Below are 55304 nucleotides of genomic sequence, written 5' to 3' on the forward strand. Positions count from 1 at the left end.
TTGCTCTTTTTCTTTCAAACCCGCCCGCCCCCCCCCCGCGCCCGGCCGCCCCCCCCCCGCCCCGCGCCCCCCCCCCCCCCCCCCCCCCGCGCCCCCCCCCCCCCCCCCCCCGTCTCTACCGGAGGCGTTAGGAAGGGCCCCCTCCTTCCGCTAGAACAGCGGGCGGACCAGCAGGTACGCGAGGCAGGCGATGGCCGCCGCCGCCGGGAACGTGATGATCCACGCGATCACGATGTTGCCGGCCACGTTCCAGCGGACCGCGGAGAGCCGCTTGGTCGCGCCGACACCCATGATCGCCGAGGTGATCGTGTGGGTGGTGGAGATCGGGGCCTTGAGCACCAGCGCGTTGAAGTAGAGCACCGCGCTGGCCACGGTCTCGGCCGCGAAGCCCTCCGCCGGGCCCAAGTCGATGATCTTCCGGCCCAGCGTCCGGATGATCCGCCAGCCGCCCGCGTACGTGCCGAGCGCCAGCATCGTCGCGGAGGTCCAGAACACCCAGCCCGGGATGTGCGTCTTGCTCTCCTGGAAGCCGCCGGTGTAGAGCGCCAGCACGATGATGCCCATGGTCTTGGCGGCGTCCTGCATGCCGTGGCCGACCGACATGGCGGCGGCGGACGCGGTCTGCGCCCAGCGGAAGCCGCGGTTGAGCTTGCCCGGCTGCCCCTTCCGGAACAGCCACATGATCGCCAGCATCACCAGGAAGCCGAGGACCAGGCCGACCACCGGGGAGAGCACCATCGGGAGGAGCACCTTCTCCACGATGTTGCCCCACTGGACGATGCCGTCGGCGGCGAACAGGGTCGCGCCGACCAGGCCGCCGAAGAGGGCGTGCGACGAGGAGGAGGGCAGACCGAAGTACCAGGTGATCAGGTTCCAGGCGATCGCGCCGAGCACGCCGGCGAAGACCACGCCGAGGCTCTCCACCCCGGTCGGGAGCGTGACCAGGCCGTCGCCGACCGTCTTGGCGACCCCGGCGCCGAAGTGCGCGCCGACGAAGTTGCCGACGGCGGCCAGGCCGAGGGCGATCCGGGGTGTCAGCGCCCGGGTCGAGATGCTGGTGGCGATCGCGTTGGCCGCGTCATGGAAGCCGTTCGTGTAGTCGAACGCCATGGCGACCGCGATCACCGCCAGTACGGCGATGAGTTCGGGGCTCACAGGATCAGGACTCCTTGACCGCGATGGTCTCGACGGTGTTGGCGACGTGCTCGAAGGCGTCGCAGGCGGCCTCCAGCTCGTCGGCGACCTCCTTCATCTTCAGCACCGTGAGCGCGTCGTACTCGCCGGAGAAGAGCCGGACCAGCAGCATCCGGTACGCCTGGTCGCCGTCGTTCTCCAGCCGGTTGCACTCGATCCAGTAGTCCTCGAGATCCTTCATCGACTTCAGCCGGGGCATCGCCTCGGCGGTGAGCTTGGCCTGCTGGTCGAGCACGTTGACCAGCTCGTGCAGCTCGCGCGGGAGCGACGGGAGCTTGGTCAGGCCGTACAGGTAGAGCAGGTTGCCGACCGCCTCCAAGTGGTCCATCACGTCGTCGAGCAGCGAGCCCAGCCGGTAGATGTCCTCCCGGTCGAACGGCGTGATGAAGGTGGAGTTGATCTTCTTGTAGAGGTCGTGCGTGATCTGGTCGCTGTCGTGCTCGACCTCGGTCAGCCGCTCGCTGATCGACTGCACGTCGGCGCCGGGCAGGCCCAGCTCGTTGAGCAGGTCGGTCCCCTTCACCAGGTTCTGCGCGGCCCTGGTGAAGAGCTCGTAGAAGGCGCCCTCGGTGGGACGGAAGGAAAACTTCACAGCACGGACCTCGTCGTGTCGGTGGAAGGGGTGGCCGTCGCCTGGCAAGGCGCCTGCTCTGGGCATGCTAGGGACCCGGTGGAACCGGGCATCGACCGGCCCACCCCTGGTCAGACCCGATTCACCGCTCGTTCACCTGCTGTTCACCTGAGGGCTCGAAGCCCTGGTCACGCAACCGGTCACGCTCCCGTTCCACGTCGAAATCGGCAGCCGGATACCCGAGATCCAAGCCGTCGAACGTCTCGCGCAGCAGGTGGGCCAGCGCCCAGTCGCGGTACCACTTGCGGTCCGCCGGCACCACGAACCAGGGCGCGGCGTCCGTGCCGCAGCGCTCCAGCGCCTCGGCGTACGCGGCCTGGTAGTCGTCCCACCGGGCCCGGGTGTCCAGGTCGCTCGGGTTGTACTTCCAGTGCTTCGTCGGGTCGGTCAGCCGCTCCATCAGCCGCTCACCCTGCTCGGCGTAGGAGATGTGCAGCATGACCTTGACCACGGTGACCGCCTGCTCGGTCAACTCCCGCTCGAAGTCGTTGATGATCTCGTAGCGGGACCGCCAGGTGGCCTCGTCGACCAGCCCTTCCACCCGGGCGATCAGCACGTCCTCGTAGTGCGAGCGGTTGAACACGCCCACGTACCCCGGGGGTGGCAGCGCCCGCCGGATCCGCCACAGGAAGTCGTGCCGCAACTCCTCCTCGGTGGGCGGGCCGAACGAGCGGATGTGCAGCCCGAGCGGGTTCATCGCGCCGGCCACCCGCTTCACCGCGCCGTCCTTGCCGCCGCAGTCCATGGCCTGGAGCACCAGCAGCACCCGGCGCGGCCGGCCGTCGCCCAGGTGCGCCCCGGCCTGGGCGGGGGCGCTGGTGGCGGCGGCCGGGCCGGCGGCGACCTGGGCGGCGGCGTACAGCATCTCCTGCTGTCGGGCCAGCTCCCCGCCGATCAACTCGACCTGGCCACGGGCCCATTCCTTGCGCGCCGACCCGCGACCGGCCGCCTTCGGCAGCCCCGGCGTCGAGCGGGGGTCCACCGCCGTCAGGTCCACCGACCCCGGCCCCACCCGCAGCAACTCCCGCATCGACCCGTCCTCGGGCCTCACCAGTCCACTCATCCCCCGATCCTCACCCTTACGGCCCGGCCATGGGCACGACGCGTCCGGTACGCCCGCTTTGCGGTTCCACCCGGCCGCGCCCGCCCGCCGCGCTGGTGAGCGCGGCTCAGACCACCAGGGCCAACCACTTCCGGTACGAGGTGGCGAACGGCTCGGTGCCGTCGCCGAGCGCGCCGAGCAGCCAGCGGGACGCCGCCTCGGCCTCGGCGACCAGGTCGTCCGGGTAGTTCCACCGGGCCCGGTGCTCGGCGAACTCGTCCTCGTCGCGCAACTCGACCAGGCCGGTCTCGCGGCGGCGCACCACGTCCAGGTCGAGGTCGACCAGGTGGACCGTCTCGTCGCCCTCCCACCGGGCCGGGGTGGCGATGTCGCAGTAGACCTCGCTGGTCCGCGGCGGCGGGTTGAACATGCCCGTCCACCAGGCGTTCCGGGGCACCAGCAGCACGAACGGAATCTGCTCGACCGAGGGCCGGCCGTGGTAGACCGACTCGGTGCCGGCCGGCACGCCGAGCCAGATGCCGAGGTCGTCCTCGGCGAGCCGACGGGCCGGGTAGTCGCGGTGGGCGCTGCCGTCGTACTTGCGGTAGATCACGCGGACCACGTCGCTCGGCATGCCTGGCACCCTAACCGATTCCGGCCACGCCACGCGATCGGCAGGTAACCGGACGCGACCCGGCGCCGCGCCACGCCGCCGGAGCGGCCGGACCGGCGTCGGTGCCGGCGGGTACGGTCGCACGGTGAGCCCGCCCCGCACCGCCACCCCCGTCCCGAAGAAGCGCCGGAGTGGCCGCGCGAGCGGCACGGAGCTGCTGGCCGCCGCGGTCGGCGCGGTCCCCGGCGGCGCGACCCGCCCCGGCCAGCAGCTCATGGCCGAGGCGATCGAGCGCAGCATCGCCTCCGGCGAGCACCTGTTGGTGCAGGCCGGCACCGGCACCGGCAAGTCCCTGGCCTACCTGGCGCCGGCGTTGACCGTGGACGGCCCGGTGGTGGTCTCCACCGCCACGCTGGCGTTGCAGTCCCAGCTCGTCGACCACGACCTGCCCCGGCTGGCCGACGCGGTCGAGCCGGTGCTGGGCCGTCGGCCCACGTTCGCCGTGCTGAAGGGCCGGCACCACTATCTCTGCCTGGCCCGGTTGGACAGCTCCGTCGAGGACGAGCCGGAGGACGCGCTCTTCGACGCGCCCCGGCCCGGCGGCACGAAGTGGCTCGGCGAGGCGGGCCGGCTGGGCAAGCAGGTGCAGCGGCTGCGCGACTGGGCGGAGGAGACCGCCACCGGCGACCGCGACGAGCTGGATCCGGGCGTCGACGACCAGGTCTGGCGCAGCGTCTCGATGCCGGCCCGGGAGTGTGTCGGCGCGAGCCGCTGCCCGTTCGGGCAGGAGTGCTTCGCGGAGGCGTCGCGGGCCCGCGCCCGGGAGGCCGACCTGGTGGTGACCAACCACAGCCTGCTCGCCGTGGACATGCTCGCCGGACGGCACATCGTGCCCCCGCACCGGCTGCTCGTGGTGGACGAGGCGCACGAGCTGGCCGACCGGGTCTCCTCGGCGGCCCAGGCCGAGCTGGTGCCGGAGCTGATCGACAGGTCCACCCGACGCGCCCGGCCGCTGCTGCGCCCCGACCACGCCGACCGGCTCACCGAGGCCGGCGACGCGCTGGCCGTGGGGCTGGCCGAGGCGCCCGCCGGTCGGCTCACCGCCGGCCTGCCGCCCGCGCTGCGCGAGGCGTGCACGCTGCTCGACTCGGCGACCCGGGCCGCGCTGGAGGCGATCGGCGACGTGAAGGCCGACGACCCCGACCCGGTCCGCAAACAGCAGGCGAAGGCGGTGCTGGACGAGCTGTCCGCCACCGCCCAGCGGTTGCTGGAGGAGGGCGACCACGACGTGGCCTGGGTGGAGAAGCCGGAGAACGGCAGCCGCCGGGCGCTTGTGGTGGCGCCGCTGTCGGTGGCCGGCACGCTCGCCACCCACCTCTACGACGAACGCACCGTGGTCGCCACCTCGGCCACGCTGGCGCTGGGCGGGCGCTTCGACACGGTGGCCCGGGCGCTCGGGCTGGACGCGCCGCCACCGGCCCCGCCGTCGCCGGCCGCCGCCGCGGCGGCCACCGCTGCCGCCGCCGGCCGCGGCACCGACCCGGCGTCGGTGGCGAGCACCGAGGGCAGCCGGGCGGCGATCGGCACCGTACCGGCCACCGAGGGTCCGGGCTGGCGGTCGCTCGACGTCGGCTCGCCGTTCGACTACGCCCGGCAGGGCATCCTCTACGTGGCCGCGCACCTGCCCCGCCCCAGCGTCTCCGGGCTGCCCACGGCGGCCGGCGAGGAGTTGCTGGCGCTGGTCGGCGCGCTCGGTGGGCGTACCCTCGGGCTCTTCTCCTCCCGGCGGGCCGCGCAGCAGGCGGCGGAGCTGCTCCGCGCGCGGACCGACCTGCCCGTGCTGCTCCAGGGCGAGGAGGCGTTGCCGCTGCTGGTCCGCCGCTTCCGGCAGGAGCGGGAGAGCTGCCTGTTCGGGGTGATGTCGCTGTGGCAGGGAGTGGACGTGCCGGGCGACGCCTGCCAGCTCGTGGTGATCGACCGGTTGCCGTTCCCCCGGCCCGACGAGCCGCTCGCCGCGGCCCGGGCGGCGGCGGTGGACGCGGGCGGCGGCTCCGGGTTCGCGGCGGTCAGCGTGCCGATCGCGGCGGTTCGGCTGGCGCAGGGGGTGGGCCGGCTGATTCGGGCCACCGGCGACCGGGGTGTGGTGGCGGTGCTCGACTCGCGGCTGGAGACGGCACGCGGCTATGGCCCGTTCCTGCGCCGGTCGCTGCCCCCGTTCTGGTACACGACCCGGCCCGAGGTGGCCCGGGGCGCGCTGGAGCGCCTCGCCAAGAGCTGACGCCCGCGCCTCCCCGGGCGGGGTGACGCGGGCGTCGGCGGATCGGGTGCGGGTCAGGGCGCCTGGGAGGCGACCACCACGGCGTCCGGCGGGGTGTCCGGCACGGTACGCGCGGCGAGCCGGCGGACCGCGGTGTTGAGCACGGCGATCAGCGGCACCGAGACCAGCGCGCCGGCGATGCCGGCCAGCACCACCCCGGCGGCGATGCCGATGATCACGGCGAGCGGGTGGATGGCCACCGCGCGGCCCATGATCAGCGGCTGGAGCACGTGGCCCTCGATCTGCTGCACGCCGACCACCACGCCCAGGATGATCAGGGCGGTCACCGGCCCGCTGTCGACCAGCGCGACCAGCACAGCCACCACGCCGGAGAGGAACGCGCCGACGATCGGGATGAACGCGCCCAGGAAGACCAGCGCGGCCAGCGGGAACGCGAACGGGATGTCGAAGATGACCAGGAAGATGCCGATGCCCACGGCGTCGATGAACGCGACGAGCACGGTGGCCCGCACGTACGCGCCGAGCGTCGCCCAGGACGCGCGCCCGGCGTCGTCGACCTTCCAGCGCGCGGCCACCGGCAGCAGCCGGACCAGGAACCGCCAGATGTTGTTGCCGTCGCGCAGGAAGAAGAACGTCGCGAAGAGCACCAGGACGGTGCCGGTGAGCACCTCGGCGAGCGTCGCCGCGGTGCTGAGCGCGCCACTGGTGAACCGCTCGGTGTTGCCGTTGATCCAGGCCTGCGCCTCGTTGATGTAGCGGTCGAGCTGGCTGTCGGACAGGTGCAGCGGCCCGGTCTTGAGCCAGTCCTGGATCTGCCGGACGCCCTGCGAGGACTTCTCGCTCAGCTCCGGCACGCCCTGGATGAACTCGTTGACCACCAGGGTGAGCGTGCCGATCACCGCGGCCAGGCCGCCGACCAGCACCACGCCGGTCGCCAGCGAGCGGGGGAACCGGGCCTTGAGCAGCCAGCCCACCGCCGGGGCGAGCAGCGCCGACAGCAACAGCGCGACGGTCAACGGGATGATCACGATGCTGATCGTGCCGACGATCTTGAGGAGTGCCCAGGTGACGATGCCGATCACGATCAGCCGCCAGCACCAGGCGGCGGCGATGCGCAGCGCGTGCGGCACCTCGGTGTCGTCCCGGCTGACCGTCGAGTTGTGCATGGCGGCCGGCGGCTCGGCACCCACCACGGTCGCCGACGGCGCCGCCGTCGGACCGGGTGAGGTGGGCGTGGCCAGGCCCGCGCCCTCCGGCGCCGCGTCCGCCTGTTCCCGGCCGGCCCGCACGGACTCCCGACCCGTCTCGTACGCGCGGCGGAGCCGTCCGCGCATCCGCTCGAAGCGGCTCAAGCGCACCTCCCGCACAGTTGACCCACCCACGTCACAGGGGGGGACAGGATACGTCCGACCGCCCCACCCTAGGGCGGTCCCGCCACACATTGCCCCGCCACCGCTCCCGGCAACCACGACGGAAGCGGCCGATCGGCACGCGGTAGCGTCTGGCGTGTGACCGCCGACCAGAGTCTCGACGCCGGGCTGCCCATCCGCCTGCTGCACGATCGCGTGCTGGTGCGTACCGAGGGTGGTGAGGGGGAACGCCGCTCCACCGCCGGCATCGTGATCCCGGCGACCGCGGCGGTCGGCAAGCGGCTCGCCTGGGCCACGGCGGTCGGCGTGGGGCCGCACGTGCGCTCGATCGTGTCCGGGGACCGGGTGCTCTTCGACCCGGACGACCGCTCCGAGGTCGAGCTGCACGGCCGGGCGTACGTGCTGCTGCGCGAGCGCGACGTGCACGCGGTGGCGGCGGAACGGGTGGAGGACAGCGCGACCGGCTCCACCGGGCTCTACCTCTAGCTCCAGCCCTCCCCCGGCGCCGTTTGCGGCGCTGCCCGGCGGGAAGCCCAGGCACCTCAGTGCGCCCTGGGGAGGGACCATGCCGATCGTGATCAAGAGGATTCTCGCCTGGGGGTTCCTCGCGTTCCTGATCTACTTCATGGCGTTCCGGCCGGACGGCGCGGCGCAGCTGTTCCGGGGGATCGGGGCCGCGCTGATGGCCATCGCCCAGGGGCTCGGCGACTTCCTCACCGGCCTGATGGCCTGACCCCACCCGTACGGCTCAGCCGTGCGGGTGCCAGGCGTGCGGGCCATAGCCCGGGGGCGGGGGCGGTGGGGCCAGCACCACCGGGATCGGCACCACCGGCTCGTCCGGCGCCTCGACGGCCCGCCGGGAACCGTCCGGGAACCGCAGGTGGTAGCGCTGCCCGTCCCAGACCCCGACCGGCGCCTGCGGATCACGGCCGACGAAGAACGACCGGTACGCGGCGATCGCGTCCAGCAGCTCCCGTTCCTCCCGTGCCGTCCGGTCCCGCTCGGCGGGCTTGCGGTCCAGCCCTCGGCGCATCCCGTCGCGCAGCAGCGCCAGCCGGGTCGCGGCGAACTGGTAGCCACGCATCGCCTTCACGCCGCCGTCGCCGGCCACCCGCCGGGCCCAGGTGCGGGCCGCGTGCCGCCGGCCCAGGCTGCCCAGCGCCGCCACCTCGGGCGGGGTGAGCCAACCGGCCCGGACGTAGTCGGGCAGCGTGCGCTCGGTGAGCCGGCCCTCCCAGGCCCGCAGCCAGACGGCCAGCCCGACCATGCCGAAGAAGATGGGCACCATGACGCCGAGGTAGCCGTAGAGCACGATCACCTGCTGGCCGGTGGCCTGGGCCAGTGACGGCAGCAGGTTCCAGGTGCCGTGCAGCATCATGGCCAGCAGCAGGCCGGCGAGCGGGGCGAGGATCCGCACCCGCCGGTCGGCGGTCCGCGCGGCGACACCCAGCCCGACGCCGGTCATCGAGGTGAACAGCGGGTGGGCGAAGCCGAAGAGCAGGATCCGCACGATGAAGATCGCGATCACCTGCTGCGCGCCGGTGGCCGGGCCGTACTCCTCCACGCCGGTGCGGTAGCCGTACCCGCCCAGGTAGAGGATGTTCTCGACCATGGCGAAGCCGACCGCGGAGAGCCCGCAGTAGACCAGCCCGTCGGTGATCCCGGAGATCTCCCGGCGCCGGAAGATCAGCAGCAGGATCGGGCCGGCCGCCTTGGTCAGCTCCTCGATGAACGGCGCGACGAGCACGGCGGTCAGCGCGGCGGGCAGCCCGCGGTCCTCGAACAGTCGCGCCCCGGTCTCGTTGACCAGCAGCGAGATGGCGGTGGAGACGAACGCGCCCCAGGCGAAGCAGAAGATCAGGTATTTCAGCGGCTCGGGTTCGTAACGGTCGAGCCAGAGGAAGCAGGACACCAGCACCGGCACCGGCAGGATCGCCGCGATCACGCCGACCAGCAGCGCCTCCGCGCCCAGGCTCTCGCCCAGCGTGAAGACCATGAACAGCGCGCCGGCCGCGATCAGCAGCACCACCGCGGCCAGCGCCAGGAAGCGCCGCCAGCCGAGCCGGCGCAGCGGCATGCGCGGCGTCGACGCCCCGGGCGGCGGGACGGCGGGCGCGGGCGGCGGCGGTGCTCCGCCGGGCGGGGTGACGGCCATGCGGTCAGCGTAGCCACCCGCGCCCCACTGGTCCGGCCGCATCGTGACGGCTATGCTGCCGGGCAGGTCACGAGCGCCAGCGTCAAGCCCCGGCTTGCTGGCCGGCAACCCTCGTCGAGTTCGCGGTGGGGTGCCCCGGGTGATGACCGGGCCCAGCGCCGCGTCGCGTGCTGGGCAAGCGCGGACCCCGTCCCGGCACCCCGGGGTCCCCTGTGACCCGGAGGCTCCGCCATGACCGTCACCCTCGTACCCGCCCTCCCCACGCTGCCCGTGCCGGTCCGGCCGGACCCGCTCGGCGTGCTCGGCGTACCGGGAGAGATCAACCTGGACCACGCCGCCAGCGCGCCGTGCGCGCGGGCCGCGGCCGACGCGGTGGCCGAGCTGCTGCCGTGGTACGCGAGCGTGCACCGCGGCGCGGGCGCGCTGTCCCGGCGCTGCACGCTCGCCTACGAGCGGGCCCGGCAGACCGTGGCGGACTTCGTCGGCGCGCGTCCCACCGACCACGTGATCTTCACCCGGAACACCACGGACGCGGTGAACCTGCTGGCCCGGGCGCTGCCGGCCGGTACCACGGTGGTCACGTTCGGCGGGGAGCACCACGCGAACCTGCTCCCCTGGCCGCGCGGCTCGGTCCGACTGCCGGTGCCGGACAGCCCGGCCGGCGCGGTCCGGTCGCTGAGCCTGGCGCTGGCCGAGCTGGCCCGTGACGCCCGGCCCGGCCGGCCGGTGCTGGTCGCGGTGACCGGCGCCAGCAACGTCACCGGCGAGCGCTGGCCGGTCGCCGAGCTGGCCCGGGTGGCCCACCGGTACGGCGCACGCGTCCTGGTCGACGCCGCGCAACTCGCCCCGCACGCCCCGGTCGACGTGGCCACGCTGGACGTGGACTACCTGGCGCTCTCCGGCCACAAGCTGTACGCCCCGTTCGGCGCCGGCGTGCTGGTCGGGCGCGCGGACTGGCTGGACGCCGCCGCGCCGTACCTGGCCGGCGGCGGGGCCACCGGTCACGTCGGCGCGGCCACCCACGAGGTGCGGTGGGTGACCGGCCCGGCCCGGCACGAGGGCGGCACTCCGAACCTGCTCGGCGCGGTGGCGCTGGCGGCGGTCTGCGCGGCGTTCTCGGCGGCGGACCGGACCGCGCTGCACGCCCGGGAGCAGGCGCTGCTGTCCCGGCTGCGGTCCGGCCTGGCCGCGCTGCCGGACGTGGTGGAGCTGCGCACGTTCGGCCCGGACGCGCCCCGGGTGGGCATCGTCAGCTTCGTGATCGCCGGGCGGGACTCCGCCGAGGTGGCCGCACACCTGGCGGCCCGGCACCGGATCGGCGTGCGGGACGGCCTGTTCTGCGCCCATCCGCTGACCCGCCGGCTGCTGACCGAGGCCGCCGCCCGCTCGGCCCGCACCGACCTGCCGCCCACCGCGCTGCGCGCGAGCCTCGGCCTGGGCACCACCGTCCACGAGATCGACACCCTCCTGACCGCGCTGGCCGCCCTCCCCGGTCCGCGTTGAGCGGGGTGGGGACGGTCAGCCGACCGGCGGGGCGGTGGGGGACGCGTCGGCGGGCTGGTCCTTTCCGTGGAACGCCTGCCGGACCAGGCGGTTCGCCTCCTCCTGGTCGATGCCGGACGCCACCATCAGGTCGCTGGCGGCGGTCCGCACCTGGGCGATCACCACGCTGCCGGAGAAGCCGACCCCCTCGGCGTACGCCCGGCTGGCCTCGCTGACCGCCCGCAGCGCCCGCTCCCGGGCCTGCTCCGGCTCCTCGCCGACGGCGAACTCGTGCCGGAGCAGGCGTACCGACTCGGCGAGGTGGGCGACGGAGTCGGGCATCGGCTCGGGGATCGACTCCTCGTCCTCGATCATGGTGACCGCGCGGCGGATCAGCGTGCCGCTGTTGCGCATCGCCCGGTCGATCGGCTCGGCCGCCTCCGCGTAGTGGGTCAGCTCGCTGCGCCGGTGCCAGCGGGCCGGCGAGATGGTGATGGTCTCCTTCGCGCCCTCGATCGCCTCGCTGAGCGCGGCCAGCTCCTCCTTGTTCTCCCGGAGCCGGAACAGCGCCCGCTGGGCCGCGCCCCGGTCCCGGTTGCGCAGCGCCTCGGCGCACACGTCGAGCTGCTCGGCGAGCAGGTCCAGCGCCGGCCGGGCGGCCCGGTTGATCACCCGGAGCGGGTTGAGCGGGAGCAGGACGGCGGTCACCAGCAGCGCGATGCTGCCGCCGATGAAGGCGTCGACGAAGCGCGGGAACTCCAGGTTCTGGGTGGACGGGCTGAGCGTCACGATCAGCACCGCGGTGGCCGCCGCCTGGATCACGATGGCCACGCTCGCCCCGGCGAAGATGGTCAGCAGGATCGCCGAGGTCACCACCAGCGCGAGCTGCCAGGCGCCGGTGCCGAGGAAGTAGATCAGCACGTCGCCGACGAGGACGCCGACCGCCACCCCGATGATCAGCTCGACGGTACGCCGGAACCGCTGCCCCACCGAGGCGGCGAGCGTGCCCACCGCCGAGATCGGGGCGAACACCGGCTGCGGGTTGTGCAGCAGCCGGTGCGAGACCAGGTACGCCAGTCCGGCCGCGAGCCCCGCCTGCAACGCCAGGCCGAACGCGGTCCGGACCCGGTGCAGCCGGTCGTGCAGCGTGGCCTTGCTCCGGTCGCGCAGTTCGTCCATCGCGGCGGCGATCCGTGGCCCGTCGAGGTCGCCCAGCGCGTCGCGTGACGTCATGCGCCGCAGGAACGGCGGTCGTCGGTCCCGGGCCATGGCGGGTACTACCCGTCCCGTCCCCGGTGAATCCTCGCCCCGACGACGGAGTGGGGCAGACTGCACCGGATGGACGAGCTGACGACGCGGTGGCGGGCGACGGCCCGGGCGGCCGGCGCGACCCACCCGGACGGCGTGGCGCGGGCCGGGGCCCGGCTGCTGGCCGGCTGGCGGGAGCCGCACCGGCACCACCACACGGAGGACCACCTGCGGGCGGTGCTCGACGTGGTCGACGCGTACGCCGATCAGGCCCGCCACCCGGACCTGGTCCGGCTCGCGGCGTGGTGCCACGACGCGGTCTACGACCCGCGGGCCGACGGCGACGCCAACGAGCGGGCCAGCGCCGACCTGGGCGACGCGCTGCTCACCGCCGCCGGGCTGCCGGCCGCGGCGGTGACCGGGGTACGCCGCCTGGTGCTGCTCACCGCCGGCCACGCGGTCGGACCGGACGACCCGGACGGCGCGTTGCTCTGCGACGCCGACCTGGCGGTGCTGGCCGCCGCGCCGGACGACTACGACAGGTACGCCGCCGCGATCCGCCGCGAGTACGCCCACGTGTCCGAGCCGGACTTCCGCGCCGGCCGGGCCGCCGTGCTGCGGCACCTGCTGGCCCTGCCGGCGCTCTACCGGCTACCCGAGCCGCACGCCCGTTGGGAGGCGCCCGCCCGCGCCAACCTGACCCGCGAGCTGAGCACGCTGAGCTGAGACCGGCGCGGCCGAGGCGACGGCGTGTTTCGGGCGGCGCAGTCCGGCGTCCCGCAGGAGGCGGACGATCTCGCGGGACGGGACCACCGTCGCGCCCAGCCAGACCGCCACCCGGAACCGCTCGGCGGGCAGGTCGTAGTGGTCCCGGTCGAAGCCGCGCCGGCCGGCGCCGAGCAGCTCGGCGAAGGCGTGCAGCTCCGCGAAGGAGACGTCGCTGATCAGGTGCGACCAGAGCCGGCCGCGCCAGGGCACCGCGGGCGGGTCCAGGTAGAGCACCGTTCCAAAGTACGCCGGTAGCCTTCCCGGCATGGCTGCCCATCCCCTCCTCGACGAACTGCGGGACGCGCTCGGCGGGTCCGCCGTGCTGACCGACCCGGACCTGCTGGCCGGGCACGAGCGGGACGAGGCCGACCTGTGCGCCTCGGGCACTCCGCTGGTGGTGGTCCGACCCCGGGACACCGCGGGCGTGGTGGCGGCGGTGCGCGCGGCGGGCCGGCACGGCGTACCGGTGGTGCCGCAGGGCGCCCGGACCGGGCTGGCCGGCGCGGCGAACGCGGTGGCCGGCGCGCTGGTGGTGAGCACGGTGGCGATGGACCGGATCGTGGAGATCGACCCGGTGGGCCGGATCGCCGTGGTGCAGCCCGGCGTGGTCAACGCCGCGCTGGCCGGGGCGGTACGGGCGCGCGGGCTCTGGTACCCGCCAGACCCCGGTTCCTGGGAGTCCTCCACCATCGGCGGCAACGTGGCCACCAACGCCGGCGGCATGTGCTGCGTGAAGTACGGCGTGACCAGCGAGTACGTGCTCGGCCTGGAGGTGGTGCTCGCCTCCGGCGAGGTGCTGCGCACCGGCCGGCGCACCGCCAAGGGCGTCGCCGGGTACGACCTGACCCGGCTCTTCGTCGGGTCGGAGGGCACGCTCGGCGTGATCACCGAGGTGACCGTGGCGCTGCGCCCGGCGCCGGAGGCGGCACTGACCCTGGTGGCGGTCTTCGGCACCACGGCGGCGGCCGGCGGCGCGGTGGCCGGCATCGCCGAGCGGGGGCTCACCCCGAGCCTGCTGGAGCTGCTGGACCGCACGCACCTGCGGGCCATCGAGGCGTACCGGCCGATGGGGCTGCGGACCGACGCGGAGGCGCTGCTGCTGGCCGCGGTGGACACCGGCGGCCGGGCGGCCGACGACCTGGCCCGGATCGCCGAGGTGTGCACGGCGGCCGGCGCGGACGAGGTCTGGGCGGCCACCGACGCGACCGAGGCCGCCGCGCTGCTCCAGGCGCGGCGGCTGGCCCACCCGGCGATGGAACGGTTCGCCGCCGAGACGTTCCCGGCCGGCAACGGCGGCCTGGTCATCGACGACGTGGCGGTGCCGCGCGGCCGGCTGGCGGAGCTGCTGAACGGCGTGGCCCGGATCGCCGGCGCGTGTGACGTGCCGATCGGGGTGGTCGGGCACGCCGGCGACGGCAACATGCACCCGAACATCGTGGTCGACCGCGCCGACCCGGCCAGCCTGGAGCGGGGCCGGCGGGCCTTCGACGAGATCATGCGGCTCGGGCTGGACCTGGGCGGCACCTGCACCGGCGAGCACGGCGTCGGGCTGCTCAAGCGGGACTGGCTGGCGCGGGAGATCGGCCCGGTGGGTGTGCGGGTGCACCAGGCGATCAAGGCGGCGCTGGACCCGGCCGGGCTGCTCAACCCCGGCAAGGTGCTCTGACTCAGCCCTTGTCGTCGGCGGCTCAGCCCTTGTCGTCGGCGGGCGTGGCCTGGGTGAGCAACAGCAGCACCTCGTACGCCACCGGCGGCGCCGGCTCACCCGGGCAGTCCTGGATGGTGACGGTCAGCCCCGGCGGGATCAGCAGCGTCGAGGTCAGCACGCCGATGCAGAGCTGTCGGTACCGCCGGGCCTGGTCGGTCTCCCGGGCCAGCGCCGGGTCGGCGAGCATCCGCTGCAACCGGGACGTCTGCTCCGGGTTCAGCGAGCCGGTCGCGTCGACGCCGTCGCCGGCGCAGTCCCGGCACTGCCACCGACCGGTCGGCTCCACGTCGAGCGTGCGGACCGGGCCGTCCCCACCCAGCCGCTGCATCAGGGTGACGAGGTTCCCGGTCGGTGTCGGGGTGGCCGAGCCCTGCTGACCGGAGGTGGGGGCGCTCCCGGCGTCGCCGAGAAGCGCGCAGCCGGTCAGGGCGCTCGCCAGCAGGACGCCGGCGGACAGGGCGCTCGCCAGCAGGACGCCGGCGGACAGGGCGGGGACGCGCGACCACGATGGGCGAACCACGCGGGAAACCTACACTTCCGTAGGTAGCGCGCACTAGCCGTCGAGCGACCGTTAGGGGTCGGACCGGCTAGCGGGGCGCGGCCGGCAGGTCGGTGCCCCGGTCGGCCGCGAAACCCCGCACGTCGGGCGCGCCGAGCCGGGCCGCGTCGGCCCCGATGTCGTCCGGCATGAGCTGCGACGCCCGCTCGGCCTCCACCCGCGCCCGGTAGTGGGCGACCTCCCGGGCGCGGGTCGCCGCGTCCCAGCCGAGCACCGCGCCTATCAACTCCGCGACGTGCTCCGCCGACTCCAGGCCGCGGTGGCTGGTCTCGATGGAGATCCGGGTACGCCGGGTGAGCACGTCCTCCACGTGCAACGCGCCCTCGGCCCGGGCCGCGTACGTGACCTCGGCGGCGAGGTATTCCGGCGCACCGGCCAGCGGCGAGGCGAGCAGCGGATCGGCGTCGACCAGGGCGAGCAGGTCCAGGGTGAGCGTGCCGTAGCGCTCCAGCAGGTGCTCCACCACCCCGACCGGCACCCGGTGCCGGCGGGCCAGGTCGGCCCGGTCCCGCCACATGGCGGCGTACCCGTCGGCGCCGAGCAGCGGCAGGTCGGCGGTACGCGACGGGCGGGTCCGGCCGAGCCGGCGCGCCGCGTGGTCGACCACGTCGGCGGCCATCACCCGGTACGTCGTGTACTTCCCGCCGGCCACCAGCAGCAGGCCGAGCATGGGCTCGACCACGGCGTGCTCCCGGGACAGCTTGGAGGTGGAATCCGCCTCGCCGGAGAGCAGCGGGCGCAGCCCGGCGTAGACGCCCTCGATGTCGGCGGTGGTCAGTGGCCGGTCCAGCACGGTGTTGACCTGCTCCAGCAGGTAGTCGATGTCGCGTGCGGTGGCGGCCGGGTGGGACCGGTCGAGCTGCCAGTCGGTGTCCGTGGTGCCGATGATCCAGTGGCCGCCCCACGGGATGACGAAGAGCACGCTGGTGGCGGTGCGCAGGATCAGCCCGGTCTCGCCGACGATCGCCGAACGCGGCACCACCAGGTGCACGCCCTTCGACGCCCGGACGCGCAGACCGGGACGCAGCCCGACGTCGTTGAGCATCCGCGACATGTCGTCGCTCCACACGCCGGTCGCGGCGATCACTGTGCGGGCGCGGACCTCGAACTCGGCGTCCGGCGAACCGGCCGGGGCCTCCAGGTCACGCACCCGGACGCCGGTCACCTCGCGGGCCTGGCGGATCAGGCCGACCGCCCGGGCGCTGGTGACGACCGTCGCGCCGAGGCTGGCCGCGGTGCGGGCCAACGTGACCACCAGGCGGGCGTCGTCGACCTGGCCGTCGTAGTAGCGGATCGCGCCGGCCAGCGTGTCGGGCCGCAGGCTGGGGAAGATCCGGCGGGCGCCCTCGCGGGTGAGGTGCCGGTGCAGCGGCATGCCGCGCCCACCGCCGAACAGTCCGGCGAACACGTCGTACGCGGCCACGCCGAGCCCGTAGTAGGAGCGGCGGAGGATCCGTCGGGGCAGGTCGCGTACGCCGCCCTCGGTCGGCAACGGCACCAGGATCGGCACCGGGCGGACCAGGTGCGGGGCGAGCCGGGTGGCGAGCAGCCCGCGTTCGGTCAGCGCCTCGTGGACCAGGTGGAACTCCAACTGTTCCAGGTAACGCAGGCCACCGTGGATCAGCTTGCTGGACCGGCTGGACGTGCCGGCCGCGTAGTCACGCGCCTCCACCAGGGCGACCTTCAGCCCTCGGGACGCGGCGTCCAGCGCGGCGCCCGCTCCGGTCACCCCGCCACCGATGACAAGCACGTCGAACCGCTCGGCGCGGAGCCGGCGCAGGTCGGCGGCGCGGCGCTCGGCGGAGAGCTGGCCGGCCTCGGATCGGGACACGTTGGGGTCGCGCACCCGTCCACGGTAGCCGTCCGCGCGCCACGGCGACACGTCCCGGCCGTACCGTGATGACCATGCTGACCGGCCCGCCCGCTGCGCCCGTACCCCTGCCGCCGCCGCGCGAGACCGGGCCGTGGCCGGTCGTCGCGGCGGTCGCGACCGGCGTCTGGGCGGTGCTGGTGACCGTGCCCGGCCAGGTCACCGGCTGGCTGGTCGACCAGGTGGTGCTGGTCACCGGGCTGGACCGCGCGGTGGCCGTCTGGCCGGTGGTCGCGGTGGCCACCGTCCTGCTGGTCGGCGCGCCGGTGCTGGCGCTGGCGCTGCTGCCGCGTTCCCCGGCGCTGCGGGCGACCGGGCGGGCGTGGGCCGGCGGCGCGCTCACGCTGGGCGCGGCGACGCTGCTCCGGGCGCTTCCGCCGGTGCACCACGAGGCGTACCTGGCGGCGCTGGCGGCGACCGTCGCGTTGCTCGCCCTCGCCACCGCCCGGCTCACCCGCCGCCGCCCGCCCACCCCGGCGGCCACCGCCGGGCCACCCGGCCCCGCCCCGGCGACCGCCGCCGGACCTACCGGCTTCGCCCCGGCGGACGGCGGGACCTCGACGGACGGCCTGGCGACGACCGCCGGGTCACCCGGGCCGAGGGCGGCGGAGGGCGGGACCGGGCCGGCCGGGCGCGGGGGCGCGCGGCCCGGCGCGGTGACGTTGCTGGCGGTGGCCGCCGGGCTGGCGGTGCTGCTGCCCTGGGTGTGGGTGGGCGCGCTGGGCGGCGCGCTGGAGACGCTGCTCGCCGGCCTGGCCGCCGCCGCGTTCGGGATGGTGGCAGGCGTGCTGCTCGGCCCCGGGTTCTGGGCCGCGTTCGCCGCCGGGCCGACGCCCCGGCCGGTCCGGCTGGTGCTGCTCGGCGGTCTGGTCGCCGGCGTCACGCTGACGATGCTGGCGGCCGGCGCGGGGCAGTCCGGCGCGCAGTTGCCGGGCCTGGTGCTGCTGCCGCCGCTCGGCTTCGTGGTGGGCGCGCTGGAGGCCGCGGCGCGACACGCCGGTCGCCCCGCCGGGGCCGCGCCGGCCCGCTGGCTGGTCGGCCTGGCGCTGGCCGGGCCGCTGGCCTTCACCGATCCGGAGGAGATCACGCTGCTGCTGGCCAGCAGTCGCGACGTGCCGTTCTGGGTCGCGGTGGGCACCGGCGCGGCGTTCGCCGTCGCGGTGCTGCTCGCGGTCGGGTACGCCGTGCTGCTCGCCCGTCGCCACGCCGCCGCGCCCCGGCGGGGGGTGGCCGGGCTGGCCGCCGGCGCCCTGCTGGCCGCCGTGGCGGTGGTGTACGTGGTCCCCGGCCAGCCGGGCCTGTACGGCGAGCGGCTGCTGGTGGTGCTGCGCGAGCAGGCGGACCTGAGCGGCCTGCCGGCCGGTGCGCCGGGCCGGGCGGGGCGGGACGCGCGGGCCGCCGAGGTCTACCGGCGGCTGGTGGCGACCGCCGACCGCACGCAGGGCGACCTGCGCCGCACGCTGACCCGCCTGCGCCTGGACCCGACGCCGTACTACCTGGTCAACGCCATCGAAACGGACGGCGGGCCGGGCATCCGGGCGTGGTTGTCCGGCCGGCCCGAGGTGGGCCGGGTGCTCGTCGACCAGCGCCCGCGTCCGCTGCCCGCGGCGGCGCCGCCGGCCCGCGGCGACACCCCGACGCCGACCGGCCCCACCTGGAACGTGTCGCTGATCGGCGCGGACCGGGTCTGGTCGGAGCTGGGCGTGACCGGTGCCGGCGTGGTGGTGGGCAGCTCCGACTCCGGGGTGGACGGCCGGCATCCGGCGCTGGCGCCCGGTTTCCGGGGCGGCGACGACTCCTGGTACGACCCGTGGGAGCACCGCCGCACGCCGGCCGACCGGGGCGGCCACGGCACCCACACGCTCGGCAGCGCGGTGGGCCGCGACGGGATCGGGGTGGCGCCCGGGGCTAGCTGGGTGGGCTGCGTCAACCTGGACCGCAACCTCGGCAGCCCGGCCCGCTACCTCGACTGCCTCCAGTTCATGCTGGCGCCGTTCCCGCCGGGCGGGAACCCGCTGACCGACGGCCGGCCGCAGCGCGCGCCGGACGTGCTGACCAACTCGTGGGGCTGCCCGCCGCTGGAGGGCTGCGATCCGGCGGCGTTGCGCCCGGCGACCGCCGCGCTGGCCGCGGCCGGCATCCTGGTGGTGGCCGCGGCCGGCAACACCGGCCCGTACTGCGGGTCGATCGTCGACCCGCCGGCGCCGTACCCGGACGTGCTCACGGTCGGCGCGGTCGACCGGGCGCGCCGGCTCACCGAGTTCTCCAGCCGGGGCCCGACCGGGGATGCTCCCAAGCCCGACCTGGTGGCGCCCGGCGCGGCGGTGCCGTCGGCGTTCCCCGGCGGCGGGTACGCCACCCTGGACGGCACCTCGATGGCGACACCGCAGGTGGCCGGCGTGGTGGCGTTGATGTGGTCGGCGAACCCGGCGCTGGTCGGGGACCTGGCCCGGACCCGCCGGATCCTCACCGAGACCGCCACCCCGGCCACCGCCCCGGCCGGTACGACCTGTGGCGGCACCCGGGACCTGGTCGGCGCCGGCCTGGTCGACGCGTACGCGGCGGTGCGGGCGGCGCGGAACGGTTAACAACCCTGCCGAAATGGCTTAGGGTCGGCGACCATGGACGTGGAGATCATCGAGCTGGGCCCGGACCGCCTGCCCGAGGTCGTCGCGCTCTGTCGGCGGGCGCTGGACCTGCCGGCGGACGCGGCCGAGGCGCCGGCCGTGGTGGCCACGCTGGCGGTACGGGCGGCGGCCGACCGGCCGGTGCTGCTGCTCGGCGCGGTCCGCGACGGCACGCTGGTGGGCGTGCTGGTCGGGTCCCGGTCGGTGACCGATGCGCGGCTCGGTCACGTCGACCTGGTCGCGGTGGTCCCGGCGCACCGCCGTCAGGGGATCGGCGCGGCGCTGCTGGCCGGCGCGGAAGCCCGGCTGGCCGCGCTCGGCGCGTCCGAGGTGCTGCTCGCCGGCAACCCGCCGCACTACGCGTGGCCGGGCATCGACGTCCGCTACACGGCGGCGGTCTGCGCCGCGTTGCGGCTCGGGTACCGGCAGGACCGGACCGCCTGGAACATGACCGCCACGCTGACCGAGGGGTCGGCCGCGCTGCGCCCCACCGAGGCCACCGAGCGGCGGCTGGCCGAGCGGGGCGTGACGGTACGCCGGGCCGTGCCCACGGACCTGCCGGCGCTGGAAGCGTTCGCCCGCACCACGTTCGGCGGCGTCTGGGACGGTGAGCTGGCCGGTTCGGTGGGCCGCCCGGACGCCGGCACGCACCTGGCCGAGCGGGACGGCGAGATCCTCGGCTTCGCCGCGTACGGGTCGGCGCGGCCGAGCTGGTTCGGGCCGATGGGCACCGCCCCGGCGGCCGAGGGTTCCGGGATCGGCGGGGTGCTGCTGCGCCGCTGCCTCCGCGACCAGGCGGCGGCCGGGCTCACCGAGGCGCAGATCGGCTGGGTCGGCCCGGTGCCGTTCTACTCGAACGCGGTCGGGGCCCGGATCGAGCGCGTCTTCTTCCTCTACCGGAAAGCCGTCAACGGGGCATAACGCCGTTCTCCCCCCACGCCTGTCGACCGGCCCCTACCGTTCGAGGGGCAGAGGAGGCCCGTTATGACCACGGAGAACGAGCGGACCGACGACCCGGCGACGGGCCGGCGCCCGAGCAGCGAGCTGCCCACCGAGCGGCTCGACGTGGGCGACGCCGAGCAGGACGCGGCGGACCAGCCGGCCGTGGAGGAGCCCCGGCAGCCGGTGGACGAGCCGAGGCGGCTGCTGCCGCCGTACGACCGGGCGCACAAGCGACGCAACCAACGTCCGCTGCCCACCTGACGGGGACGCGAAGGGGGCGGACCGCTGACGCGGCCCGCCCCCTTCCGGCGTACTGGGTGGAGCTGGACTCAGAAGTCCATCTCCCCGCCACCCGGGCCAGCCGGGGCGGCCGGGGTCTTCTCCGGCTTGTCCGCCACGACGGCCTCGGTGGTGAGGAACAGCGCGGCGATCGAGGCGGCGTTCTGCAGCGCGGAACGGGTCACCTTGGCCGGGTCGATGATGCCGGCGGCCAGCAGGTCGACGTACTCGCCGGTCGCGGCGTTGAGGCCGTGACCCGGGTCGAGGTTGCGGACCCGCTCGACGACGACGCCACCCTCGAGGCCGGCGTTGACGGCGATCTGCCGCAGCGGGGCGTCCAGCGCGATCTTGACGATCTGCGCGCCGGTCGCCTCGTCGCCGGCCAGGTCCAGCTTGTCGAAGGCGGTCTTGCCGGCCTGCACCAGCGCGACGCCACCACCCGGGACGATGCCCTCCTCGACGGCGGCCTTCGCGTTGCGGACGGCGTCCTCGATGCGGTGCTTGCGCTCCTTCAGCTCGACCTCGGTGGCCGCGCCGACCTTGATCACCGCAACACCGCCGGCCAGCTTGGCCAGACGCTCCTGCAGCTTCTCCCGGTCGTAGTCGGAGTCGCTCTTGTCGATCTCGGCCCGGATCTGGTTCACCCGGCCCTGGATCTGCTCGGCGTCACCGGCGCCGTCGACCACGGTGGTCTCGTCCTTGGTCACCACGACCTTGCGGGCGCGGCCCAGCATGTCGAGGTTGACGGCGTCCAGCTTGAGGCCGACCTCCTCGCTGATGACCTGGCCACCGGTGAGGATGGCGATGTCGGTCAGCATGGCCTTGCGGCGGTCACCGAAGCCCGGCGCCTTGACGGCGACCGACTTGAAGGTGCCCCGGACCTTGTTGACGACCAGCGTGGCGAGGGCCTCGCCCTCCAGGTCCTCGGCGATGATCAGCAGCGGCTTGCCCGACTGCATGACCTTCTCCAGGATCGGGAGCAGGTCCTTCACCGACGAGATCTTGCTGTTGACGATCAGGATGTACGGGTCGTCGAAGACGGCCTCCATACGCTCCGGGTCGGTCATGAAGTAGGCGGAGATGTAGCCCTTGTCGAAGCGCATGCCCTCGGTGAGCTCAAGCTCCAGGCCGAAGGTGTTGCTCTCCTCGACGGTGATGACGCCTTCCTTGCCCACCTTGTCCATCGCCTCGGCGATGATCTCGCCAACGCTGGGGTCGGCGGCGGAGATGGAGGCGGTGGAGGCGATCTGCTCCTTGGTCTCCACGTCCTTGGCGAGCTTGAGCAGCTCCTCCGAGACGTTGGCGACGGCGGCCTCGATGCCCCGCTTCAGGGCCATCGGGTTGGCGCCGGCGGCCACGTTGCGCAGGCCCTCGCGGACCAGAGCCTGGGCCAGGACGGTCGCCGTCGTCGTGCCGTCACCGGCGACGTCGTCGGTCTTCTTCGCGACCTCCTTGACCAGCTCGGCGCCGATCTTCTCGTACGGGTCCTCGAGCTCGATCTCCTTGGCGATGCTCACACCATCGTTGGTGATGGTGGGGGCACCCCACTTCTTCTCGAGCACGACGTTGCGGCCCTTGGGTCCGAGCGTCACCTTCACGGCGTCGGCGAGCTGGTTCATGCCCCGCTCGAGGCCGCGGCGCGCCTCTTCGTCGAACGCGATCATCTTGGCCATACGGCGTTGTCCTCCTGGACACTCACGGGCCACCCGGGATGCCCGGATGGGCCGTCTGGTGTACGCACCTTGGGGACGTCGCCACCTGGCGACGACGACGTCCTCCTCGGTCGGGCCGGACAGCCCGCGACGACCGGCCCGTGCCACTCCGACGTCTCTGCGACGCCGGTGCGACCGTGGCCCTACCGCCCCGACCATTGGCACTCACCGTACGCGAGTGCCAATGACTTGTTTAGCACTCTCCCTAGCCGAGTGCAAGCACGACCGCACCGCTCAGCCGAGTTCCGCAGCCAGCCGGGCCGCGTTCACCGGGCCTTCGTGGGCCCGCTGCTCGGCGTACGCGACGACCAGCCCGACGAGCTGCGCGAGATAGGCCGGCGCGGCCAGCGCGGCACCCACCACGGCCAACGTCACCGCCCCGACCGCGGTGCCCGGCGCGGACATCGGATCGGTGCCGAACACCGCGCCGCTCACCGCACCCACCACGGCGTCCAGGACGGCGGCGGCGACCAGCGCGCACGCCACCAGCGCCACCCGACCCAGCACCATGCCGAAGCGGTTGTGGAACATCCGCCAGGCCCGCCCGACCGGCTCCTGGCGCTCGAACAGGTAGACCGGCCCGAACAACGCGACCGCGAACCCGGCGTAGATGCCGGGCAGCAGGCAGAGACAGGCGCCGACCGTGATCAGCAGCGAGACGACGATCGTCCAGCCCCAGAGGCCGAGAGCCCGCCGCACGCCGTACCGGAGCGCCCCGCCCAGGCCGGCCGGCTCGCCGGCCGCCTGCCGGGCGACCACCCACGTGCCCGCACCCCAGCCGACCGCCTGGAGCGGACCGAAGACCAACGCGGCGAGCAGGACCGCGCCGTAGAACACGAACACGTGCTCCAGGTAGCCGTCCGGCAGCACCGGCGCGCCGTCCGGGCCGGTCGCCATCTCGTCGGTGGGCACCAGGAAGAGCGAGAGTACGGAGATCACCGCCGCCGGAACGCCCTGGGTGAACAGCATGATCGGCAGGAGTTGCCGCCACCCCCGCCGCACCGCGCCGGCGCACCGCGCGAACCATCCTCCGACGCCCGCGTACGGCGGGGTGACCAGCGGGTCCTGCGGATCGAGACCGGGGTACCACACCCCGGGCCCCGGGTGCCCCGGATACGCGGCGCCCGGCATCGGCGGCCCCGGATAGACCGCGCCCGGCATCGGCTGGCCCGGATACCCCGCACCCGGCATCGGCTGACCTGGGAACGGCGCACCCGGCATCGGCTGACCTGGATGCGCCGGCCCGGCGGCGGGCCAGTGCCAGCCGCCAGGCGGCGTGGAGCCCGGCGCGGGCCCGCCCGGCGGGAAAGGCGGCGTGGCGGGCCAACCGGGCGGCGGGGTACCGGGCGGCGGGGTGCCGGGCTGGCTCGGCGTCCCCGGCGCGGACCAGCCCGACGGGAGGTCCGGCGCGGCGGGCCAGCCGGGCGGCGCGATCTCCGGCGCGGCGGGCCAGCCGGGCGGCGCGGGCCAGCCGGCAGGCGGGGCCGAGTGAGGCCAGCCGGCAGGCGGGGCGGAGTACGGCTGACCGGCGGTGGTCAGGTCGGCCCAGGGGTCGACGGGCATCTGGCCAGCGGGCGGCTGACCAGCGGACGGCTGGCCGACGGGCATCTGGCCGACGGGCATCTGGCCGGCAGGCGGCTGGTCAGCGGACGGCTGGTCAGCAGGCGGCTGACCAGCGGCCAGATGCGACCCGGACGGCCCGGACGGCCCCGGCACCAGCCCGGCGGGCGGCTCACCGGCGGCGGGCAGTTGCGACCCGGACGGACCCGACTGCTCCGGCACCGGCCCGGTGGGCGGCGGCGTGGGCCGGGCCGGGTCGGCCGGGGGCACCGGCTCGGTGGAACCCGACGGGGGCAGGTCGGACATGGGCCCTCCTCAGCGGCAACGGCTGGAACGGCTCATGATCTTCCACGGTGCGGGGCGGCATCGCAGCCCCGGTCGCGGTGGTTCGGCCGCGGGCGACGGCCGGCAGCGGTCAGGCGATGACGCGGACGCGCTCGGCCTGCGGACCCTTCTGGCCCTGGGCGATCTCGAACTCGACCCGCTGGCCGTCGTCCAGAGCCTTGTAGCCGTCCATCTCGATCGCGGAGAAGTGGACGAAGACGTCCTGACCGCCGTCGACGGCGATGAAGCCGTAGCCCTTTTCGGAGTTGAACCACTTCACGGTGCCCTGTGCCACGGTGCACTTCCTCACTCTGCGCGGCGTCCCAACACCCGGAGACCGGCGGACCGGCACCGGCGGCGCACCGGTTTTCGGCGATCGGCGAGGGCCGCTGAATCGGTGACCGAAATCGCACGCTACACGAGGAGTGACGACCGCGCACGACCACAAATCGGGCATATTCCGGGCGCGGTACGGCACCCGGACGCGCCCGCTCCGACCCGGTCCGGTATGTATGCGGCATGACCAGCGCGCCCGTCCCGCCCACGGTCCGGCGGATCCGTCCGGAGGACGCCGCCCGGATGCGGGCGCTGCGCTTGGAGATGCTGGCCGACAGTCCGCTGGCCTTCCTGGAGACGGTGGCCGAGGCCGCCGCCCGCCCGCACGCGGACTTCGCGGCCCGGGTGGCGACGGTCTCGCACGGCGACCAGATCGCCCAGTTCGTCGCCGAGGCGGACGCCCGCCTGGTCGGTCACGCCGGTGGCATCGCCGCCCCGGACGAGCCGGGCCTGACGCTCGTCTACGCGGTCTACGTGACCCCGGCTCGCCGGGGCACCGGGCTGCTGGCCGGGCTGGTGGACGCGGTGGCGGCCTGGTCCCGGGCCTGCGGGCGGCCCGAGTTGATGATGGAGGTGGTGGTCGGCAACGACCGCGCCTGCCGGGCCTACCGCAAGTTGGGCTTCACCGACACCGGGGTACGCGTCCCGCACCCCCGGCTCCCCGTCCTGCGCGAACTCCAGATGCGCCGCCCCGCCTGACGGGTGTTGAGAGGGGGCCCCTTCTCTACCGGATGCGTTAAGAAGGGGCCCCTTCTGTCAGGCGTGTCGGCGGGACTGGACGACGCGGAAGCGGTTGGCGACGTACGCGCCGTCGGTGAGCGCGGAGTTCGCCGCCGCGTTCGCGCCGGAGCCGTGGAAGTCGGAGAACGCCGCCGACTGGTTGACGAACACGCCACCGGTCAGGTTGCAGGACAGGTGCACGCCGGCGTCGATCGCCGCCGCCTCGGCCGCGTCCAGCACGGCCTCGTCGGTGGAGTAGACGGCCGCGGTCAGCGCGCCCTTCTCCCCCACCGTCTCGCGCAGGATGCGCAGGCTGTGCTCGGTCGAGTCGGTCGCGATGGCGAACGAGATCGGCCCGAACCACTCCCGCGCGTACGTCGCGGTGTCGCCGGCGTCCAGCTTGACGACGGTCGGCGTACGCACCACGGCGCCCGGGAAGGACGGGTGCTCGACGGTGCGCGACTCCAGCACCGGCTCGCCGACCTTGGTCACCTCGTCGAGGCGCTCCAGCACCCCGTCGTTGACGATCGCGCCGGTCAGCTCCACGCCCCGGGCCGGGTCGGCGGTCAGCTTGGCGACCGCGCCGGCGATGCCGGCGGCCACCTCGTCGAAGCTCTTGTGCCCCTGGTCGGTCTCGATGCCGTCGCGCGGGATCAGCAGGTTCTGCGAGGTGGTGCACATCTGGCCGCTGTAGAGCGTGAGCGTGAAGCCCAGGTTGCGGCAGAGCCCGGCGAAGTCGTCTGTGGAGTCGATCACCACCGTGTTCAGGCCGGCCTTCTCGGTGTAGACAGCGGCCTGCCGGGCGTTCGCCTCCAGCCAGTCGCCGTACTCGGTGGAGCCGGTGAAGTCGACGATCTTCACGGCCGGGTGCAGGGCCAGCGTCGAGGCGAGCTTCTCGCCGTCCGCCTCGGGAGCGAGCTGCACCAGGTTCGGGTCGAAGCCGGCCTCGGCGAGCACCTGGCGGGCGTACTTCACGGTGATCGCCAGCGGCAGCACGGCGCGCGGGTGCGGCTTCACGACCACCGGGTTGCCGGTGACCAGCGACGCGAAGAACCCGGGGTACGAGTTCCAGGTCGGGAACGTGTTGCAGCCGATGACCAGCGCCACCCCGCGCGGCACCACGTGGAACGTCTTGGTCATCCGCAGCGGGTCGCCCTTGCCGGCGGCCTTCTCCCAGCCGGCCGTCCCCGGGTGGCGGGTCATCTCGGCGTACGCGTAGGCGACCGCCTCCAGCGCGCGGTCCAGCGCGTGCGCGCCGCCGGCCTGGAACGCCATCACGAACGCCTGGCCGCTGGTGAACTGCACGGCGTTGGCCAGCTCGAACACGTTCTTGTGCAGCCGGTCGAGGATCTCCAGGCAGACGCCCGCGCGGGCCTTCGGGCCGGCGTCGCGCCAGGCCGGCAGCGCGGCGGTGGCGGCGGCCACCAGCTCGTCCGCGCCGGCGTGCGGGTAGCGGACGTCCAGTGCCACGCCGAACGGGCTGGCCTCGGTGGCCACGGTGGTGCCGTCGCTCGCCTGGTCGAGCGGGAAGTCGCCGCCCAGGTACGCCTCGAAGGCGGCCTTGCCGTCGGCGGCGGCGGTCTCGCCGTACACCCGGGGGCTGGGCGACTCGGGATAGGCGGACCAGTACCCGCGCTCCGTGATGGCGGTCAGCGCCCGGTCGAGGGTCTCGGCGTGCCTGGCGTACAGGGGGTGCGGGGTCTCCGTCATGCCCGCCATCATGCAACAGGAAGGCACCAGATCAGTAGGGGCGTGTCACAACTCAGATCGTCAACTGCCAGTCGACCGAGCCGGCGGCCGGGCGGAAGCCGAGCTGCTCGTTGATCGCGATCATGGGACCGTTGGCGGCGGCGTTCCAGGTGTCGACCGTCCGCAGCGCCGGCTCGTGCTCCAGCGCGTACGCCAGGTTGGCGACCTTGCAGAGCAGGCCGAGCCGGTGGCCGCGGTGCCCGGGGTCGACGATGGTGATCTGCTGCCAGGCGTGCTCGGTGCTGCTCGCCGCCAGGCTGAGCTGGCTCCAGCCGACCAGCCGGCCGGACGCCTCGTGCACCGCGCCGGTGTTGTAGCGGCGCACGCCCCGGGCGTCGAGCGCCCGCTCCACGCCCCGCTTCCGCTCGGCGTCCATCTTCTCCTGCTCCCACTCCAGCTCACCCATCGGCGCGTCGAGCAGCAGCCGGCCCTCCAGGTGCGCGGTGTCCGCGACGTACTCGTCGGGCGTGTGGTCGCGCCAGTGCACCGCGCGGTAGCCGGTGGCCGCCGCGCGGGCGTCGGCGTGCAGCGCGGCCAGCCGGTTGCGGTCCAGCGCGCTCACGTCGAGCCGGCGGCGCACGTCGGCGTTGGCCGCCCTCGCGCCCATCGCGGCGGCGAACGCGGCGCCGGGGAGTTCCCGGTCCTCCTCGCCGGGCAGCGCGGCGGCGGTGGAGCCGACCAACCGCTTGCCGCCGTGCTCCCGGAACAGCCGTACGCCGTGCTCGTGCAACACGCGCCCGATCCCGCGCCGCCGGTGGGTCGGGTCGACCACCAGCTCGACGCTGGCGTTCTCGGTGTTCTCCAGCGTGTGCAGGTGCAGCCGGAGCCAGCCGACCGGCTCGCCGTCGAGGCGGGCGACGAGCCACCGCCCGTCGATGCCGGGCATCGGGTGCCGGAGCAGCGCCTCGAACCGCCGCCGGCAGGTCGGCGGCAGGTCCGGCTCGTCGACGGCGCGGGCCGCTTCCGCGATCCGGTACGCCGCGTCGAGCGTCGGCAGGTCGGCCGCGTCCAGCGGGGTGACGGTCAGGCCCATGGCGGCGAGCCTGCCCCGGAAGAAGCGACAGGGCCAGCGGTTTTCCGCTGGCCCTGTCCTACGTTGGTCGGGAGGGACGTCCGCACAACGCCTCCGGCGTTGGGTCGCAAAACTTAGAAAAGTCTCCGGCGAATGCCCTCCCGCACCGAGCATCTTGCGCCGTCCGGTTCCTGCCGTCAAGTCCTGCGGTGACAGTTTTCCGACACGCGCCGCACATCCCCCGTCACCCCTGGTCGCCCGCGATCCCCCTCCCGGGCGAGCCCCACCACACCACGCTCGGCCACCCGCCACCACGCTCGGCCCCCCACCCGCCGCGCTCGGCCGCCCGCCCGCCCGGCTCGCGAGTTGACCAAGGAGTTTGCGTCGGGTCAGTCCCACGCGCTGACGCAAACTCCTTGATCAACCTGCCGGCGGGCCGGCGGGCCGGCGGGCCGGCGGGGGTGGGGTGGGGTGGGGTGGGGGGATCGGGGTGGGGGTCAGCCCAGGAGGCCGGCGTCGCGGGCGGCGCGGAGGCTGGGCTTGATGCGGTGCGTGGGGCCGGAGGCGGCGGCCACCGCGTCAAGCGTCTTGAGGCCCTCGCCGGTGTTGAAGATCACCGTCTCCGCGGCCGGGTCCAGCCGGCCCGACTCCACCAGCTTGCGCAGCACCGCCACCGTCACGCCGCCCGCCGTCTCGGCGAACACGCCGGTGGTACGCGCCAGCAACGTGATCCCGGCGCGGATCTCGTCGTCGTCGGCGTACTCCATCCAGCCACCGGTGCGGCGGACCGCCTCCAGCGCGTAGACGCCGGCGGCCGGGTCGCCGATGTTGAGCGACTTGGCGATGCCGGTCGGCTTGACCGGGACGATGGTGTCGCGGTCGTCGTGCAGCGCGGTGGCGATCGGGTTGCAGCCGGCGGACTGCGCGCCGAACACCTTCCAGCCGCCGGCCGGCGCCTCGACCAGGCCGATCTCCACCAGCTCGGTGAACGCCTTGTCGATCTTGGTGAGCAGCTCGCCACTGGCCATCGGGATCACCACCTGGGCCGGGATCCGCCAGCCGAGCTGCTCGGCCACCTCGTAGCCGAGCGTCTTGGAGCCCTCGGCGTAGAAGGGCCGCACGTTCACGTTGACGAACGCGGTGTCCTCGAACTCGTCGGTCTCCACCAGTTCGCCGCAGAGCCGGTTCACGTCGTCGTACGAGCCGTCGATGGCGACCAGGTCACCGCCGTAGACGGCGGTGGTGACCACCTTGCCCTGCTCCAGGTCACTGGGGATGAAGACCACCGATGGCACCCCGGCACGGGCCGCGTGCGCGGCGACCGAGTTGGCCAGGTTGCCGGTGGACGCGCAGGCGTAGCGGGTGAAGCCGAGCGCCCGGGCGGCGGTCAGCGCCACCGACACCACCCGGTCCTTGAACGAGTGGGTGGGGTTGGCGCTGTCGTCCTTCACCCACAGCGGCGCGGTGATGCCCAGCTCGGCGGCGAGGTGGCCGGCGGCGACCAGCGGGGTCAGCCCCGGGTCGAGGGTGACCCGGGTGGCCGGGTCCTGACCGGCCGGGAGCAGGGCGGCGTAGCGCCAGATGCTGTTCGGGCCGGCCTCGATCTGCTCCCGGGTGACGGCGGCCAGGGCGGCGGTGTCGTAGTCGACCTCCAGCGGGCCGAAACACTCGTAGCAGGCGTGCTGGGCGGCCAGCGGGTAGCGCGCGGAACAGGCGCGACAGACCAGGGCGCGGGCCGGGCTGCGGGAGGTGTCGATGCCGGGGACGGCGGAGAGCGTCGACGTCATGTCGAGGAAATTCCTCTCATCTTTCCCCGCATCGCCGGGTGCGGCGGGGACGGAATTGGCACCTGCCCGCAGGGCGCTCGACGTCGAGCGTGCGGGTGGTTGCCGGGGCGTCGTCGGGCCGTATCCCTCAGCCCCTCTGGATGAGGTATGCAGTTGTGGCGTCGAGTCTATGCGCCGTCCGCCGCGCCGCCACCCGGGGTCCCACGCAGTGGGCCGCCCCACCGATCCCGCCTCCCGCCCCTGACCTCGATCGATCATGAGGTTGCCGGCGACAAATCGGATGCCGTCCGCCGTCAACCTCATGATCGCCGGGAGGTGGCGGGCCGCAGGACGGACGCAGGGGTGACATGATCGCTGGATGCGACGTTCGGCCGGCCTTGTCGGAGGGCTCGCCGGGGTTGCGCTGCTGGCGGGCTGCGCCGGGACGCCGGCACCGGTCGACCCGCTGCCCACGCCACCGGAGCGGCCGGGGGCCGAGGTCGCGCCGTCCCCCTCGGTGGCCTGCACCCCGGAGGGCATCCGGATCACCGAGCTGGGCGTGAGCGCCGCGATGGGGTTGCGGGCCATGGGCCTGGACCTGGTCAACTGCGGAACCCAGCCGTACGCGCTGCGCGGCTACCCGGCGGTCAGCCTGCGGGACGCCGACGGGGACCCGATCAAGGTCAGGATCATCCCGGGCGCGACCGGGATCACCTCCGGCTTCGACGCCCCACCCACCCGGCTCGTGCTGCGCCCCGGCGAACGGGCCGGCGCCGCGCTGCTCTGGCGTAACACGGTCACCGATCCGGCCGTGGTGGCCACCGAGGGCGCCCAGCTCGACGTCGCGTCGGTGGCCGGCAGGCCGGCGTACGAGGTGGCGCTGGACGGGACGATCGACCTCGGCAACACCGGCCGGCTCGGGGTCAGCGCCTGGAAGCGCCGCGACCCGGACCCGACCACGAAACCGGTCACGCCGAGCGCTCCGCCCTCCTCGGCCGTTACGCCGGACAATCCGCTGTAGCCGGTCAGCCCGTCACTCGGCAGCATCCGGCACGAACACACCCAGACCCTGGTGGCCGTACAACTCTCCGGTCTCGATCAGGATCGTGATGGCCTGCCGCACAGTGGACTGACTGCCCACCTCATACAGGTCAGCCAACTCCTTGGTGGAGGGCAGCTTGTGTCCGGGTGGCCACTCGCCATCGGCGATGCGCCGCCTGATATCGGCGATGATCCTGCGGTAGTGCGGTTCGAACCGGCGCGGTGTGGACATGCAGGTACTCCCAGCTAGGCATGCCCATCTGATCACGGGGCCAGGAGAAACCTCAAGCGCATCGTTGACTTTACCAGCATTATCGGTAAAGCTGCCCACGGAGCGCCCAGCTAGGCACTGGTCGATCCTCCCGGCCGGGGCGGCGCAGATCTCCACCGGAATTCGCGCTGTCCCGGCACCCCGCCAGGCGAAGGAGACGTGGTGTGACGGAGGCGGAAACGAGTGCGGAGGCGCCCACCGCCAACGCGATCTGGGCGGCCGAGCAGGTCACCGGTGAGCTGCGGGAGGCGTACCTCGGAGTGGCCGCCGCCACCGTGCTGCTGGAGCGCGTCGGCGCGGGCTGCGCCCATCCGGCGATCAAGCTGGCCCGGCGCAGCGGCGAGGACGCCCTCGACCTGGCCGGGGACGCGGAATTCCAGGTCAGCGACGGGGTACGCCGGCTGCGCGTCGCCGCCGGCCACCGGGAGACCGCCACCATCGGCGGGCTGGTCGAGGCGCTCGACGAGGTGCGGGACCGGTTGGGCGCGGCGGCCGATCGGATCGGGCGGCTCCCGGCCCGGATCACCGCCGCCGGGCAGCAGCTCTCCTATGCGGGCCGCGCCGACGACCCGGTTACCGGGACGACCGTCCGGCAGTGGCGGGACGGCGCCGAACGCCTCACCCTGATGGCGGAGAGCCTGACGTCGGCCGCGGCGGCGCTGTCGTCGTACACCGAGGGGTTGACCGACGGGGGTCGACCACGGTGACCGAGCCGCACTGGATCATCCACCTGCCCACCACGCTGACCAGCGTGGACGAGGCCGCCGCGCTCTCCATGGCGCTGCGCCGCTCGCTCGGTCACGTGCTCGCCATCGACTTCGGCGAGACCACGCTGTCCGAGGAGGACCGGCAGTCGGTGCGTACCAGGGTCTGGTGCGACGCCCCGCTCCCCCGTTCCCGACGCTGCTCCCTCCCGGTCACCCATTCCGGCCGCTGCCGCTGACAGATCTTGGTACGGAACCGCCCCCGGAGGGGCGCTCCCGTACCAAGATTTCGGGCACGCGGCGGGTCAGGCCGGGACGGAGGCGCGGCGGGTCGCCGGGGTGGGGTCGGCGGGGGCGCGGCGGCGGGAGATCAGCGCGTCGAGCGCCCAGGTGCCGGGGCCGAGCACCGCGACCAGCAGGAACGACCAGCAGAAGAGCGCGGCCAGCTCGCCGCCGTTCTTCATCGGCAGCAGGCCGTGCGGCTGGTGCACCACGAAGTACGCGTAGGCCATCGAGCCGGAGGCGAGCAGTGCCGCGGGCCGGGTGGCCAGGCCGACGAGCACGAGCGCGCCGCAGACGAGCTGGATCAGCGCGGCCCACCAGCCGGGCCAGGTGCCGGCGGGAACCGCGCCGCCGGTGGCCGGGTTGCCGCCGAGTATGCCGAAGATCGACGCCGCGCCGTGGAGCAGGAAGAGAAAGCCGACGACGATGCGGAACAGGGAGAGCACGGGACCGTTCAACTGCGCCGGGACCATGGGAAACCTCCTGGGACGGGTATGGGAAGACGTCCAGGATGGCCGGCTCAAACATCGAAGGTAATAAATTCCTTGCTAGCGGGACAATCTTGTGGGAACGCTCCCATGATATGGGCAACGCACGTTGGGAGGGGCCCCCTCCTCTACCAGATGCGTTAAGTGGGGGCCCCTCCTTGCACCTCAGCTCGTGATGTCCTTGCGGGTGAAGCGCCAGAACGCGAGCCCCCAGAACAGCGTGGCGTAGACGACCGCCGAGATCGCGCCCTTGACCACGTCGTCGGTCTGCATCGGCGACGACAGCAGCCCCAGCCAGGCGCTGCTGTAGTGGGTCGGCAGCAGGTTGCGCAGTCCGCCCAGCGCGGTGATCTGGTCGAGGATGCTGGACAGGATCCAGAGCAGCACCGCCCCACCGACCGCGCCGAGCGCCGCGTCCGTGGTCACCGAGAGCAGGAACGCCAGGCCGGCCACCACCAGCAGCACCACCGCCAGGTAGCCGAGCACGCCGAGCAGCCGCAGCAGCCCGTCGGCCGGGGCCAGCTCCGCGGAGACCTGACTGCTCAGCGGCTCCCAGCCGTAGCGCAGCGTGCCGGCGAGCAGCGCGGTGCCGGCCAGCAGGACCAACGCCAGAGCGGAGTACGCGAGCGCCACCACCAGCTTCACCGCCAGCAGCCGGGCCCGGGGCACCGGCACGGCGAGCAGGTAGCGCAGGCTCCCCCAGCTCGCCTCGCTGGCCACCGTGTCCCCGCAGAACAGCGCCACCACCACGACCAGCAGGAACGACGCCGACACCAGGATCGAGAACAGGGTGAAGTTGAGCCCGCCCGAGGTGGCCAGGTCGGCCAGGCTGGCGAACTCGCCGCGCCCTCCGCCGTCGTCGTCCCCGGAGTCGAACTGGAACGCCACCAGGATGATCAGCGGCAGCAGCACCATGAACCCGAGCGCCAACTGGGTACGCCGCCGCGACGCCTGCCGCCGGAACTCCGCCCCGAACGGCATCGTGGCCGACGGCCGGTAGCCGCCCGCAGCGCCGCCACTGCCCTTCGACGCCACCGAAGTGTCCACCATCACCGGTCACCGCTTCCCCGAGAGTTCTCGCCGACCAGGGCGAGGAACGCGTCCTCCAGGCGGCGCCGAGGCACCACCCGGTCCACCCCGATGCCGGCCCGGACCAGTTCGGCCACCACCTCGCGGCGGGCGGTGCCGTTGGTGTCCACCACCAACCCGCCGTCGGCGTCCGGCAGCACCCGTACGCCGTCCAGCCGATCGAGCACGGTCCGCGCGGCGTCCGGGTCGCTCACCTCGAACAGCACGCTCGGCGACTCGCCGACGATCTCCTCGACCGGGCCGGACGCCACGATCCGGCCCTTGTTCACCACCACCGCGTGCGTGCAGGTCTGCTCCACCTCGGCCAGCAGGTGACTGGAGACCAGCACCGCCCGGCCGTCGGTGGCGTAGCGCTGGAGCACCCGGCGCATCTCGGCGATCTGCGGCGGGTCCAGCCCGTCCGTCGGCTCGTCCAGCACCAGCAGTTCGGGCAGGCCGAGCATGGCCTGCGCGATGGCGAGCCGCTGCCGCATGCCGTGGCTGTACTTCTTCGTCCGCCGGTGCACCGAGGCGCCCAGGCCGGCGATCTCCAACGCCTCGTCGAAGTGCGCGTCCGCCCAGGGCCGCCCGGTGGCCCGCCAGTACGCCCTGAGGTTGTCCAGCCCGGACAGGTGCGGCAGGAAGCCCGGCCCCTCGACCAGCGCGCCGATCCGGGACAGCACCGGTGAGCCCGGCACCAGCCGGTGCCCGAACACGTAGATCTCCCCGGCGGTGGGCTGGGTCAGCCCCATCAGCACCCGCAGCGTGGTGGTCTTGCCGGCGCCGTTCGGCCCGAGCAGGCCCACCACCTGCCCGGGGTGCACCTCGAAGTCCACGTCGGAGACGGCGACGAAGCCGTCCGCGTACTCCTTGCGCAGGTTGCGCACGGCGAGCGGGACGCCCGCGTACTCCGGGTGGATGGAGCGGTCCTGGCGGCGGTGCCGGCGGCGGGCGAGCAGCACGACCACGACGAGCCCGACCGCGATCGCGGCGAGCAGGCCGGCCAGCACCCAGCGCCAGATCGCGGCCGAGGTGGCGATCGGCGCGGCGTCGACGGTGGGCAGCACCAGCGGGCCGTCGCCGAGCGCCACGGTGTGCACCGCCGGCTCGGCCGGCGTGGCGTACGCCTGGTCGGACGTCGCCACCACGAGCCGCAGCCGGTGCCCGGCCTCGATCCGCCGGACGATCGCCGGCAGCGTGACGGTGACCGGCGCGGCGGCGTCGAGCGTGGCCGGCAGGCCGGTCAGCCGCACCGGCGCGACCAGGCCGTCCGGCAGCGTCGACGCGCCCTGCGGGTCGACGTCGTAGAGCTTGACGAAGAGCACCGCCTCGCCGGTCTCCGAGGCGACCCGGATCCGCACGTTCGGCGCGCCGACCACGTCGACCGGGTCGTCCAACGGCGCGGACTCGAAGCGGGCGTGCTGGCCGGGGATGTCGCCGGCCACGCCGTCCAGCAGCGAGCCGAGCGCACCGGCGAACGGCACCGCGGAGATCGCCGCCGGGTTGCCGTTCGGCGGTACGGCGACCGGCTGGGCCGGTCCGGTGAGCGTCACGTCGCGGCGCTCCTGCCCGGTCACGCCCGGGTAGTCGTCGGTGCGGTAGCCGGTGGCCACCAGGCCCCGGTCCAACGCGTCGAAGCCGGCGATCCGGGAGAACGTGAAGCTGTCGCCGGGTGCCGCCCCCTCGCCCTTGACGTAGTGGTCGAGCCACTGCGCGGTCAGGAACTTCACCCGGTCCGAGTCGGAGGTCGGGCCGGCGCCGCCGTCGTGGCCCCCGGTGAACCAGGCCACCCGCACCGGCGTGCCGGCGGCGGCGATGCCGCGGGCGTTGGCGTCCGCCTCGGTGAGCGGGAACAGCGTGTCCGCCTCGCCCTGCACCAGCAGCGTGGGCGCCTTGATCCGGTCCAGCACGCCGGCCGGCGACGAGCGGCGCAGCAGTTCGACAGCGGCGTCGTCGGCCCGGCCGGTGGTGGCGATCCGCAGGTACGCGGCGCAGACGTCGGCGGCGAACCGACCGCAGGACGGGTCGGCCGCGCCTCCCGGGGCCCGGCCGGAACCGCTGCCCGGTCCCGCGCCCGGCTGCGGGCTCGCCGGCCCGGCCGAGGCGGGCGCGCCCTCCGGCACGGCGGCGGTGGCGCCGGACAACCCGGCCGGCCCGGAGCCGGCGTTGCCGCCGCCACCGAAGAAGATGCCGGCCCAGCCCTTCTTGAACACGCCCTCGGTGGGCGGCTTGCCGCTGCTCTCCGGCAGGAACGCCCGGGACAGATCGTTCCAGGTGATCATCGGGACGATCGCGTCGACCCGCTTGTCCTGCGCGGCCAGCAGCAGCGCCAGGCCACCGCCGTACGAGCCGCCGACCACGCCGACGCGCGGGTCGCCGGCGGAGTCGAGGCGCACCTCGGGGCGGGTGGCGAGCCAGTTCAGCAGGCGCTGCGCGTCCCGCACCTCGTAGTCCGGGCTGTCCAGGTGGATCTGGCCGCCGGAGCGGCCGAAGCCCCGGGCGGTCCAGGTGAGCACCGCGTAGCCCCGGGCGACTAGGTCCTCCGCGTCCGAGCGGACCGACTCCTTGGTGCCGCCGAAGCCGTGCGCCAGCAGCACCGCCGGCACCCGGTTCGCGTCGGAGGCGTCGCCGGGCAGGTAGAACGTGGTGTCCAGGTCGACCGGCTCGGTCCCGTCCGGCCCGGACCGCACGGTCAGCAGCGCCGACTCGGTCCGGAACTCCGTACCCCGCGGACGGACCGCCCAGACCAGCGCGGCGGCGACCAGGACGACCACCAGCACGGCGGCGACGATCCGGCGCGGACGGCCGGCCAGGGCGCGCCGGACCCGCGCGACGGGTGATCTCATGCGGCACACGGTACGGGCCGTCGGCTGAGCGTTCCCTGAGATCGGCCGTACGTTCGTCCGGTTGCGCCGTTCGGCGCGTGCCGCCCGTCGTCCGCAGAAGGTCCAGAGCGTCCCAGCGGCACGTATTCGGATCACGTGAATTCACATCTACAACCGCAAATCAGTGCTCAAGTCGCGACTCGACGACCCGATCGGACGCTGCGTGGCGAACATGTTGACACTCCGTCACCCCGGACGAACTGACGTGAAACCGACTGGACGACCCAGGTTCGCGCCCCGCCCGGTTCGACTAATTTTCCGGTCCGGTGCACGGGACTGCTGGCGGCGACCTCCCGGGGCATCGACCGCCCCGCCGTCGCCGGAGGAGACAGACCATGACAGTTCCCGCGCCGCGGGTGCGTCGGCGGCCCTCCATGTCGGGCCGTGTCCTACCCCTGCTGCTGGCGCTGGCACTGGTCGCCCCGCTCGGGCTGCTATTCGCGCTCGTCGACGGCACCACCACGGAGGACCACGACCTGGCGTCCCGGGAGCGGCTGGGGGTCCGTTACCTGCGTGCGCTCGGGCCGGTCACCGACGCGCTGGTGGAGGCCCAGTCCACCGCCGTGGCCGGGGCGCCGGTCTCCCGCGCCTCGCTCAACGCCGCGATCGAGCAGGTGGCGGCCGTGGACACCGCCGTCGGCGACGAGCTGCGCAGCCACGAACGCTGGGCCGGGCTGCGGGCGAAGCTCGAAGGACTGCCGGACCGGGGGCTCGCCGACCCCGAGGCCGCGTACCAGGCGTACGGCGAAGCCAACGACCTGCTGCTCGCGCTCTACCGGAAGGTACGGGAAAGCTCCGGCCTGATCCGCGACCCCCGGTCCGACTCGTTCTTCCTCCAGGACAGCATCGGCGGGGACCTGCCCACCGCGATGGTGCTGGCCGGCCGGCTCGCCGACCTGGTCCGGCTGGCCGCCACGCGCCCCGCCGCCGAACGCGCGAAGACCGGCATCGAGCTGGCCGAGCTGCGGTCGTCCGCGTTCGGTCCGGCCAACGATCTGGTCGCCGACCTGCGCACGGCGGTGGACAGCTCGGAGAGCACCGACCTGGGCGCCAACGTGCTCACCCCGCTGGACGCCTACCAGCGGTCGCTGGAGGCGTTCACCGCCGCGGGCGGCGGCCGGGCCGCGCCGAACCCCACCCAGCTCACCGCCGCCGGACTCGCCGCCCAGTCCGCCGCCAAGCAGCTCCGCACCGTCATCCTCGAACAGCTCGACACGTTGCTGGAGGAACGGGTGGACGCGCTCGACCGGGACCGGTTGCTGGCCCGGATCGCGGCCGGCGTGACGGTGGCGTTGCTGGTCGGGCTGGCCGTGACGCTGCTCCGGCGGCCCGCCGTCGAGGCACGCCCGACGCCCGCCGACGCCGCGCTGCCCCCGGCCGTCCGACCCGAGCCGCCGAGGGCCGACCGTCAGCCCGTCGCGGTGGGTCGGGGCGTCGAGGCCGAGCGGTGGGGGCCGTTCGATGCTGCTCGCTAGGTTGCGGATCCGGGGCAAGCTCGCCCTGCTGGTGATCATCCCGCTGCTCAGCATGGTCGGGCTGGCCGTGCCGGTGGTCGTCGACCGGGTGGCCGTCGCGGCCCGCGCCGCCGACACCGTGGAGACCGTCCGCGTCGCCAGCCGGATCGGCAGCCTGGTGCAGGACCTCCAGCAGGAACGTCTGCTCTCGATCGGGCTGCTGCTCGGCCGGGTGACCCGCACCGAGCTGATCCAGAAGTCCGCCACGGTCGACGACCGGGTCGCCGACCTGCGGGCCGAGTCGCTGCCGACGCCGGTCCACGAGTCCCTCGACGGGGTACGCCGGCTGGCCGACGTCCGGACCGCGACGCTCGCCGGCCGGGCCACGCCGGAACAGATCCTGAACATCTTCGCCCGGGTCGACCTGGCGCTGATCGAGGCGCTGCGGCTGCCGTTCCGGGTGGACACCGACACCTCGGCCGGGCGGCAGGTGCTCGCGCTGGACGCGCTGCTGCGTACCGACGAGGCGCTGAGTTCGTGCGCCACCCAGATCGTGTTGGTCCGCGCAACAGGTGATCAGCGGGTGGGCGCCTCGTACATCGCCTGCATGGCGGCGCTCGACGTGGACAACGACCGGTTCCGCAAGCTGATCACGCCGGAGCAGTTGAAGCTGGCGCTGCTGGACGACGCGGCGGTGGCGGCCCGGACCAGCCAGACGTTCCTGCGCGACAGCATCCGGGACCCGGTCGCGGCGATCGCCCCGCTGCCGCTGGACGCGCTCTTCCCCTCGGTCCGCTCGATGATCACGCTGGGCCAGTTCGTGGAGAAGAAGGTCGTCGCGGACGTCATCGCGGAGACGCGTACCGAGGAGCGGAACGCGCTGACCACGGCCTGGCTGGTCGCCGTGGCGGCGGCGGCGATCCTGCTCCTGGTGGTGCTGCTGAGCATGACGGTGGCCCGTACGGTGTCCCGGCCGCTGAGCCGGCTCACCCGCTCCGCCGAACGCGTCGCCCGGGTCGCCGAGGCGGAGCTCACCCGGGTGGCCGACGACGAGACCGAGTCGGTGCCCCCGGTACGCCTCGACCCGGTCGACGTCCGCGCCCGGGACGAGCTCGGCGACCTGGCCCGCGCGTTCGAGCGGGTGCAGCACACCGCCGCCCGGCTGGTCGAGCGGCAGGTGGCCGGCCGCCGGAACGTGGCGCAGATGTTCGGCCACGTCGGCCGCCGTACGCAGAACCTGGTCGGCCGCCAGATCGCGCTCATCGACCGGCTGGAACGGCAGGAGGTCGACCCGGGCCGGCTGGAGCACCTCTACCGACTGGACCACATCTCCAGCCGGCTGCGCCGCAACGCCGGCAGCCTGGTGGTGCTCTCCGGGGCCACCGGCTCGGACGGCCACGTGGCCCCGGTCCCGCTGGCCGACGTGGTCCGGCTCGCGCTCGGCGAGATCGAGGACTACACCCGGGTCGACGTGCAGGTCCCGCCCGGCGTCTCGGCGGCACCCGCGATCGCCGGCGACCTGGTGCTGGCGCTGGCCGAGCTGATGGAGAACGCGACCGCCTTCTCGCCGCCGCACACCCGGGTCGTGGTGGCCGGCGAACTGACCGAGGGGGGCGCCCGGCTCACCGTGGTGGACCACGGCATCGGCCTCACCGAGGAGCGGCTCGCCGAGGAGAACGCCCGGCTCACCCGCCGGGAGCGGCTCGACCTCGCGCCGACCGAGGTGCTCGGGCTCTTCGTGGTGGGCCGGCTGGCCCGGCGACACGGCTGGGCCGTACGGCTGGTGGCGACCGCGGGCGGCGGGATCACCGCCGGCCTGGAGATCCCGACCGCCTCCCTGGTGATCCGCCGGCCGGAGCCGGCCGGAACCGCCGTGGCGCGGGCCGCCGCGCCGACCGTGGAACGGCCTCCGGACCCCGCACCGGCGAGCCGGCCGGTCCGGCCGGCCGCCGGCGAACCGGCCGGCTTCGACACGGCGCTGCTGAGCCGGGCCACCCGCAGCATCTCCAGCGGCGACTCCTGGAACGCCTTCGGCCACCTGGTCGACGACGCCGAGGTGCCGGACGCGCCGGCCCTGACCGCTCCGACCGCCCTGACCGCTCCGACCGCTCCGACCGCCCGCCGGGAGACCCCGGACCCGGACCCGGACCCGGACCGGGACCGCCCGGCAGCCGTCGACGAGGCGACGGGCCGGGACGGCGCGGCGGACGCCGGGAGGTCGGTCGGGACGGCGGCCGTCACCAGGCCGCCGGTCGAGGACTTCCGCTTCCCCACCGGCGGTCCGCCGCCCGCCTGGCCGCCGGCCACCGCACGGTCCACCACGCGGCCCACCGGCCCGGCGACACACCCGGCCGGCCCCACCCCGCCGACACCGGTCGTCGGCCCGGCACCGGCCGCTCCCCCGGCCGCCGGACCGACGACCGGCCCCACCCGCACCCCGCCACCGCGCGGGCCACTGCCCGCGACGCCAGGTCCGGCCGGATCGACGACCGGTCCCGCCCGCACCCCAGCGCCGCGCGGGCCACTGCCCGCCGCGCCAGGTCCGTTCGGTCGGCCGGCCGGACCGCCCGGGAACCGGCCGATCCGGAAACGGGTGCCCGGCGCCAACCTGCCGCCCGGTCCGGTCACCGGACCGGCCGGACCGGTGATCGGGCCGCCGTTCGGTGTTCCGGACGACCCGGCCGCCGTCCGCGCCCTGGTGGAGGCGTTCCAGGACGGGGTACGCCGGGCCGAGGACGACGTCGACCCGGCCGACCCGACACCCGCCCGGCCTCGGCTCAGCCGGCGTGTCCCGGGGGCGAACCTGACCGTCTCCGCGGTGCCGCCCGCGCCCCCGGCCAGCTCCGACCCCGGCGACCCGGTCGAGGTCCGCGACCGCATCACGGAATTCGAGGCGGGCGTCGCCCGTGCTCTGCGCGAAGTCAGTACCGACCACCGCTATGAAGAGGATCCATCACGGTGACCAGCCCGTACCTGCACGACAATGTCGAACAGAGCGCGACCGGCGACCTCAGCCCCGAGGCGCGCACCTTCAACTGGCTGCTCGACTCGTTCACCTCCAGCACGGCCGGGGTGATGGAGGCGATCGCGGTCTCCTCGGACGGGCTGCTGATGGCCATGTCCGCGATCAAGGACCGGTCCAACGCGGAACGGCTCGCCGCCGTGGTCTCCGGCATGACCAGCCTGGCCGGTGGCGCCGCGAGCTGGTACGCGCTGGGCGGGCTCAACCGGGTCATCGTGGACATGGCCGAGGGCTACCTGCTGATCAGCGCGATCAGCAGCGGCTCGGTCCTCGGCGTGGTCGCCGACCGCTCGGCCAACCTGGGCACCGTGGCGTACGAGATGACGCTCTTCGCCGGCCGCGCCGGCGGCGCCCTGAGCCCCCGCCTGATCGCCGAGCTGAAGAACGCCGTCCAGCAATGATCCCGGGGGTCGCCGGCGAGGACCCGGAGCCGGAACCCGGCGTCCGGATCCGCCCCTTCCTGCGCGCGTCCGCCCCGGGTCCGGGACCGGACGCGGGCGACGGGGAGCAGCCGACCGGCCCGCGCCCGTTCGTGCTCACCTCGGGACGGGTGGACGGCGACCCGGCGATCAGCCTGGAGACCCAGGTGACCGCGCGGCCGGGCAGCGGCTCGTGGGCGGTGACCGCCCGGCTGACCCCGGAACTCGCGGCGATCGTCGCGATCTGTGTCGAGCCGGTGTCGGTCGCCGAGATCTCCGCCCGGACCCGGATGCAGTTCGGCGTGACCCGGGTGCTGGTCGGCGACCTGCGCGCCGCCGGTCACCTCGACGTGCACGTCGCGGACGTCGACGACGCCCTCGATCCCGATCTCATCCTGCGAGTGATTGATGGACTTCGTGCGATCTCCTGAATGGCGGGCGTCCGCCCCTGGCGGGCCGGCCGCGAACAGCGTCCCCACCCGCTACGGCAACCCGGCCCCGCTGATCGGCCGCGCCACCCCACCGCCGCCGGCCGGGCCGCCACTGCCGTACCGGCCACCCGGCGCCCCCGGCGAGCCGGCCCCGATCGTCAGCCGGGTGCCCGCGCCACGCCCGCCGATCCCGGTGAAGATCCTGATCGCCGGCGGCTTCGGCGTCGGCAAGACCACCACGGTGGGGGCGATCTCCGAGATCGCGCCGCTGACCACCGAGGCGGAGATGACCACCGCCGGGATCGGCGTCGACGACCCCGACGGGGTGCCCGGGAAGACCACCACCACGGTGGCGATGGACTTCGGCTGCGTGACCATCGACCGCAGCCTGAAGCTCTACCTCTTCGGTACGCCCGGCCAGGCCCGGTTCGGCTTCATGTGGGACGACCTGGCCCGGGGCGCGCTCGGCGCGCTGGTGGTGGTGGACAGCGCCCGGCTCGACGACTGCTATCCGGCGATCGACTTCTTCGAGCGGGCCGGGCTGCCGTTCGCCGTGGGCGTCAACGCGTTCGACGGGCGGCTGGCGCTGGACCTGCCGTCGATCCGCTGGGCGCTGGCGATCGCCGAGCACGTGCCGCTGGTGCAGTTCGACGCCCGGGACCGGCTCTCCGTACGGGACGCCCTGCTCGTCGTCCTGGACCGGGCGCTGGACCGGGCGACCCGGTCCCGGGAACGCTGAACCGCCAGCCGGTTCGGCCCGTGCGCTGCGAAGGGGTGGACGCGATGAGGGGTGATCTGGACGAGACACTGGCCCGGCTGGCGCGACGCGAGGAGGCGCAGCGCCGACGCGTGCCGCTGCCCGGCGAGCCGGTCGAGCACGCCGACGCGGACATGCCCGCCGAGCACGCCGACAGGGGCAGGCCCGCCGAGCGCGCCGAGGCAGGCAGGCCCGCCAAGCACGCCGAGCCGGGCGCATCCGCCGGGGGCGAGCCGGTGGAGGATCGGGCGGGGCACGGCGCGTACCGGTTGCGGGGCGGCCACGCGTCGCCGCGGCGGGACCCGGTGGAGGAGGTTGCCGAGGCGGTCCGGCGGGTGGTCGCCGCGCATCGCGGGCTCGCCGTGACGCTGCGGGTGGAGCTGGGCGATCAGGCGTACCCGATGCGGGTCTCCTGGGCCGGGCCGGAGGTGACGGTGGGCCCGGCGTCCGCACCGGCGCCGCCGCCGACCTGGCCCATGTCGGTGAAGACGGTGGCCGCCCCGGGCCACGACCCACGCGCGACCGATCCGGCGGCCCGGCTCGCCGAGCTGATCCGCCGCGACCCCTCGCTCCTGGACCGCCCGGACCCGCACTGACCCCGGCGGGCCGTGGTGCCCGGCGGCTACTGTCGGCGGGTGGCGGAACCCGACCTGACCCTGACCGCGAGCCTGCGGCCGGCCGCGCTGGACGCCCGCCGTGGCGTCGTACGCCTCCACCCCGAGGTGCTGACCGCATTGGCGCTGCGGCCCGGCGACCCGGTACGGCTGACCGGCCGCCGGGTGACCGCCGGCATCGCCGCCGCCGCCGACCCGGGCACCAGCAGCGCCCTGCTGTACGCCGACGACCTGCTGCTGGGCAACCTCGGCCTGCGGGCCGGCGGCCAGGTCACGGTGAGCCCGCTGCCCTGCGCCCGGGCGAGCCGGGTCACGCTGGCCGGCCCGGTCGCGGTGACGGCCGCGGTCCCGCCGGAGATGCTGCGGCTCGCGTTGCTGGGCAAGATGGTCACCGCCGGCGACGACGTCTCGCTGCTGCCCCAGGACGTGCTCCCGGACGCCGCCGTGCGCGGCCTGGTCGAGGCCGCACGGCACAGCCTCGCCAGCTCCGTCGGGTACGCCTGGACGAGCACGCTGCTCAGCGTGGTGGCGGCCGAGCCGGCAACCGGCGCGCTGGTCACCATGGACACGGTGGTGGCCTGGGAACACGGCCCGACCACCCACGGCCCCGCCGCGTCCGGCTTCAGCGGCCCGACCGGCTCCACCGTTTCGGCCGGCCCGGCCGACTCCGGCGGCTCAACCGGCTCCGGCGGCTCCAGCGGATCGGCCGGCGCGACGACTCCGGGAGCCGACGGCCTGCTCGGGCCCGAGGGCGTGCCCGACGTGGACGAGCTGCCGGGCCTGCGCGCCCAGGCCGAGGAGCTGACCGAGCTGCTGGACCTGGGCTTCCACCACCGCGAGGTGCTGGGCCGGCTGGGCACCACGGTCGCGCTCGGCGTGCTCGTCGAAGGCCCGGCCGGCTCGGGCAAGTCGTCGCTGGTCCGCGCCGTCGCCGCCCGGGTCGGCGCGCGGGTCCGCCCGGTCTGGGGCCCGGAGCTGGCCGCGCTGTCCAACGACGCGGCGGCCCGCCGGCTGCGGGAGGCGGCCGAGGCGGTACGCGCGGGCGGGTCGGCCGTGCTGCTGGTCACCGACGTGGAGGCGCTCGCCCCGGCCGACGACGCCGGCCCGCTGGCCACCGTGTTCCGCCAGGTCGTCGCCGAGACGGTACGCGCCGGGGCGGCGGTGGTCGGCACCACCGGACGCCCCGAGGCGGTGGACCCGGCGTTGCGCGGGCCGGACCTCCTGGCGCTGCGGATCAGTGTGCCGCTGCCCGATCCGGCGCTGCGCCGGGAGCAGTTGACGGTGCTCACCCGGCAGGTGCCGCTGGCCGGTGACGTCCGGCTGGACGAGGTGGCGGCGCGTACCCCCGGTTTCGTCGCCGCGGACCTGGCCGCGCTGGTGCGGGAGGCCGGGGTGCGGGCGGCGTTGCGGCAGAAGACGGCCGAGACGCCGACCGTGGCGATGGCCGACTTCCTCGCCGCGCGGGAGGTGGTCCGCGCGACCACGATGGCCGCGTCCACGCTGGAACTGGCCACGGTGACGCTCGACGACGTCGGCGGCCTGCACGAGGTCAAGCAGACGTTGACCGAGTCGGTGCTCTGGCCGCTCACCTATCCGGACACGTTCGCCCGGCTGGGCGTGACGCCGCCGCGCGGGGTGCTGCTCTACGGCCCGCCCGGCTGCGGCAAGACCTACCTGGTCACCGCGCTGGCCGGCTCCGGGCGCGCGAACGTGCTGTCGGTGAAGGGCGCGGAGCTGCTCTCCAAGTGGGTCGGCGAGAGCGAACGCGCGGTCCGTGAGCTGTTCCGCCGGGCCCGCGAGGCGGCGCCCACGCTGGTCTTCCTGGACGAGGTGGACGCGCTGGCGCCGGTCCGCGGCCAGGCCACCGACGGCGGTACGACCGATCGGGTGGTGGCCGCGTTGCTCACCGAACTGGACGGGGTGGAGGCGCTGCGCAACGTGGTGGTGGTCGGCGCGACGAACCGGCCGGAGCTGGTCGACCCGGCGCTGCTGCGCCCGGGCCGGCTGGAGCGCCTGGTCTACGTGCCGCCACCGGACGGTTCGGCCCGCGCGGAGATTCTTCGGGCCACGGCCCGGGACGTCCCGCTCGCGCCGGACGTGGACCTCGACGCGCTCGGCGCGGAGCTGGCCGGCTTCTCCGCCGCCGACTGCGCCGCGCTGGTCCGGGAGGCGGCCCTGGCCGCGATGCGCGAGTCCCTGACCGCCACCACCGTGACGGCGGCACACGTGGAGTCGGCCCGCACCCGCGTCCGACCATCCCTGGACCCCGTGCAACTGGCCCACCTGGAGTCCTACGCCCAGACCCGCCGCTGACCTCACCGCCCACGACCGCCGTCCGAGATCTTGGTAGAAATCGGCCCTCACAGGGGCCCTTTCGTACCAAGATCTCCCTACTCACGAGTCGGTGGGTAGGAGCGGGCCGAGGGGGCCCAGGTCCAGGTTGAGGTCCTCGGGGGACAGGCCGAAGTACGCGCGGAGCTGGGTCATCTGCTCCTCCAGCGCCATCAGGGTGGTGCCGATCCGCTCGATCTGCTCGTCGGTGAGGTCACCGAGGTCCACCCGGCGCAGCGCCTGCCGTTCCATGAGCTGACGGAGCAGTTCGACGACGGTGAGCACCAGGCTGGCCAGGCCGCGCTCGACCGAGTCCTGGTCGACGGCGAGCCGGCGGTCCAGCGGCTGTACCCGGGGTGCCCGCCACTGCGGCTCGCCGAGCGCCGCCGCCAGCTCGGCCGCCTCGTCCCGGCCGGTCACAGCGAGCCCAGCGGGTCGGTCGGCGGGGCGAGCGCGCCGACGGACGCGATCAGCGCGCGCAACGAGATCCGGACCAGGTCGACGTCGGCGATGGCCAGCGTGATGTCGCCGCTGACCACCACGCCGGCGGCGAGCACCCGGTCGAGCAGGTCGACCAGGGCCACCGTCCGGTACCCGGGGTCGTCGGCCGCGCTGGGCGCGAGCGTGGTCACGCCCATGCCGGCGCCGCCTCCGGTTCCGCCACGAAGGAGTACGGCGGCCACGGGCCGGTCAGCTCCAGGCGTACCTCGGGGTGCTCGTCGGCCAACCGACGGGCGGACGCGGCGAAGTCGGGCCACCGGTCCCGGTCGATCAGGTACGCGCCGTTGAGCACCATCGCGGTGGCCGCGCCGGAGAGCCGCCGGTCCTGGGGGGCGTGCCGATGCGCGGCCACCGCCAGCCCGGCCAGCGTGGCGTGCACGGCGGCAGCCGCGTCGGCGGCGGCCTGCTGCCCCAGCTCCCGTGCGTTGAGCTGGGCCCGACGCCGGCGCAGGTACGCGGCCCCGGCGCCGCCCCCACCGGCGGGCTCCTCGGCGCCGGGCAGTGCGCCGGGCACCACGTACCCCTTGACGCCCCACTCGGTGCGGTCGGCGAGCCGGGCCAGCGTGCCGGCCAACTCGTCGCGTCGCTCGGCCAGTACGCCGGCCACCCGGGCGTCGTCGCGGTGCACGGTGGCGAGCCGCGCCGGCACCACCGCCCCGGCGCGGGCCAGCGCGTCCACCACCGCGTGGTGCGCCCGGGCGGCCCGTTCCAGCCAGGCCAGATCCTCCAGGTTGCGGCGCAGCGCGGTCTCGCCGTACTCGTGCAGTGGCACGTCGCTGACCACGGCGGCCAGGCCGGACCCGGGCACCGCGCGCACCGGCGTACCGGCGATGCCCGGCAGGTCGGTCGGGCCGGTGCCGCCCGCGACCACGCCGTGCAGCCAGACCGCGGTCCCGGCGTCCGGCTCACTCATCACGGTCCCTCCTCACGACGCGGGCGGCGACGCGCGGCCGGCGGGACGCCTCGACCTCCTCCGGGTCGCGCGGACCCGGCTCGACCGGCGGGCGGGCCCGGGAGCTGAGCCACGGATCGTGCTCCCACCAGTCGATGCCGATCTGCCGGGCGGTGTCCACCGAGGCGATGACCAGCCGCAGTTTCAACGTCAGCAGCTCGATGTCGAGCAGGCTGACCCGGATGTCACCGGCGATGACGATGCCCCGGTCGAGGACCCGTTCCAGGATGTCGCCGAGGTTCGCCGGCTCGTGGCCGGCCGGCAGCACCTGGCCGGAGTTCTGCACCACCGAGGGCTCCCGTGCCGTGCTCATGTCAGCCCCCGTCGCCCTTGCCGCGCTGGTAGCGGCGCGTCCGCCGGTAGCCGAGCAGGCTGCCGGTCATGTCCAGCTCGACCTCGTAGAGCCCGAGCAGATCGGTCGACGACGGGATGCGATGGTCCTCGACCACCTCCACCCCGACCAGCCAGCCGTAGTCGGCGGGCTGGATCGAGGTGATCCCGAGCGCGTCCTTCCCGGTCAGCGCCACCACCTGACGCAGTCCCTCGCGGGCCGCCTCGGCGGCGTCGAGCACGTCCTCGTCGTCCTCGTCGAGGTACCGCTCCCGGTCGTCCCGGGCCCGCGCCGACGTCATCGTGGTCCCCCTCGTGGCCGGCGCGACCCGCCGCCGCGATCGGTGGCCGGCCGCCGGTCGGCCCCGGGCCGCCGCGCCGGTCCGTCGCGCCGCGCGGGGGTACGGCCGCCGGCCGGCCCGGTCAGCCGCTCCAGCACCTGCTGCTGCCCCCGGTCCCGTTCCGCCGGGGTGATCTCCCCGGCGGCGGCGGCCCGATCCAGCTCCTCCAGCTCCCGCCGGACGGTGACCGGGTTGTGCTGCTGCGACTCCGCCTCCCGGGCGACCACCTTGACGATCGCGGTGAGCCCGCGCACCGGCGCGTACGGGAGGGTGAGAAGCGTCCACAGGATGTCCACGGCTCACTCCGCCAGTTGGTGCGCGCTCACGAAGTCGTACGGCGCCAGCGGGCCGATCAGGCGCATCCGGATCAGCTCCCGACGCTGCTCGGCGAAGTCCTCCACGGCCCGGATGAACTCGTCCTCGTGGTCACCGGCGACCAGGAAGGCGACGCGTACGGCGTCCATCTCGTGGCTCGGCGGCCGGACCGCGTCCGCCTCCGCGTACCGGCCCACCGCGTCGATCAGGTCCCGGTTCTGGGACTCCCGGTTCAGCTCGACCGCCTGGCTGATCATCTCGCCGAGCCGGATGCGCTGCTCCCGGCTCTGCGCCTCCGGCCGGCCGCGCACCTGGTCGGCGAGCGCGGCGGCGTCCGCGTTGGCGGCCAGCATCCCGCCGATGAACTCCGACTCGTCGAAGCGGCCGTGCACGGTGTACTGCACCCGGTCCTCGAACTCGTCGAGCGCCGCGGCGAACCGGTCGTGGTGCGCGTCGAGCAGGTCCGCGACCGCGTCCTCGCCGGTCACCACCGTGCCGAACCGCACCGGCAGCACCGGCGCGACCTCCGCCGTGCCGTCCAGCAGCCGCTCGTACGCGGTCAGGTCGGCCGGCCGGCCCAGCGGCTCGTCCAGCCCCACCGCGCTGACCAGCGCGGCCAGTTCGCCGTGCCGGACCGCGCTCACCTCGCCGGGCGGGGAGCCGACCCCCTCGGCGTCGGGGGTCGGTTCCACGTCGGACGGCACGATGCCGTAGATGAACAGCCCGTGCTCTCGGCTCATCTCCGTTCTCCCCCGTCCCGCCGACCCGGCCGGCCCTGCCCGACCTCCCGGTCGCGCGGCGCGTCCACCACCGCGCCGCCGACCCCGCCGACCGCCTGGCCGACGTCGCCGACCGCCTGACTGACGTCGCCGGCCGCCCGGCCGACCGCGCCGGCCACGCCGTCGATCAGGTCGGGCAGCGTCTGCTGGTCCTTCGGCACGATGTTCATCCGGTCGACCGTGTCGGCGAACCGCAGGTACGTCTCGATGCTGGAGATCACCACCCGGGCGTCGATCTCCAGGAGCTGGATCCCGACCACGGCGATCGACACCTGGGCGTCGATCACCACACCCTTGTCCAGCACGGTCTCCACCACGTCGGCGAGCGCGCCCCCCGCGCCACCGCCGGCGGTGCGTTCCAGCGCGCTGTCCGGCTGGTCAACCGTCGCCACGCTCATTCGCCACGCTCCTCACGACGACGCCGGACAACCGGCCGGCGGGGCGCCTCGGGAGCACGCCGGGCCCGCTCCTCGCGCGGTTCCCGCTCCTCGCGCTGCGGGCGGCGGGCCCGCTCCGGCTGCCGGCGGCGCGGCGGCGGCTGCTCCTCCACCGGCTCCTCGTCGTACTCCTCGTCGTCGAAGTCGTCCCCGGCGTCATAGGCGTCGTACTCCTCCTCCTCGACCGGGCGACGGCGCTGCGACGGACGGCGGCGGCCACGCTCGGCGGGCTCCTCGTCCCGGCCCGACTCCGGCTGCGCGCCGCCCTCCTGCTCCTCGCGGAGCGCGGTCTCGTGGTCCCTGACCACCTGGGAGTCCTGGATCTCACCGCGCCAGCCCTCGACGGAGTCCGGGTCGAGCACGGTCTCGGTCATCACGTGCCGGACGAAGTGCTTCAGCTCCAGCCGGACCCGACGGCCCTGCGCCCGCCACAGGTTGCCGGTGTGCTCGAAGAGGCCCTGCGGGTGGTACTCCAGCACGACCAGGATGCGGGTCAGTTCCGGGGCGACCTCGTGGAAGCTGACCGTGCCGTCGACCGAGCCCTTCTCGCCCTTGGACCGCCAGTGGATCAGCCGGTCCGGGATCTGCCGGACGATCGTCGACTCCCAGGTGCGGTGCGACCAGAGGACCTGTGCCTTCCAGGTCATCTTCTCGTCCTCGTCGTTGTCGGCCTGCTCGACCTTCTTCATGAAGCTCGGGAAGTCGCCAAAGGTGGTCCACTGGTTGTACGCGACCCGGACCGGCACGCCGACCTCGATGGTCTCCACGATGTTGGTGACCTTGAGCTTCTTGCCGCCGCCCTTGCCACCCTTGCCGCCGCCGAACGCCGACATCAGCTTCTCCTTACCGCCGGCCAGGCCGGCATGGAACATGGCCTTCAGCGGGGACTGGCCGTCGGCGAGCTTCTGCGCGCCGGTGGCCGCGGCGACCAGGCCGGGGCCGCCGCCCTGCTTCGCGTACTCGCTGAGTCGCCCGGTGGCGCCGGTGACCCGCTCGGTCACCACCTGCACGGCGCGCTCGCCGATCGCGGAGGCGAGGTTGCGCAGTTCGCCGCCGATCTGGTCGCGGGCCCGGTCGGTGAGTCCGGTGGGGGGCATGGTCACCGCCCCCGTCGCCGGCGCACGGCTGCCGGCTGCTCGTCGTAGTCGGCCTCGTCGTCGGCCCCGGGCTGCTCGTCCAGCTCCGGCTCCTCGTCGGGCGCCGACCGCCGACCGTCCGCGGACTGCTCGCCGGCGGAACGACGTCGCAACGCGTCGGCGCTGCCACGCAGCCGGCCGCTGACCGCGTCGATGCCGCTGCCGGCGGCGGCGGTCGCGGCGGCCCGGCCGGCGGTGACCAGCGGCGCGCCGAGCCGGGAGAGGTTGGCCAGTTGCGGGTTCGACCCGAGCAGGCCGGTGGCCATCTGCTTGAGGCCGCCCGGATTCCGGCTGGCCCGGCCGGCGGCCACGGCGGCGGCCAGGGTGAGGGCCGTCCGCAGCTTCCTGCGCCGGCCGAGGACATATCCGAAACCGACCGCCAGGGCGATCCGAGCTCCGCTCTTCATCAGTTCTCCTTCGCTCCCCGGCGGAAGGGACACCTCATGCGTGGAGCAGGACCGGGAAAACAGCTGCCGAGGATCAGCGAAAAGAGGGCCTGCGGCCGGTGTCCCGCATCAGCGGACCCGGCGGGCAGTACCCGCCATGCCATTCACAAAACATTTATTCGGCGAACTGGAACCGCTGCTCAGGATGGGCGAAACTTCGCATCGAAGCGCGAAGGAGCAGGGAGTACGCGCAAAGGTTGTCGCGCGGCAAGCAACGGACTCAGCGGGCCGGGAGGGCTGAATCCAGACACATCCGGGCGGACAGTTTTCCGCCTTCTTCGTGCAATTCCGCACCGCATTTGCGAAGGACAGAAATGGCTCCGGCATTGTCCGGCGTCGTATCGGCGACGACCGTGCGCATGCCGGCCGCCGCGGCGGCGTGCAGCAGCTCCCGCAGCGCGGCGGCACCGAGCCCGCGCCCGCGCGCCGACCGGCCCAGCCACATCCCGGTCTCCACCGTTCCCGGCTCGTCCCGACGGGTCATCCGCACCATGCCGACCACCTCGCCGCCGGACACGATCGCGTACATCAGCGTGCGGGTGGGGCCGTCCAGGCCGCCGAAGCTGGCGCGGTGGAACTCGCGGAACGCGTCCCGGCGGGCCAGCGACCAGCCGGCCGGGGCGTCCACCGGAGGCATGACGTCCTCCGGTTCCGCCTCCGCCGCCGCTACGGAGAGCAACGGTTCCAGGTTCCGCTCGTCCACCGGCTCCAGCCGTACCGCACCCGTCACCAGCCGGAGTCTGCCGGCCGTTCCGGCGCACGTCCACCCCTTTGCCGACTCATTGCCGGTACGGCGGAGCGGGTCGACCGGTCGTACCCCCGGGGCGTTCCGCCTCACGCTCCGTTGTCATCCGACCGGCCCTTCCGGCGTGAGCGTGCTCACCTCAGGGGCGCGAACTCACAGAGCGCCACCGTGGCGTCGTCGGACCGCTTCCGGCGGCGCAGCCGGTCCGGGTGGTCCCGCTCGGCCGCCCGGACCCGGTCGACCAGCCCTTCCGGCCCCTCCACGGTCACCACCTCCAGGAGACCGGCCCAGTCGAAGAGCCCGAACTGCTCGACCGCGCACGACGCGCCGTCAGTGAGCAACACGGCCCGGCGCAGCGCGTTCGGCCCGCGCAGCGGCACCGTCCCGGTCACCGCGTGGTACGCCGCGTCCGGGTCGCCGGCCGCCGCCCAGTACCCGTGACTGCGGTTCATCCGGGTGCGCTGCACCGTCACCGCGCGCCGGAACCGGGTCGCCGGGTCGACCCCGGCGTCGGGCAGCGCGGCGGCGGTCCGACGCAGGTCCGCCAGCGCGTCCGCCAGCCGGTCGTCGGTGACCACGTCGATGCCGGCGCCGGTGTCGAGCACCAGCGGGCTGTCGCAGAGGACCAGGTAGTCGACCTGGTCCCCACCGCAGCGCAGCAGGCAGACGGTGGACGACGGGGTGCCGGGATGGTCGAGGTCGCAGGAGTCGCCGTGGTCCGCCCGCACCGCCAGGATCGCCGCCGCCAGGCTGCTCATCAGCGTGGCCGCGGGGCGGGCCGCGACCGCCAGGCCGATCCGGGCGGCCAGGTGCCGGACGTACCACGCCGGGCCGTGCACGCAGCCGGTGTCGAAGCCGTCCGGCACGGTGGCCCCGTCGAGGACGCCGACGAGCGGGCCGAACCGGAAGACCACGTCCTCGTTCTCCGGTCGCCCCGGGGCCGGATCGGACGCGGATCGCACCCGCATCATCGGCGCCTCACCGACCGGCCGGGCCGTCCCGCTGCCGGTCGCGTACCGGCGGTCCGGTGCCCCCATCGCCCCACTCCCTCCGTCGCCCGCCGCCTTACCCGGCCGGCGCACGGCCATGCGGCGCATCCCGGCAACTCTCCGTCACCGGCGGGGGGCTGGCGGTAGCGTCGAGGGCGACCGATCGGACCGGGGACAGGGGGATCGCCATGTTGGAGCGGTTGCACGAGTCGGGAATCCGGGCGGAGCACGCCTATCTCGCCGGATTCGTCAGCATCGGACTCTCGTTCACGAGCTGGTTCCTGTCCAAGAGCCTGGAACGCGCCGGCGTGGACCGGGCGGACCGCTGGGGCATCTTCATCGGCGAGTGGGCGCCGACGTTCTTCGCCATCGGCAACGGGCTGCGCTCGTACGAGAAGTGAGGCCGGTCAACGCCGCCGGTTGCGGGCCCGCGACGAGCGGAGCCGGCGCAGCCGGCCGATCAGCACCGGCTCGGCCGCCAGCGCGGCGGGATGGTCCAGCAGCCCGTTGAGGAGCTGGTAGTAACGGGTCGCGGAGAGACCGAACGTGTCCCGGATGGCCTGCTCCTTGGCGCCGGCGTGCTTCCACCACCGCGACTCGAAGGCAAGGATCCGCAGCTCCCGCTCGGTGAGCCCCGCGCTCTGCACCGACGGCGCGGGCTCGGGCTCCACGGAGGGCGCGGGCTCCACCGACGGCGCGGGCTCGGTCGGCGGTACGGGCTCGGTCGGCGGTACCGACTCGGCGGGGGGCGCGGTGCGGGGCGGGGGGACGGCGGCGCCGGGCGCTGCCCGCGTACCCCCGACGTGTGGTGGTGGGTCGGACCGCTCGGCGGCGGTCCGGTCCGTGGCGTCGGCGGACATGGTGCTCCTCTCCGACGGCGACTGACCGGCGCGAAGACGCGCCGGCCGGGGAGACCCCAGCGTAGCCAGGGCCGTCCCCGGCCGCATCGTCCCGCGCGGTCCGCGCCGCCGGCTTCCCGCCGGCGGCGCGGAGAACGTCAGGCGACGTCCCGCCGACGCATCGTCCAGAACGCGGCGACCAGGGCCGCCACGGCGCCGATGCCGAACACCACCGCCGACTGCTGCCAGGTGACCACGTACTTCGCCGGCTCGCAGGCGCCCCGGGCGAACTCGCAGGTGTCGTAGTCGAACAGCTCCGCCTGCTTCATGAACCACGACTGGGCGTACGTGGAGAGCACGTAGCGGTCGCCGAACGGCACCGACAGCACGCCGACCGCGATCCGGATGCCGACCTCGCTGACCGCGAACAGCGCCACCGCCGCGCCCAACGCCATCGCGGTGTGCCGGCCCAGCGAGGCGAGCGCGAACGCGACCGCGCCGACGACCAGGATCAGCGCCACGGCGCGCAGCCCGTCCAGCCCGATCGAGCGCCACACCCCGGCGGTCATCTTCGCGGTGGTGCCCCGCTGGGTGCCGATCAGCCAGAACACGGCCGTCCACAACGCGCCGAGCACGACGCTCAGCCCGAGCACGGTGGTGAGCAGCGCGGCCAGCTTGGTGCCCAGCACGGCGAGCCGTTTCGGCCGCCAGAGCAGCAGGTTCATCATCCCGCCGGTGTTCCACTCGGCGCCCACGAAGGAGGCGCCGACGATGAACGCGAAGAGCGCCACCGCGCCGGCGAACACGGCGATGAACGTGGGGAACTCGGCCCGGAAGTCGAACTGGTAGGGCAGGTTCCACTTCGGGTCGAACATCTCCGGCTGCGGCTGGTAGTCCTTGCCGCAGTTCGGGCCGTAGCGCTCCTCGGTCTGCTCGCCGCGGGCCTGCGCGGCCTCGCACTCGGTGACGCTGCGCTTCCACTCCTCGACCGACCTGCGGTACTGCGCGTCGGAGTCGGCCTGCGCGGCGGCCACCACCTCGGGCGAGAGCTTGTGGCTGGAGAAGCTGAACGCGGTGGCCACGGTGGCGAGCCCGACCACCAGCAGGACGAGCAGCAGGCGGGTGACCCGGCGCTTGGTGAGCCGGCGCAGCTCGGTGACGAACAGGCTCATGCGCCCCAACCTCCTGCGGTGCCGGTCTGGTCGACCTTGGCGGACTGATCGACCTGACGGTGCTGGCCGGGGACCGGCGCGGTGGCGGTCAGTTCGAGGAAGACGCTCTCCAGGTCGACCGCGACCGGGGTGAGCTCGCTGACGTACAGGTCCTGCTCGGCGAGGAGCCGGCTGACCACGGCCGGCTTGTCCACGCCGGACAGCATCAGGTGGTCGGCCTCGGCGGCGACGCGGATCCCGGACCGGGTCAGCGTCTCCTCGGCCCGGGGCAGGTCGGCGACCGCCTCCAGGCGTACCCGCACGGCGCCCTGGGAGTGGGCGGCGAGCACCTGCTCGACCGGCCCGAAGGCGACCCGCCGGCCGAGCGAGATGATGGTGACCGAGTCGCAGATGAGCTGGATCTCGCCGAGGATGTGGCTGGAGAGCACCACGGTCATGCCGGATTCGGCCAGCTCCCGCATGAGCCGGCGCATCTCCCGGATGCCGCCCGGGTCCAGGCCGTTGGCCGGCTCGTCCAGGATCAGCAGCTTGGGGTTCTTGAGCAGCGCGGACGCCACGGCGAGCCGCTGCTTCATGCCGAGCGAGTAGGTCTTCACCCGCTCGCCGGCCC

Annotated in this window: 54 protein-coding genes, 2 pseudogenes and 2 riboswitches (1 of these 58 only partly in view); of the genes and pseudogenes, 21 read left to right on the forward strand and 35 right to left on the reverse strand. The window is 74.4% G+C overall.

The genetic code is table 11. The features are described 5' to 3' along the window. Positions 1–150 precede the first annotated feature (150 nt). The 4 genes from ACIA6B_RS15360 to ACIA6B_RS15375 form a co-directional block, all read right to left on the reverse strand. Entirely contained in the window at positions 151–1155 is a 1005-nt protein-coding gene (locus ACIA6B_RS15360) for an inorganic phosphate transporter (protein ID WP_281938419.1), read from the reverse strand. 4 nt (positions 1156–1159) lie between these two features. Further along, positions 1160–1786 (reverse strand): DUF47 domain-containing protein, encoded by a 627-nt coding sequence (locus tag ACIA6B_RS15365; protein ID WP_089157475.1) that lies wholly within the window; start codon positions 1784–1786, stop codon positions 1160–1162. Between the two features lie 121 nt (positions 1787–1907). Continuing rightward, positions 1908–2888 (reverse strand): PPK2 family polyphosphate kinase, encoded by a 981-nt coding sequence (locus tag ACIA6B_RS15370; RefSeq protein WP_396773742.1) that lies wholly within the window; start codon positions 2886–2888, stop codon positions 1908–1910. A gap of 106 nt (positions 2889–2994) precedes the next feature. Next, positions 2995–3501, reverse strand: a complete 507-nt coding sequence (locus ACIA6B_RS15375; protein ID WP_107160545.1) for a DUF402 domain-containing protein — start codon at positions 3499–3501, stop codon at positions 2995–2997. A gap of 124 nt (positions 3502–3625) precedes the next feature. On the opposite strand from ACIA6B_RS15375, the gene ACIA6B_RS15380 reads away from it, so the two are divergent. Further along, entirely contained in the window at positions 3626–5758 is a 2133-nt protein-coding gene (locus tag ACIA6B_RS15380) for an ATP-dependent DNA helicase (protein ID WP_396773743.1), read from the forward strand. Between the two features lie 53 nt (positions 5759–5811). On the opposite strand, the gene ACIA6B_RS15385 is transcribed toward ACIA6B_RS15380, so the two are convergent. Further along, positions 5812–7092 carry an AI-2E family transporter gene (locus tag ACIA6B_RS15385; protein ID WP_396774141.1) on the reverse strand — a complete coding sequence of 427 codons (1281 nt, stop codon included), beginning with the start codon at positions 7090–7092 and terminating at the stop codon, positions 5812–5814. Between the two features lie 174 nt (positions 7093–7266). Between ACIA6B_RS15385 and ACIA6B_RS15390 the strand changes: the two genes are divergently transcribed. Next, on the forward strand, positions 7267–7614 hold the full coding sequence (locus tag ACIA6B_RS15390) for a GroES family chaperonin (protein ID WP_396773744.1): 348 nt from the start codon (positions 7267–7269) through the stop codon (positions 7612–7614). A 79-nt stretch (positions 7615–7693) separates the two neighbouring features. Next, positions 7694–7861, forward strand: a complete 168-nt coding sequence (locus ACIA6B_RS15395) for a hypothetical protein (protein ID WP_199199902.1) — start codon at positions 7694–7696, stop codon at positions 7859–7861. 15 nt (positions 7862–7876) lie between these two features. On the opposite strand, the gene ACIA6B_RS15400 is transcribed toward ACIA6B_RS15395, so the two are convergent. After that, positions 7877–9325: a PrsW family intramembrane metalloprotease gene (locus ACIA6B_RS15400; protein WP_396773746.1), complete on the reverse strand. Its 1449-nt coding sequence runs from the start codon at positions 9323–9325 to the stop codon at positions 7877–7879. A gap of 23 nt (positions 9326–9348) precedes the next feature. Then, positions 9349–9470, forward strand: a riboswitch (SAM riboswitch). A 44-nt stretch (positions 9471–9514) separates the two neighbouring features. Between ACIA6B_RS15400 and ACIA6B_RS15405 the strand changes: the two genes are divergently transcribed. After that, the gene (locus ACIA6B_RS15405) at positions 9515–10786 is read left to right on the forward strand and encodes an aminotransferase class V-fold PLP-dependent enzyme (RefSeq protein WP_396773747.1); all 1272 of its coding nucleotides are present in this window, start codon (positions 9515–9517) and stop codon (positions 10784–10786) included. A 15-nt stretch (positions 10787–10801) separates the two neighbouring features. Here the strand turns inward: ACIA6B_RS15405 and ACIA6B_RS15410 are convergent, their stop codons facing one another. After that, positions 10802–12034, reverse strand: coding sequence for an aromatic acid exporter family protein (locus ACIA6B_RS15410; protein WP_396773748.1), 1233 nt, complete (start codon positions 12032–12034; stop codon positions 10802–10804). 69 nt (positions 12035–12103) lie between these two features. On the opposite strand from ACIA6B_RS15410, the gene ACIA6B_RS15415 reads away from it, so the two are divergent. Next, positions 12104–12739 (forward strand): metal-dependent phosphohydrolase, encoded by a 636-nt coding sequence (locus tag ACIA6B_RS15415; RefSeq protein WP_396773749.1) that lies wholly within the window; start codon positions 12104–12106, stop codon positions 12737–12739. Here the strand turns inward: ACIA6B_RS15415 and ACIA6B_RS15420 are convergent. Then, positions 12665–13048, reverse strand: coding sequence for a DUF4031 domain-containing protein (locus tag ACIA6B_RS15420; protein WP_396773750.1), 384 nt, complete (start codon positions 13046–13048; stop codon positions 12665–12667). The two genes, ACIA6B_RS15415 and ACIA6B_RS15420, sit on opposite strands and share 75 nt — an antisense overlap. Between ACIA6B_RS15420 and ACIA6B_RS15425 the strand changes: the two genes are divergently transcribed. After that, on the forward strand, positions 13047–14447 hold the full coding sequence (locus ACIA6B_RS15425; protein WP_396773751.1) for an FAD-binding oxidoreductase: 1401 nt from the start codon (positions 13047–13049) through the stop codon (positions 14445–14447). The genes ACIA6B_RS15420 and ACIA6B_RS15425 overlap by 2 nt on opposite strands. Positions 14448–14469: 22 nt before the next feature. On the opposite strand, the gene ACIA6B_RS15430 is transcribed toward ACIA6B_RS15425, so the two are convergent. Next, on the reverse strand, positions 14470–15009 hold the full coding sequence (locus ACIA6B_RS15430; RefSeq protein ID WP_396773753.1) for a hypothetical protein: 540 nt from the start codon (positions 15007–15009) through the stop codon (positions 14470–14472). 67 nt (positions 15010–15076) lie between these two features. Beyond that, positions 15077–16879 (reverse strand): glycerol-3-phosphate dehydrogenase/oxidase, encoded by a 1803-nt coding sequence (locus ACIA6B_RS15435; protein WP_396774142.1) that lies wholly within the window; start codon positions 16877–16879, stop codon positions 15077–15079. A 68-nt stretch (positions 16880–16947) separates the two neighbouring features. On the opposite strand from ACIA6B_RS15435, the gene ACIA6B_RS15440 reads away from it, so the two are divergent. From ACIA6B_RS15440 to ACIA6B_RS15450, 3 genes are all read left to right on the forward strand, one after another. Next, entirely contained in the window at positions 16948–19506 is a 2559-nt protein-coding gene (locus tag ACIA6B_RS15440) for a S8 family serine peptidase (RefSeq protein ID WP_396773755.1), read from the forward strand. A 33-nt stretch (positions 19507–19539) separates the two neighbouring features. Continuing rightward, positions 19540–20466 carry a GNAT family N-acetyltransferase gene (locus ACIA6B_RS15445; RefSeq protein WP_396773757.1) on the forward strand — a complete coding sequence of 309 codons (927 nt, stop codon included), beginning with the start codon at positions 19540–19542 and terminating at the stop codon, positions 20464–20466. Between the two features lie 63 nt (positions 20467–20529). After that, complete coding sequence (locus ACIA6B_RS15450; protein ID WP_396773759.1) at positions 20530–20748, forward strand: hypothetical protein; 219 nt, start codon at positions 20530–20532, stop codon at positions 20746–20748. 68 nt (positions 20749–20816) lie between these two features. Here the strand turns inward: ACIA6B_RS15450 and groL are convergent, their stop codons facing one another. From groL to ACIA6B_RS15465, 3 genes are all read right to left on the reverse strand, one after another. Beyond that, positions 20817–22439: a chaperonin GroEL gene (groL, locus tag ACIA6B_RS15455; protein ID WP_396773761.1), complete on the reverse strand. Its 1623-nt coding sequence runs from the start codon at positions 22437–22439 to the stop codon at positions 20817–20819. Positions 22440–22712: 273 nt separating this feature from the next. Next, positions 22713–24344, reverse strand: a complete 1632-nt coding sequence (locus ACIA6B_RS15460; protein WP_396773762.1) for a hypothetical protein — start codon at positions 24342–24344, stop codon at positions 22713–22715. A gap of 109 nt (positions 24345–24453) precedes the next feature. After that, positions 24454–24657: a cold-shock protein gene (locus ACIA6B_RS15465; RefSeq protein WP_067305333.1), complete on the reverse strand. Its 204-nt coding sequence runs from the start codon at positions 24655–24657 to the stop codon at positions 24454–24456. 224 nt (positions 24658–24881) lie between these two features. Between ACIA6B_RS15465 and ACIA6B_RS15470 the strand changes: the two genes are divergently transcribed. Continuing rightward, positions 24882–25397, forward strand: coding sequence for a GNAT family N-acetyltransferase (locus tag ACIA6B_RS15470; RefSeq protein ID WP_396773765.1), 516 nt, complete (start codon positions 24882–24884; stop codon positions 25395–25397). A gap of 57 nt (positions 25398–25454) precedes the next feature. Here the strand turns inward: ACIA6B_RS15470 and paaN are convergent, their stop codons facing one another. From paaN to thrC, 3 genes are all read right to left on the reverse strand, one after another. Next, the gene (paaN, locus tag ACIA6B_RS15475) at positions 25455–27128 is read right to left on the reverse strand and encodes a phenylacetic acid degradation protein PaaN (RefSeq protein ID WP_396773767.1); all 1674 of its coding nucleotides are present in this window, start codon (positions 27126–27128) and stop codon (positions 25455–25457) included. Between the two features lie 52 nt (positions 27129–27180). Then, the gene (locus ACIA6B_RS15480) at positions 27181–28200 is read right to left on the reverse strand and encodes a GNAT family N-acetyltransferase (protein WP_396773769.1); all 1020 of its coding nucleotides are present in this window, start codon (positions 28198–28200) and stop codon (positions 27181–27183) included. Positions 28201–28676: 476 nt separating this feature from the next. Further along, entirely contained in the window at positions 28677–29966 is a 1290-nt protein-coding gene (gene thrC, locus ACIA6B_RS15485) for a threonine synthase (RefSeq protein WP_396773771.1), read from the reverse strand. Between the two features lie 13 nt (positions 29967–29979). Further along, positions 29980–30113, reverse strand: a riboswitch (SAM riboswitch). Positions 30114–30324: 211 nt separating this feature from the next. On the opposite strand from thrC, the gene ACIA6B_RS15490 reads away from it, so the two are divergent. Beyond that, positions 30325–30966 carry a DUF4232 domain-containing protein gene (locus tag ACIA6B_RS15490; RefSeq protein ID WP_396773773.1) on the forward strand — a complete coding sequence of 214 codons (642 nt, stop codon included), beginning with the start codon at positions 30325–30327 and terminating at the stop codon, positions 30964–30966. 12 nt (positions 30967–30978) lie between these two features. On the opposite strand, the gene ACIA6B_RS15495 is transcribed toward ACIA6B_RS15490, so the two are convergent. Then, entirely contained in the window at positions 30979–31218 is a 240-nt protein-coding gene (locus ACIA6B_RS15495; RefSeq protein WP_281938467.1) for a winged helix-turn-helix domain-containing protein, read from the reverse strand. A 203-nt stretch (positions 31219–31421) separates the two neighbouring features. Between ACIA6B_RS15495 and ACIA6B_RS15500 the strand changes: the two genes are divergently transcribed. Then, positions 31422–31964: a hypothetical protein gene (locus tag ACIA6B_RS15500; RefSeq protein ID WP_396773775.1), complete on the forward strand. Its 543-nt coding sequence runs from the start codon at positions 31422–31424 to the stop codon at positions 31962–31964. After that, a complete protein-coding gene (locus ACIA6B_RS15505) occupies positions 31961–32200 on the forward strand; it encodes a hypothetical protein (protein ID WP_396773777.1) in 240 nt (79 codons plus the stop codon). Before ACIA6B_RS15500 ends, ACIA6B_RS15505 begins: the two co-directional genes overlap by 4 nt. A gap of 66 nt (positions 32201–32266) precedes the next feature. Here the strand turns inward: ACIA6B_RS15505 and ACIA6B_RS15510 are convergent, their stop codons facing one another. The 3 genes from ACIA6B_RS15510 to ACIA6B_RS15520 form a co-directional block, all read right to left on the reverse strand. Beyond that, positions 32267–32716: a DoxX family protein gene (locus ACIA6B_RS15510; protein WP_396773779.1), complete on the reverse strand. Its 450-nt coding sequence runs from the start codon at positions 32714–32716 to the stop codon at positions 32267–32269. Between the two features lie 180 nt (positions 32717–32896). Continuing rightward, positions 32897–33781 (reverse strand): ABC transporter permease, encoded by an 885-nt coding sequence (locus ACIA6B_RS15515; RefSeq protein ID WP_396773781.1) that lies wholly within the window; start codon positions 33779–33781, stop codon positions 32897–32899. Then, positions 33781–36645, reverse strand: a complete 2865-nt coding sequence (locus tag ACIA6B_RS15520; protein WP_396773782.1) for an alpha/beta fold hydrolase — start codon at positions 36643–36645, stop codon at positions 33781–33783. The genes ACIA6B_RS15515 and ACIA6B_RS15520 overlap by 1 nt, the downstream gene beginning before the upstream one ends. A 374-nt stretch (positions 36646–37019) precedes the next feature. Here ACIA6B_RS15520 and ACIA6B_RS15525 point away from each other — a divergent pair, with 374 nt between their 5' ends. Genes ACIA6B_RS15525 through ACIA6B_RS15555 form a run of 7 tightly spaced genes read left to right on the forward strand, consistent with a single transcriptional unit; the run spans position 37020 to position 45694 of the window. Then, the gene (locus ACIA6B_RS15525; RefSeq protein ID WP_396773783.1) at positions 37020–38159 is read left to right on the forward strand and encodes a hypothetical protein; all 1140 of its coding nucleotides are present in this window, start codon (positions 37020–37022) and stop codon (positions 38157–38159) included. Next, on the forward strand, positions 38146–41100 hold the full coding sequence (locus ACIA6B_RS15530) for a nitrate- and nitrite sensing domain-containing protein (RefSeq protein ID WP_396773784.1): 2955 nt from the start codon (positions 38146–38148) through the stop codon (positions 41098–41100). The genes ACIA6B_RS15525 and ACIA6B_RS15530 overlap by 14 nt, the downstream gene beginning before the upstream one ends. Further along, a complete protein-coding gene (locus ACIA6B_RS15535; RefSeq protein WP_107161362.1) occupies positions 41097–41561 on the forward strand; it encodes a roadblock/LC7 domain-containing protein in 465 nt (154 codons plus the stop codon). Before ACIA6B_RS15530 ends, ACIA6B_RS15535 begins: the two co-directional genes overlap by 4 nt. Then, entirely contained in the window at positions 41558–42010 is a 453-nt protein-coding gene (locus ACIA6B_RS15540) for a DUF742 domain-containing protein (protein WP_396773787.1), read from the forward strand. The genes ACIA6B_RS15535 and ACIA6B_RS15540 overlap by 4 nt, the downstream gene beginning before the upstream one ends. Continuing rightward, positions 41988–42749 (forward strand): GTP-binding protein, encoded by a 762-nt coding sequence (locus ACIA6B_RS15545; protein WP_396773789.1) that lies wholly within the window; start codon positions 41988–41990, stop codon positions 42747–42749. Before ACIA6B_RS15540 ends, ACIA6B_RS15545 begins: the two co-directional genes overlap by 23 nt. Positions 42750–42793: 44 nt before the next feature. Further along, the gene (locus tag ACIA6B_RS15550) at positions 42794–43363 is read left to right on the forward strand and encodes a hypothetical protein (protein WP_396773791.1); all 570 of its coding nucleotides are present in this window, start codon (positions 42794–42796) and stop codon (positions 43361–43363) included. 39 nt (positions 43364–43402) lie between these two features. Continuing rightward, positions 43403–45694, forward strand: coding sequence for an AAA family ATPase (locus ACIA6B_RS15555; RefSeq protein WP_396773792.1), 2292 nt, complete (start codon positions 43403–43405; stop codon positions 45692–45694). A gap of 81 nt (positions 45695–45775) precedes the next feature. Here ACIA6B_RS15555 and ACIA6B_RS15560 read toward each other — a convergent pair whose 3' ends face one another. The 12 genes and pseudogenes from ACIA6B_RS15560 to ACIA6B_RS15615 all read right to left on the reverse strand — a co-directional run bounded on the left by ACIA6B_RS15560 (position 45776) and on the right by ACIA6B_RS15615 (position 52731). Next, positions 45776–46132, reverse strand: a complete 357-nt coding sequence (locus tag ACIA6B_RS15560) for a gas vesicle protein K (protein WP_396773794.1) — start codon at positions 46130–46132, stop codon at positions 45776–45778. Then, positions 46129–46350, reverse strand: a complete 222-nt coding sequence (locus ACIA6B_RS15565) for a gas vesicle protein (protein ID WP_396773796.1) — start codon at positions 46348–46350, stop codon at positions 46129–46131. Before ACIA6B_RS15565 ends, ACIA6B_RS15560 begins: the two co-directional genes overlap by 4 nt. Beyond that, positions 46341–47126: a GvpL/GvpF family gas vesicle protein gene (locus ACIA6B_RS15570; protein ID WP_396773797.1), complete on the reverse strand. Its 786-nt coding sequence runs from the start codon at positions 47124–47126 to the stop codon at positions 46341–46343. Before ACIA6B_RS15570 ends, ACIA6B_RS15565 begins: the two co-directional genes overlap by 10 nt. A 151-nt stretch (positions 47127–47277) precedes the next feature. Then, positions 47278–47478: pseudogene (gene gvpJ / locus ACIA6B_RS15575) on the reverse strand (gas vesicle protein GvpJ); the annotation flags it as partial. Position 47479: 1 nt separating this feature from the next. Beyond that, positions 47480–47797: a gas vesicle protein gene (locus ACIA6B_RS15580; protein ID WP_396773799.1), complete on the reverse strand. Its 318-nt coding sequence runs from the start codon at positions 47795–47797 to the stop codon at positions 47480–47482. Continuing rightward, entirely contained in the window at positions 47794–48132 is a 339-nt protein-coding gene (locus ACIA6B_RS15585; RefSeq protein WP_396773801.1) for a gas vesicle protein GvpG, read from the reverse strand. Before ACIA6B_RS15585 ends, ACIA6B_RS15580 begins: the two co-directional genes overlap by 4 nt. A 3-nt stretch (positions 48133–48135) precedes the next feature. Next, positions 48136–48891 carry a GvpL/GvpF family gas vesicle protein gene (locus ACIA6B_RS15590; RefSeq protein ID WP_396773803.1) on the reverse strand — a complete coding sequence of 252 codons (756 nt, stop codon included), beginning with the start codon at positions 48889–48891 and terminating at the stop codon, positions 48136–48138. 215 nt (positions 48892–49106) lie between these two features. After that, positions 49107–49292 (reverse strand): annotated as a pseudogene (gvpJ, locus tag ACIA6B_RS15595) (gas vesicle protein GvpJ); the annotation flags it as partial. Between the two features lie 32 nt (positions 49293–49324). Beyond that, entirely contained in the window at positions 49325–50464 is a 1140-nt protein-coding gene (locus tag ACIA6B_RS15600) for an SRPBCC family protein (protein ID WP_396773805.1), read from the reverse strand. Positions 50465–50466: 2 nt separating this feature from the next. Continuing rightward, positions 50467–50910, reverse strand: coding sequence for a hypothetical protein (locus tag ACIA6B_RS15605; protein WP_396773807.1), 444 nt, complete (start codon positions 50908–50910; stop codon positions 50467–50469). 259 nt (positions 50911–51169) lie between these two features. After that, positions 51170–51679, reverse strand: coding sequence for a GNAT family N-acetyltransferase (locus tag ACIA6B_RS15610; protein ID WP_396773809.1), 510 nt, complete (start codon positions 51677–51679; stop codon positions 51170–51172). A gap of 149 nt (positions 51680–51828) precedes the next feature. Continuing rightward, positions 51829–52731 carry a hypothetical protein gene (locus ACIA6B_RS15615; protein ID WP_396773811.1) on the reverse strand — a complete coding sequence of 301 codons (903 nt, stop codon included), beginning with the start codon at positions 52729–52731 and terminating at the stop codon, positions 51829–51831. Positions 52732–52871: 140 nt separating this feature from the next. Between ACIA6B_RS15615 and ACIA6B_RS15620 the strand changes: the two genes are divergently transcribed. Further along, on the forward strand, positions 52872–53084 hold the full coding sequence (locus tag ACIA6B_RS15620) for a hypothetical protein (protein WP_091069881.1): 213 nt from the start codon (positions 52872–52874) through the stop codon (positions 53082–53084). 6 nt (positions 53085–53090) lie between these two features. Here the strand turns inward: ACIA6B_RS15620 and ACIA6B_RS15625 are convergent, their stop codons facing one another. The 3 genes from ACIA6B_RS15625 to ACIA6B_RS15635 form a co-directional block, all read right to left on the reverse strand. After that, positions 53091–53543 carry a DUF3263 domain-containing protein gene (locus ACIA6B_RS15625; protein WP_396773813.1) on the reverse strand — a complete coding sequence of 151 codons (453 nt, stop codon included), beginning with the start codon at positions 53541–53543 and terminating at the stop codon, positions 53091–53093. A 137-nt stretch (positions 53544–53680) separates the two neighbouring features. Continuing rightward, a complete protein-coding gene (locus ACIA6B_RS15630; RefSeq protein ID WP_396773815.1) occupies positions 53681–54694 on the reverse strand; it encodes an ABC transporter permease subunit in 1014 nt (337 codons plus the stop codon). Continuing rightward, positions 54691–55304 carry the 3' portion of an ATP-binding cassette domain-containing protein gene (locus ACIA6B_RS15635; RefSeq protein WP_396773817.1) on the reverse strand. Its footprint extends 385 nt past the window's final position, so only the last 614 of its 999 coding nucleotides appear in the window; its start codon lies off the right edge, out of view; the stop codon is at positions 54691–54693. The genes ACIA6B_RS15630 and ACIA6B_RS15635 overlap by 4 nt, the downstream gene beginning before the upstream one ends.

Source organism: Micromonospora sp. NPDC051141, from assembly GCF_044455765.1.
Classification (GTDB): domain Bacteria; phylum Actinomycetota; class Actinomycetes; order Mycobacteriales; family Micromonosporaceae; genus Micromonospora.

Coding starts and splice junctions, on each gene's coding strand:
- ACIA6B_RS15605 (WP_396773807.1), bottom strand. CDS start 50,910: ATGAAGAGCGGAGCTCGGATCGCCCTGGCGGTCGGTTTCGGATATGTC.
- ACIA6B_RS15515 (WP_396773781.1), bottom strand. CDS start 33,781: ATGGTGGACACTTCGGTGGCGTCGAAGGGCAGTGGCGGCGCTGCGGGC.
- ACIA6B_RS15530 (WP_396773784.1), top strand. CDS start 38,146: ATGCTGCTCGCTAGGTTGCGGATCCGGGGCAAGCTCGCCCTGCTGGTG.
- ACIA6B_RS15385 (WP_396774141.1), bottom strand. CDS start 7,092: ATGCGCGGACGGCTCCGCCGCGCGTACGAGACGGGTCGGGAGTCCGTG.
- ACIA6B_RS15415 (WP_396773749.1), top strand. CDS start 12,104: ATGGACGAGCTGACGACGCGGTGGCGGGCGACGGCCCGGGCGGCCGGC.
- ACIA6B_RS15400 (WP_396773746.1), bottom strand. CDS start 9,325: ATGCGGCCGGACCAGTGGGGCGCGGGTGGCTACGCTGACCGCATGGCC.
- ACIA6B_RS15410 (WP_396773748.1), bottom strand. CDS start 12,034: ATGGCCCGGGACCGACGACCGCCGTTCCTGCGGCGCATGACGTCACGC.
- ACIA6B_RS15590 (WP_396773803.1), bottom strand. CDS start 48,891: ATGAGCCGAGAGCACGGGCTGTTCATCTACGGCATCGTGCCGTCCGAC.
- ACIA6B_RS15495 (WP_281938467.1), bottom strand. CDS start 31,218: ATGTCCACACCGCGCCGGTTCGAACCGCACTACCGCAGGATCATCGCC.
- ACIA6B_RS15450 (WP_396773759.1), top strand. CDS start 20,530: ATGACCACGGAGAACGAGCGGACCGACGACCCGGCGACGGGCCGGCGC.
- ACIA6B_RS15615 (WP_396773811.1), bottom strand. CDS start 52,731: ATGGGGGCACCGGACCGCCGGTACGCGACCGGCAGCGGGACGGCCCGG.
- ACIA6B_RS15540 (WP_396773787.1), top strand. CDS start 41,558: ATGATCCCGGGGGTCGCCGGCGAGGACCCGGAGCCGGAACCCGGCGTC.
- ACIA6B_RS15405 (WP_396773747.1), top strand. CDS start 9,515: ATGACCGTCACCCTCGTACCCGCCCTCCCCACGCTGCCCGTGCCGGTC.
- ACIA6B_RS15445 (WP_396773757.1), top strand. CDS start 19,540: ATGGACGTGGAGATCATCGAGCTGGGCCCGGACCGCCTGCCCGAGGTC.
- ACIA6B_RS15625 (WP_396773813.1), bottom strand. CDS start 53,543: ATGTCCGCCGACGCCACGGACCGGACCGCCGCCGAGCGGTCCGACCCA.
- ACIA6B_RS15525 (WP_396773783.1), top strand. CDS start 37,020: ATGACAGTTCCCGCGCCGCGGGTGCGTCGGCGGCCCTCCATGTCGGGC.
- ACIA6B_RS15470 (WP_396773765.1), top strand. CDS start 24,882: ATGACCAGCGCGCCCGTCCCGCCCACGGTCCGGCGGATCCGTCCGGAG.
- ACIA6B_RS15580 (WP_396773799.1), bottom strand. CDS start 47,797: ATGACGTCGGCGCGGGCCCGGGACGACCGGGAGCGGTACCTCGACGAG.
- ACIA6B_RS15570 (WP_396773797.1), bottom strand. CDS start 47,126: ATGAGTGAGCCGGACGCCGGGACCGCGGTCTGGCTGCACGGCGTGGTC.
- groL (WP_396773761.1), bottom strand. CDS start 22,439: ATGGCCAAGATGATCGCGTTCGACGAAGAGGCGCGCCGCGGCCTCGAG.
- ACIA6B_RS15440 (WP_396773755.1), top strand. CDS start 16,948: ATGACCATGCTGACCGGCCCGCCCGCTGCGCCCGTACCCCTGCCGCCG.
- thrC (WP_396773771.1), bottom strand. CDS start 29,966: ATGACGTCGACGCTCTCCGCCGTCCCCGGCATCGACACCTCCCGCAGC.
- ACIA6B_RS15375 (WP_107160545.1), bottom strand. CDS start 3,501: ATGCCGAGCGACGTGGTCCGCGTGATCTACCGCAAGTACGACGGCAGC.
- ACIA6B_RS15420 (WP_396773750.1), bottom strand. CDS start 13,048: ATGCCGGGAAGGCTACCGGCGTACTTTGGAACGGTGCTCTACCTGGAC.
- ACIA6B_RS15550 (WP_396773791.1), top strand. CDS start 42,794: ATGAGGGGTGATCTGGACGAGACACTGGCCCGGCTGGCGCGACGCGAG.
- ACIA6B_RS15490 (WP_396773773.1), top strand. CDS start 30,325: ATGCGACGTTCGGCCGGCCTTGTCGGAGGGCTCGCCGGGGTTGCGCTG.
- ACIA6B_RS15620 (WP_091069881.1), top strand. CDS start 52,872: ATGTTGGAGCGGTTGCACGAGTCGGGAATCCGGGCGGAGCACGCCTAT.
- ACIA6B_RS15545 (WP_396773789.1), top strand. CDS start 41,988: ATGGACTTCGTGCGATCTCCTGAATGGCGGGCGTCCGCCCCTGGCGGG.
- ACIA6B_RS15520 (WP_396773782.1), bottom strand. CDS start 36,645: ATGAGATCACCCGTCGCGCGGGTCCGGCGCGCCCTGGCCGGCCGTCCG.
- paaN (WP_396773767.1), bottom strand. CDS start 27,128: ATGACGGAGACCCCGCACCCCCTGTACGCCAGGCACGCCGAGACCCTC.
- ACIA6B_RS15425 (WP_396773751.1), top strand. CDS start 13,047: ATGGCTGCCCATCCCCTCCTCGACGAACTGCGGGACGCGCTCGGCGGG.
- ACIA6B_RS15460 (WP_396773762.1), bottom strand. CDS start 24,344: ATGTCCGACCTGCCCCCGTCGGGTTCCACCGAGCCGGTGCCCCCGGCC.
- ACIA6B_RS15630 (WP_396773815.1), bottom strand. CDS start 54,694: ATGAGCCTGTTCGTCACCGAGCTGCGCCGGCTCACCAAGCGCCGGGTC.
- ACIA6B_RS15600 (WP_396773805.1), bottom strand. CDS start 50,464: ATGCCCCCCACCGGACTCACCGACCGGGCCCGCGACCAGATCGGCGGC.
- ACIA6B_RS15480 (WP_396773769.1), bottom strand. CDS start 28,200: ATGGGCCTGACCGTCACCCCGCTGGACGCGGCCGACCTGCCGACGCTC.
- ACIA6B_RS15510 (WP_396773779.1), bottom strand. CDS start 32,716: ATGGTCCCGGCGCAGTTGAACGGTCCCGTGCTCTCCCTGTTCCGCATC.
- ACIA6B_RS15395 (WP_199199902.1), top strand. CDS start 7,694: ATGCCGATCGTGATCAAGAGGATTCTCGCCTGGGGGTTCCTCGCGTTC.
- ACIA6B_RS15565 (WP_396773796.1), bottom strand. CDS start 46,350: ATGGGCGTGACCACGCTCGCGCCCAGCGCGGCCGACGACCCCGGGTAC.
- ACIA6B_RS15370 (WP_396773742.1), bottom strand. CDS start 2,888: ATGAGTGGACTGGTGAGGCCCGAGGACGGGTCGATGCGGGAGTTGCTG.